Consider the following 57,671-nt stretch of genomic DNA (forward strand, 5'->3'; position numbering starts at 1 on the left):
TTGTTACAGGCTTGTTGAATGCTTCTTTTTAAGGCAGTCGATAGTCTCCTTTAGTTTTAATCCCCTGCATTCCAATACGCCATCCGTTCCAGCTTTTCTACTTCGATGGAGTAGAAGCCGAATTCTTCGACGACCTTTCCTTCGATCCGGTAGATCGCTCGGCCTTTGAAAGGATACTTTTTGACCACGGGAGGGAAGTGTACCGTGTCGATCCAGTCCCCGTCCCGGTCCAGAAAGGTGCCGAAGTTCATTACATCTCCCTTAACCGTGCGTGTGTACTTTACGGTAACCAGATACCCTAGAATCGTCACCTGTTTGCCCAAGTATTGAGTCATTTCCCGGGCTTTGATCCCTTGGATACTTTGGTCTTTGACCAGGTGAAAAGGGGAATCTAGCGGAAACTCCAAGATATCGATCTGATCCAAAATCTCCTGCCGGATATCGGTCTCGTCCAGATCAGGAACTTCCGGAGGCTTTTTGCCAAAGCTGATCTCCCCGGTTCGGAATAGCTCATGGGTATGAACCAAGGTACTTCGTTTGTTTTGGAGAAAATGTGCCTCCCAAAGGAGTTCCTGCTTGGTCTTACCTGTAAAGCGGAAACAGGTCATCCGAATCAGAATCAGCAGCTGCTCCAAGCCGATTTCCACCCGGGAGACAAAGTCCGCCAAACCCAGAAAAGGCCCATTTACTCTCCGCTCGGAAAGCAGCTTTTCCACGGTAGCCTTTTCCAGATATTTCATATGGATAAAGCCCAGGAAAACGGTCTTTCCGGTGATTCGGGTTAGGTATTCGCTTTCATTCAGATGGGGAGCTTGGATAGCAGCTCCGTTCATCCGGAGTTCGTGAACGTAGAATTCGGTATGATAAAAACCCCCGAAATTGTTGATCACTCCGACCATAAATTCCAGCGGGAAGTAGGCCTTCAGGTACAAGCTTTGGTAGCTTTCCACGGCAAAGGAAGCGGAGTGTCCCTTGGCAAAAGAGTAGCCCGCAAAGCTCTCGATCTGATGCCAGACTTCTTTGGCGACCTGATCTTCCCGGCCCAGCTTTTTGCAGTTTTCAAAGAACTTATCCTTCACCCGCTGGAATTCATCTTTGGATCTCGACTTCCCGCTCATACCTCTTCTCAGCACGTCGGCCTCAGCCAGACTGAGCCCGGCAAAGTAGTGGGCCACCTTGATCACATCCTCTTGATAAACCATGATTCCATAGGTCTCGGGCATGATGTCCCACATGACCGGATGGGCTTGTTTGCGACGCTCCTCGCTGATATGGCGTAGGATGTATTCCCGCATCATTCCGGATCGCGCCACTCCGGGCCGGATGATCGAGCTGGCCGCAACGAGCTCCAGATAGGTATCGGCTTTCATCTTCGCCAAAAGCATCCGCATGGCGGGTGACTCCACATAGAATGCCCCAATGGTATGGCCGGTGCGGAGATGTTCCTTGATCTTGGGGTCTTTTTTGAATTGCTCCACAGCCCGGATATCCACTTTTACGCCTTGGTTTTGGTAGATAATCTCCAGACTGGATTTGATATGGCCTAAGCCGCGCTGACTCAGGATGTCAAATTTGTGCAAGCCAATATCTTCTGCAATATGCATGTCTATATGCGCAAGCGGGAAGCCTTTTGGGGGCATATCCGTCGCGGTGTAGTAGTGGATGGGTTTGTGGGAAATCAAGATTCCACAGGCATGGATAGTCAGGTGGGAAGGCATGTCGTGGAGGACCTGAGAGTATTTGATGATCAGCTTACCAAATTGATCCGGTTCGTAGCCTTCTTTGTCGGCATGGTGGATGAGTGATTCGATGTCGGTCTTCGGCAGGCCAAAGACTTTGCCCAGTTCCCGGAGCATGGAGTTGTACTGAAAGGTGCTATACGAACCCAAGAGAGCCACATGCTCTTCCTTGGCAGTGTTGTATTTTCGAAAAATATAATCTGTGACCTCATCCCGATCCGTCCAGCTGAAGTCGATGTCGAAGTCGGGGGGATTTTCCCGATAGAGATTGATAAAGCGCTCAAAGTACAAGTCCAGCTCAATGGGATCCACGTCGGTTATCCCCAGGCAATAGGCCACGATACTATTCGCGCCGGACCCTCGTCCCACATGGTAGAAGTTGCGCTGCTGCGCAAAGGTGATGATGTCGTAGTTGATCAGGAAGTAAGAGACAAAGCCTTTTTGTTGGATGAGTTCGAGCTCTTTTTCGATCCGCTGACTGATCTGTGGACTTAGCTCGGGATAGCGTCGGATGGCTCCTTTGAAAGTCTCCTGACGGAGAAAGTCAAAATCCTCCCAGTCCGAACCCAGAATATCCCGGCGGTTTTTGACTACCTGGAAGTAGAAGGAAAACTGGCATTGCTCAAGGAGCTTTTGGGCATTGACGAGCAGGTAGCTGTGATTTTCGCAGCGGGCGATCAGGTCAGCATAGGAGTAGAGCTGGTCTGTGGAATCGGCCTGCTCCTCGACAGGAAGCTTGCTCAGCAGGGTGTTCAGATCCATGCTGCGCAATAGGCGATGGGCATTGAATTCCAGCTTCGAGCTGAAGGTCGCTGGCTGCAAGAGGACGAGCTTTTCCTTTCTCCGGAACCAAGGCGAAGTCAGCAGCTTGTTGAGTTGGGCAGGATGTACGCCGATGTATTCATTTTCCCGTAGGGGAAAAGTCTTTTCCGAAAAAGGATAAATCACAAAGCTGTTTTCAAACTTGGGTGCCTTGGCTTTGAACTCCCGCTTGTGGACCAGATGCTCGGAGAGATGCTTGTTGAGTTCGAAAAAGCCCTCCTGATTCCGAGCCAGTCCGATGTACTGTTGCTGGACGCCGTTGCGGAAGTCTATGCCGATCACGGGATGGATACCTACTTTTTGTGCTTCCCGGATAAAGGGGAAAACCCCTGCGGTACAGTTGATGTCCGTGAGGGCAAGGGCATCGAGTTTTTTGCCCTTCGCCTCAGCGATCAGCGCTTCCACAGACATCGTCCCGTATTTGAAGCTGAAGTGAGAATGGCAGTTGATGAACATTTTTGATTTACGAATGACGAGTTACGAAATACGGTGTGGTGGACACCTTTGAGGATTTTTGGAACCTCGAAGGTTTGGGATGGCCTAATCCGAGAGCTTAGCTTTACCGAACTTTTCCAAAGTTTCAAACTTTGGAAAAGTTGATTTCAATAAGCCAAATGTTAATTATTTTAACATTTATGTGTTTATAATGTAAACAAAAAGTGGGTTCTCAGATCAAGAACCAGGAGAATTTTGGAGAAAAATGTCGGGAGATTATTTTTTGGACCAAACCAGCCCCAGCCCAAACCCCACCAGAAAAATCGTCAGTGTACCGACTACAATGGTCATGTTGGTATGGAGAGGATTTGCAAGAGTTTCAGGGAAACCGTTTTTCACCCAAACCGCAGAAAGGCTCATCCAAGCGATCACCAATACGCCAAGAATTACCGCAAAAACTGCTTGTGGTTTTTGGGTTTTGGACAAAAGTCCCAAAAGGAAAAGTCCCAAAATTCCCCCGCTGAAAATAGAAGCTAAAGCCCACCAGGCATCCAGCGCACTTTCCACTCCATTGAAAGCCAGTCCTACAAAAATGCTCAGAATACCCATGCCCAAAGAAGAAAGTCTCAAGACATTCAGAGCAGTCTTTTCCGATGGATTAGGATGGATGTATTTTTTGAAATGATCGGAAAGAATCACTGTGGCGGAGCTGTTGATGCTGGTAGAAATTGTACTCATGCCTGCTGCGAAAATGGATGCGATCAGTAGGCCTGTCACTCCCGCAGGAAGCTGATTGACAATGAAATGGGGAAACACCTTGTCTCCGGTAATCCCTTCGGGTAAAAGGTCAGGCTGGGCCTGATAAAAGGCGAATAGCGCAGTGCCGATAAAGAAAAACAGCAAGGAAACCGGCAAGTAGAGCATACTTCCCAGCCAAGTCGATTTTTTGGCTTCCTGCTCAGTTTTGGCAGTCAGGTAGCGCTGCACATAGCTTTGGTCAATCCCGAAATTCTGCAGATTGATAAAAAGCCCATAGACCATGATCATCCAAAAGGTGGAGGTCTTGAAATCCAATGCAAAACTTCCCAAACTGAATTTTTCAGATTGGTGTGCAATCCGGAAAATCTCAGAGGCGCCCCCGGGAATTTCCCAGAAGATCACACCCAAACAAGCCAAAGCCCCTCCAATCAGGATGATTCCCTGAACGGCATCGGTCCAGATTACCGCTTCAATTCCTCCCAGCATGGAATAGGCAATGACGCTGATTCCAGTGACCAGAATTATGGTGGGCACACTCCATCCCAAAAGAGCTTGGGCAGGTAGGGCCAATAAGTACATGATCGCTCCCATCCTTGCCAATTGGGTCAGAAGATAGCAGATCGAGGCGTAGATTCTTGCCCAGGCTCCAAACCGCTGTTCCAAATAGAAATAGGCTGATTCGGACGCGAGTTTCCTATAAAGCGGAACAAAATACTTAACGGCTATCCAAGCTGCCAATGGAATCGAAAGGCTAAAAACAAAGCCATTCCAGTTACCGGAATAGGCATTTCCGGGTAAGGCCAAAAAACTGATGCTACTGACAAAAGTCGCAAATATGGACATCCCAATTGCCCAGGCTGGTAGTCTTCCTCCTCCGGTGGTAAAATCTAAAGCAGATCTTTTTTTGAAGGAAAAAGAAACTCCAAATCCCACAATGGCCAACAAATAAACCAGGAAAACAATCAGATCTAGAATAGGCATTTTGAATGTCTAAGAGTATAGATTAATGGGGTTTTGTAATCGAATTGAGGGATTTTTCCACTTTAGTTTTGACCTTGACTAAACTTTCCCGGAGGGCCTCTTTTTCTGCTTCGGAGTAAGGAAAAAGGGGAGGAGCTAATATTCCCCGGCAAAGTCCTTCCAAACTCATCGCTGCTTTCAGTCCCTTAAGATAGCTGGATTTATAGGTTGCGTTTTGGTAAATATTTGCACTCAAAAAAAGAATAGTTTCCTGCAATTCACGTAGCCGCCCAAAATCTTTTGCCTCAAAGGCTTCATAGGCTTTGACATAGAGCTGAGGGAAAAGATTGGCACCTCCACTTACTCCACCATGTCCACCCAATTCTAGGGAAGCTGCTAAGACTTCTTCCGGACCTACGAAAATTCTAAAATCCTGCTGACCTCTAAATGCTTCACAAAGATTTTGGAAATAGGCCAGATCTCCGCTGCTGTCTTTTATCCCAATGATATTAGGGTGTGATGAGAGTGAAATGATGGTGTCAAGTCCGATGGAAATTTTAGTGTGCGAAGGCATATTGTACAGCATCAAAGGAAGTGCTACCTCGTCCGCCAATCTTTTATAATAAACCTCCAATTCTTCCTGATCAATGTTGACGTAAAATGGAGGAGCAGCTACCAAGGCATCGGCTCCTGAATCTTTGGCAATTCCTGCTAAATCCAAACTCTCGATCAAAGAACAACCGGTGATTCCAACTAGCACTGGAATTTTGCCCAAAACCATCTTACAAGTCAGACGAATCAGGTCACTTTTGACATCCTGACTGATACTGGCAGATTCTCCGGTGGTACCTAAAATAAAAATCCCGTGAACTCCACCTCGGATTAGGTGAGAAATCATTTTCTCCGTATGATCCACATCCAGAGATAAATCCGGATTGAGAGGAGTGATCATGGGAGGGATGATGCCGTAAAACTCTGATGAATCTTTCATAGTGGAAAAAGGCTCAGATTTTTACGTGGACATACTTGATCTTCTCCCTTTGGAAAGTGTAGGAAATATGCACTGTTCCATCCTCGGCCTGAATGATGGCAGGATAGGAAAATTCACCTTCTTTCTCATTTTCCAGCACAATTAGCTCTTCCCAGTTTTTTCCATCGGAAGAACCCAAAAGGCTTAGCTTGTTTCTTCCCTTGGGAATCGGATTGCAGACGAGCAAGTGGTACCCGTTTTTCAAAGTCACTGCATCAATTCCAGAGCCGTTGTGGACCAAGCCACTGGACTCCAACTGGGTCCAAGATTTTCCATTATTCTCTGACCATGCCGTGGCAATCACCCCTTCTTGGGTCCGTGTGAGAACTTGTAGCTTTTCACCACCATGAAAAAGAATTGTGGGTTGAATAGCCTGAAAAGGGCCTAGAACTTCCACTTTTTTCCAAGATTTCAATTCCGGATCGGTGAATTCCATGTGCGTAGTCCAAATTCCATTGGTCTCGAAGCTTGAGGGATGCAGCAAGTTGCCATCGGAGAGGATTACCGTTTTGTTTTTCACCGGACCCAGGAAGCCAGGCGGAGTCTGAACGGCTTTGGACCAGGTTTTACCTACGTCATTGGACTCTTTATACAATCCCCACCATTCTCGAGGATTTGGTCCTTCTTTGTAGAAAAGCACGATTTTGCCATCATTTTTTTGATGCAAAACAGGGTTCCAGGTTGGATTTCGAAAGTCTTTGTTTTCGATTCCATCGGCCGCTTCAGCCGGGGAGGTCCAAGAGCCGTTTTTCCGAAGAGATGTGTAAATATTCACATCGGGATGTCGTTCATAGGTGCCACCAAACCAGGCAGCCATGATTCCTTCAGGAGTTTCCAAAAGAGTGGAGGCATGACAGGAAGGGAAAGGCGCGGACTCGTAAACAAAGCCTGAAAACAGGATTTCTGGATTTGGTTTTTCCTTTGAAAAAGGAAAAATAAACAGCATCCAGAAGGTAAAAAAGGTAGAGAATAGGTAGTGCATGGGTTTTTTGAATAAAAGGTACTCCAATTAACAAAAAAGCCGGACTTTTTTGCATAACTGTCCGGCAGTGACCTGAATCAGGAAAGTAAAATCTCAGCTGGTATCTTCAATTCTTTATGAAAAATCTTGGCGATTTCAAGTGTCATAGGTTTTCTTCGATTCAAAATTGAAGAGATATATCCTTTACTACCGATTTTTCCGACAAAGTCTTGATTTTTTACTCCAAGTTCTTCCATCCGTTGCTTGATCGTTTCTATGGGATCTGGATGAGGGATAGGAAAATTTTGATCTTCATAAGACTTGATCAAAACCAAAGCAATTTCCAATTTTCTTCCTTCAAGACTGTCAGGCATAACCTTCTTATCCAATTGTGCATTCACCCAATCTAATGCCCTTTCGTATTGCTCTTCTGATTTAATTACCTCAAGTTCCATAGCTTACTTTTTGAATGAAATGGTGGAAACATCGATTTTATCATATTCTGAATGAGTTCCGAACCACTTGATTTGAATCACCTTGTATTCAAAAACAATCCTAACAACCAATCTAAATTTATTCCCCATGATATTGAAAACCACTCGATCATCTTTAACCAAACTTGCACCTCCGAAATGCGCTTTTAATTCATTGAAATTATTCAAGTCCAGATTGATCAATTCGTGATACCATTGATATAGGGCATTTGCTGCACTAGGATAGCTTTTGGAATAGTCTAATAGCGTTCTCCTTGTAATGATGTTAAACATACAAAAATTCTAAAAAGTTTTCTATTGGTAAACTTTATAAATTTTTCTCCACGAACTCCAGAAAAATCCTCCAGTCCTCCCAAGTTAGGTTATGCTTTCCTTCTCGTATATGGTAGCCTACGGATTCCAAATGAACAGGTCCGCTGAATTGCTCAAACTCAGTCAGGAATTCCGCCTTTTTTCCATAAATCTCAGAATAAACCCTGCTTCCTAAACTCAGGCCCAAATATTCTCCTTTGGGATCGGCCCATTGGTCTTCCCGAGCACTTGCGTAGTAAACCGCTCTTGGGGCAATCAGTCCGGGAAGCATATGCTGATCCAAAGGAAGGCTTTCCTCATTTTCATTGTACTTTTTGAAATTGTCCGCAAACCAGTGAGGGAACCGTCTATTTATTGCTTCCACAGTTTCTCCAAACTTCCGCTTAGACAATGCAGCACCTCCACATCCTGACTCATTTGCGAAGGTAATTGCCCATCGAGGGTCATTGGCAGAGGTCCAAAGTGCAGCTTTTCCACTTCTGGAGAAACCTACCAAAATTGATTTTTGGGAATCGACTTTTGGATGATGTTCAAAGTAATCCATTGCCCGCATGGCTCCCCAGCCCCAAGCACCCAAAGCTTTTATTCCATCCGCAAGTCCGGATTGTTCGGGATAGAGGGTGGAAATAATTCCGCTTTGGAAGGATTCTACTTGATCAGGAGCTACTGTCTCAGCATGGAAGGAAGCGGTAGCAAAACCCCTTTCGATCAGTTCCTTTACAGGCCAAAAACCTTCCTCATTCAAGCGACCATCAGCATATTTGGGCTTGTAATTGATCAATAAAATCACCGGAAAAGGGCCATTGCCTGTTTTTGGGAGGAAAAAATTAAGCCGCATGGTGTGGCTTTTCCCGTTTCTCAGGACTGTGATATTGACTTCTTCCAAAGTAGAAATATCCTCATAAGGGTTGGCCGTTTGACTGACCAATTCAAAAGTTATTTGATCAAAATCCTTTGGGATCTGGCCATATACCTCCCGCTCGAAAAGTTTGAATATTTCCGGTTTTCTGACATTCTCCCATTCAGTCTTGGACTTGATATAGGCCCCGCTTTCACTGATGAATAGATCCGGCAGAGACAATGCCGGGACTTTGCTTTCATCGTAATTAGGTTCTTTCTGTGCCATGGTGTGCATTGAGATCAAAAGAAAAAGGAGGGTCAGAGTTCTGGTAAGCTTCATGGGTTTTTATCCTTGAACTTGGATGAAACAAACGGCTCAAAAGGATAGGATCTCGGAAGGATATCGACACCAGAAGTTACCTTTAGAGGACTCTCTCCGGTAAAAGTCAGCTCTACAAAATAGCCGCGATATCCGGATTCTGGGGTAAGCATATTGACTACCACTTCACCGGAATCCGGAACCGGAATTTCTTCAGCAGTCCAGTTGGGACCGAATTCATCGATGCGAAAGTCTCTGGCCAATGGATTGTAAGCTGACCAGAGTTTGATCGAAGTCGGTTTATAGCTTTTGTCAAAGGTGACTTTGATTTGATCTCCTTCCACTTTCCAATCATATTTTGGTCTTGGGGTATTGTTTAGGATGGAATTGTAAAAAGATATCAGGTTAGGTAACGCATCTGAATCACCGATATCATGGCCGAAATTAGGAACATACATCACATGCTTTTCTCCCGGCAGACTGTCCCAATAAAACTTCCAGCTATCGGGCTGAAAAAACTCATCTCCTGCTGCATTGATCAGGAGCTTTGGCATGTCATATCCCTTGCGGAAAGAGTAAGGTTCTGTTATTGCTAAGAGCCGGTCAAATTCCGGAGTGCCCACCCAATCCATTACACCTTCACGAACATAATCTTCTACAGCCGGAGCCCAAAATCCATAATTTCTCCAATGATGCTGAAAAGAAGGGGCTAGGTTGAGTAAGTCAATAACCACCGGCGCAATGGCGATCACGCGGTCATCCACAGCACCTGTGGTCCAAGTGGTCCAACCTCTTTTGGAAGCCCCACCTACAACAAAGTGCCTCAAATTCTTTTGATATTGATTTTTTGCTACCTCAGTGACGGCATCCATCGCTAGCTTGGCGGCTTTGGTCATGGGAAATCTGGCCAGCCAGATGGCATCCTCGTCTTTGGCTCCTCCTTCCAGAAACTTTCTCCATCCGTAGGAGATGATTTCATCCTCGTAGCGCTCCCCAAAAGTGTCATTGGCAAAAATGAGAGGCTGGAAAGGCACATTATGAATTTGAGCTACAATGGAATTGGTCTGGGTAGCTGCGGCCAAAATCAAATCATTGGGTTTTTCTGGCATTTTGGAATTGGTGCTTCCTCCTCCGATCCAAAGCATTCCTGTTTCAAAAGGGGTGTCTTTTGGGACCACCATCGATACCCAATGCCACCATTCGGTTTGATTGACCAGGTCAGGACTTAACCAATGCTGAGAGTACATTTTTAGGACGTGGTAGTCGTATTCATCCTCAGATTCAGAGAGGACGATCTCATATCTGAAAGTAGAATCAGGAGAATGAACATAGTCTTTTAGCAAAGTGCTTGACCCGACCTTTGGTTCTTCGGGAGCGATTGTGGGTTTTTGACAGGAATGGAAAATTCCTGAAGACAGGAAAATAAGCCAAATCAGGCTTTGGAAGCTGTAGGTTATGCTGGGTTTCATAAAAGGATAATGGTTTTAACTCCTTAAAATCTAGTGATTTAAAGTTAGGCTAGCAACCTGCTCCGTATTTATCCCTTCAATTCTTCTTTCGGAGAGACATTGGGCATTTAAATCAATTCCCTTGAAAAGGGTTTTCCGGCTCTTTTCAACTGGAAAAATATTCATTGCTATTTTTCTTTAGATTATTTCTAAATAGCTTGTTTAGAATTAATCTAATTAATAGGTTTGTGCCGTTATAAATTACTGCGATATGAACCTTAAATCATTACTTAGTTTTAGTCTTCTACTTTTGCTATGCACCGTATCTATGGCGCAGCAGGGAAGTTTGCGGGGGAAAGTGTCCTCTGCAGATCTTCAGCCTTTAGAATTTGTACATGTTGGATTGAAGGGATTCCCCAAAGGTGCTACCACCGATCGATTTGGAGAATTTTTGATCAAAAATATCCAGCCGGGTACTTACACCGTGTATGCCTCTTTGATCGGAGCCTCCAAACTGGAAAAAACCATTACGATAACTGAGGGAGAAAACCCAGAAATATTTTTTGTACTTACCGAATCTTCTACGGACTTGTCGGAAGTGGTTGTATCTGACTTGGCCAGTAACCGGTTTTATAACGACAGTTCTTTCACGGTGGCCAAACTTCCGCTGAAAGACTTGGAAAATCCTCAAGTCTATAATTCGATTTCCTCAAAACTTCTGAAAGAACAGGTGGTCACCAACTTGAATGATGCTTTAAAAAATGCCACTGGGGTGACCCGTCTTTGGGAGTCAACTGGTCGAGGAGGAGATGGCGCTGAGTATTATACCATGAGAGGATTTTCTGTTCAGCCCACCCTGGTCAATGGACTTCCCAGCATCAATAACGGAAGTCTGGATCCTTCCAATGTCGAATCCCTGGATGTGATCAAAGGTCCTTCTGGTACCCTTTTCGGGAGCCCATTGATATCTTATGGAGGATTGATCAACATTACTACCAAAAAGCCCCAGGACGTCTTCAAAGGAGAATTGGGAATGGTAACTGGAAGCTTTGGGCTTAACAGACTGACCGGAGATATCAATTTGCCCTTGACAGACCAGGCCTCTATGCGGGTCAATACTGCCTATCAATCTCAAAATTCCTTTCAGGATGCAGGAAGCAGGAAGTCATTTTTTGTGGCTCCTTCCTTCAAACTTCAGGCAAGTGACCGCTTGACTTTCTTAATCAACACTGAGTTTCTGAATGCTGAATCCGCCAATGCTCCGATGATATTTCTGAGCCGATTTGCTCCGATCTCTTTTTCTTCCTTGGACTTGTTTGAGAAAAACTACGAAAACTCCTTTACCAGCAATGAGCTAACCATTAATAATAGAAGTTTTGCATTGCAGGCTCAGGCCTTTTACCAACTTTCTGAAAACTGGACCTCCCAATCTGTGGTCTCCAGAAGCAGCACCAAAACAGACGGCTATTATCATTATCTCTGGGACCAATCCAATGGCAATGATTTCATGAGATTCATTTCCGATCGAAATGGGCAGACCAATACCACAGGTATTCAGCAAAATCTCATTGGAAAGTACTCCCTTGGATCTACCTCCAACAAAATCGTCCTTGGGATAGATTACTTCAATTCTCAGATTTTGAATGGAAGTACAGGCTGGGTAGCCAATGGGATAGTATCGCTTCAAGAAGGATCAGACTCAGGGATTCTCACCCGTGCGGGAGTGGATGATTTGCTAAAAGATTCTTTTGAAGGCAATTCAACCGCAAGTAATGAGGTAATCAGTGCCTATGTGTCGAATGTAATGGAAGTATTGCCACGCCTTTCTGTCATGACCAGTGTACGTTGGGATCGCTTTCAAGGACAAACAGCCTATTGGTCAGAAGATGAGGTGAAAAGCCAAGATGCTGTTTCACCTAAATTTGGTGTGGTCTATCAACCTGTGAAAGACAAGGTCTCCATTTTCGGGAATTACATGAATGGCTTTACCAATGTAGCCCCAATTCAGGTCAGCGATTTGGATGGATCTAATCCGAGGATAAAGGCATTTGACCCAGAGCAAGCCAACCAGTTGGAATTAGGAGTAAAGACCAATTTGTACCAGGATAAAATTGCTTTCACTGCAAGCTATTATTCAATTGAGGTGAAAAACAGGGTCATGTCAGATCCAAACAATATAAATAATTCCATTCAGGGAGGAGAGGTTCAAAGCCGGGGACTGGAATTTTCTTTGGTTGCTTCTCCTGTAAGAGGACTGAATCTCATTGCCGGCTATTCCAAAAACCATACAGAGGTCACCCGTGACAACCCGGAAAATGGTTATTTGGGCTTTCGGCCTGAAGAGGCAGGACCAGATCAATTGATGAATTTCTGGGCAAGCTATACTTTCTCCCAGGGTGCTTTGAGAGGCTTTGGTCTAGGCTTGGGGGGCAATGCCGCCAGTGAACACTTCACCTTGAACAGAGCCAACACGGGTACCTTCACTTTGCCTGCTTACGAAGTCTTCAATGCTGCAATTTCCTACACCGGACCACAGTACTTTTTGTCTTTGAAAGTAAACAACCTGACCGATCAAAAGTATTTCTCCGGCTGGTCCACTGTCACTCCTCAGGCACCTAGAAATGTTTCTCTTAATCTGAATTACAGATTCTGATGAATTGGAAAAAAGCAATTGGAAAAATTCACCTCTGGCTCGGACTTTCGTCCGGGCTAGTGGTGTTTATTGTAGCCGTGACTGGCTGTATTTATGCGTTTCAGTCAGAAATTCAGGATTTGATTCAGCCCTACAGATTTGTGGAGCAACAAAATTCACCTGTTCTCTATCCTACCGAAATATGGGAAAAAGCCAATGAAGCGCTTCCGGAAAAACATCTTCATGCGGTATTGTATCCTACGGCAGATCGGTCTGCCCAGGCCATTTACTATAGTTTTGAAGAGAATTATTATTACTTCGTCTATGTAAATCCCTACACCGGGGAGATCCTGAAGGTCAAAGATGAGTTTGCCGACTTTTTCAGATTAGTTTTGGATGGGCATTTTTACCTTTGGCTTCCACCTGAGATCGGACAACCCGTTGTGGCTGGATTCACCTTGGTGTTTTTGATGATGTGCATTTCTGGATTGATCCTTTGGTGGCCCAAAAAGAAGCAGCCAAAGAAGCAAAAATTCAGCATTCGATGGAATGCCAGATGGAGAAGAAAGAATTATGATCTGCATCAGGTACTTGGTTTTTACGTTTTGACATTTGCCCTCGTTTTTGCCCTGACAGGCTTGGTCTGGGGGTTCACCTGGTTTCGGGATGCGGTCTATTTTGCCAGTACCGGAGGGGAGAAATTTGAGGAATACTATACTCCGGTTTCGGATTCCACCCAGATAAGCCAAGATTCGCTTCCTGCATTAGATCGGGCCTGGCTAAGGATGAGAGAATTGTACCCTAATGCGGAGTGGATTGAAGTACATCCCCCGGAATTCGAGCATGCCTCTATTGCCGCCAATGCCAATCCTGACGCCAGTACCTATTGGAAAATGGACTATAGATATTTTGACCAGTACACTTTAGCGGAGCTCCCTGTTGGACATATATGGAATGGATTTTCCGAAGCTTCATTTGGGGATAAACTAGCACGGATGAATTATGATATCCATGTAGGAGCAATTTTTGGCTTGCCAGGGAAAATATTGGCCTTTTTCCTAAGTGCGATTATTGCCTCACTCCCGGTTACAGGATTTATGATTTGGTATGGAAGAAAGAAAAAAGAAAAGAAGGTCATCAAAAAGCCTGGGAAATTCCAAAAAGAACAAAAAGTCTGGGTTTAAACCCGGACTTCATCTTCTATTTTCTTCATCTAAGAAGTGGTTTTCAGCATGTGAAACCTTTTTAGTTTTTACATAAATTAATTCAAATTCAAGGAGTTGATTTAATTTTTGGGGCCAAAACCCCAGGGTCAGCGCCATTTCACGATTTTGAAAACAATTTCCCGGTATTTATTCCTTTCGTAAAGAATTCCCAAAGTATCAGCGTCCAATTTGACTAAGTCGGAATAGGCCGTCCAGGGAAGTTGCTTGGGCTCTGTAGTGAAATCTACCGGAATCAAATGATCCCAGGTTTTGCCGGAATCATAGCTGATTTTGATGGTCAGGTAGTTTCTTTCTTCTTCATCTGCGGCATTGGAATGTGCCAAAATAGTCTCACCGTCCAGTTCTCCCAAATTCAAAATTGAGGCCTGACAAACAGGATCTGGCAGTTGCGGTTCGAAATACTGTTCATCCCATGTTTCACCTCCATCCGAAGAATAAGCAATTATCCTTTGACGGATATCTCCCTTTTGATTTCTTGAACTCATAATCATCCTTCCATCTTCAAGCTCTGCAGCAATCGACTCGTTAGAGCCTGGGAATCGGATGGATTCAGAGATCTCAAAGCTTTTGCCATGATTGTCAGTGAAAAATCCATGGGCCTGATAATCTTCGAATTTGTTCCTTGGCATTCCCTGGGAATGATTGGCAGATACATAGATCCTGCCTTGATGGGGTCCGCTCTGAAACTGAATGGCATGACCCGGCGTGTTGGCATAGTGTCTCCAGTCGTCTGAATTGGTGTAAGTTGGATTGAATTTGGGATTATTGGGTTTGTGGACTTGGAGGGTGATGTTTTCGGGACTTTCCCAGGTTTTGCCTAAATCGTAGGATCGTATCATCCAGACTTCCCGAACTCCTTGATTCATTCGGATATCGTATTCGTGATTATTTCCGGTGTTGTAAAAAAGGTAAACGACCCCTTGAGGATTCTCAGGATCAAAGAGATCAACTACCGGCGCTGGATTTCCTGCCTGAAGGGTGTCATAATCCACCAAGGTTTTCAGAGGTGACCAAGTATGCCCCCCATCCAAACTCGTTTTCATGACCAGATTGACATCTCCAAAGTCATCGCTGCCATTCACTCGGCCTTCGGCAAAAGCCAATAAATCCCCGTTGGGAAGCGAAATAATGGCTGGAATTCTATAGATCGCGTGACCTTCTTGGCCTGCTTCGAAGACCAAGGTTTCTTGTGCCTTAGAAGGCTTTTGCAGGAGAATGCAAAAGAAAATCAAGCATACTAGTCTCATCTACCGGGTTACTTTGGGAGATTCAAATAAAGCAAAAAATCAGAACTATGGATTCCAAATTATGTGGCGATAGATCTTTTTTACAGGTCATCCCAAATTCGCAGTGTAAAGAATAACTCCTTGGAGAAGTCATTGCTTTTTCGATTTCATCCAATCAATCAAAGCTGACAAATAATAATTGACGGTGGATTCCCAAAAATCAACCTGAGAACTTGAATGAAAAAAATCATGAAAAAGCTCAAAAATCTGTTTTGGATATTTTTTTCTGCGTTTATCCTTTGCTCTTGTAGCCAAGAAGAAGATTCTGCTCCACAATCCCAGTCCTTCCTGAAATTTAAAGCTGGAGGAAAATTGGTTGAATATTCAGGAAGTAACCAGCCTATGGGGTTTTCACTGGATGCTTCTGGTCCTATGTATCTGGCTACAGCGATAATTTTAGGCACTCCTGGAGATGGGACAAAGAATTTTCTGAGTATTACTGTCAGAAATGAAACCACTTTTCAGCTTGGAAAAGAGTATCAAATGCAACAGGCTTTCCAGTACAAAGGGGCCAACTTAGTTCGAATTCTTTTGACCTATTCTGATGCTTCGGGGCAGGTTTTTAATGCAGTACTTTTTCAACAGAATATTCCTGGCATGAAAGTGACTGATGACGCCCAATTGAAATTCACCAAGATAACCTCTGACTGGGTGGAGGGGACTTTCTCCGGAGTTTTGTTGGGTCCTGTTTCATCCTTGACAGGAAGAGGAAATACAGAATTAGTGATCACAGAAGGGCAGTTTAGTCTTCCTTTGATCAATAACATCCCCTAAAGCTTCACACTTAGCCCTACGTTGAGATAGGAAATGCCGTAGCCCAGTTCTGCAAATCCCGCTAATTTATCAGTAAAAAAGTACCTCGCTCCACCAAATAAGGTAAGGCCTGTAGAATTACCATAGCTGCCATTGGCGCCCGTATTGAATCCTGAATTATCCTCATAAGAGTAGCTGAGTAGGTTGTAGCTGAGCAAAACTCCGGCATATAGATCCAGTTTTTCATTTTGAATTTGCGAAAAATGAAAAGCTCCTCTTGCTCCCAGGATGGTGTAATTCCACTTGGATTCCGAGTTGAATCCATTGCTGCTGGTTTTGTAACCGAATGATTTGTAGCCGATATATCCTCCCAAACTGATCACCCCAGTCTCACCGACTGTGGCAATTCCTTGCTCATAAACCAAACTCAAGGCTGGAATCTGACTGCTGTAATTAAAACTTCCCAGGGAGCTTCCAATGCCAACTCCTAAAGAAATCACCTTGTCTTCTTTGGCGAAAGTTTGGGCAAAGGTGGTTACTGCGAAAAAACAGAAAAGAGAAAAAAGGAGAGTTGCTTTCATTTTTTTAGGGGTTTGATTTTTTGACTAAAATCTGCCTGAAAATGAAGTCATTCCAGTTTCAATTATTTCTTGCACGAATTCATTTATTTCATGGCATAATTCTTCAATTTTTTGAGAAATGACTATTTTGAGGTTTAGCTTGAGAAATCATGAAAAGATATTTTTTGCTCATTGGACTAATATTTTTCCTTGCCGATGAAGTCTTGGCTCAGTCAGCAATTGACTCTCTGCAAATCGCCTTGAAAAAAACTGGAAATAAGGACACTGTTCGGGTACAGCTTTACAATGAGCTTGCTTGGGAATGGGCGGGTTCTAATCCCCAAATCGGGCTTCTTTTTGCGGATTCAGCGTATCAATTGGCTCAAAAACTCCAATTCGAGTCAGGTAAAATTGCAGCGATGAATCGAAAAGGCGTGAATTATTGGTACTCCGGGCAAGATTCCCTAGCGATTAAATCCTATGAGGTGGTATTGGATTATCACCTCCGGAACCAAAATCGCAAAGGTCAGGGAACTACGATCAACAACATTGCCTTGCTGTATTACAATCAAAATGATTTCAAAAAAGCCTTGGAATTTCACCATCAGGCCACGGAGATTTTTGAAGAATTGGGATTAAGAAAAAACATCATCAACAGCCTCTCGAATGAGGGTGTGGTGTTTTTGGCTTTGGCAGATTATCCGAATGCCAAAAGTCTTTTTCTTCGGGCTCTTGGCCAAACCGGGGAGGAGGATACTTGGGAGCGCGGTAACTTGTATAATAATCTTGGTTTGGTGGAGAAAAACCTTAGGAATTATCCCAAAGCAGAAGAATACTACCTGCAAGGCTTGGAGCTCTACAGAAAGACCGGAAATCTGTCGTCAGAAGCTGGCGTTCTTGGAAATTTAAGTGCCCTCAAGCAACTTCAAAACCAAATGAATGAGGCCGAATCCTATATCAATCAGGCCTTGGAATTAAATTTAAAGCTGGGAAATCCCAGGAAAATTGCCTCTGATCTCAGCAATCTTGGTGCACTGAAATCTTCCTTGGGACAATTCCCTGTGGCAGAAAAAGCTTTGGACAGCGCAAGGGTGATCTATGAATTTTTGGATGAAAAGCTGTTGCTTTCTTCGGTCTTGCTTCAATTGGCAAAAGTGGGTGATTTGCAGGGGAAAAGCCCTCAAGTAGGATATCTCTTGGAAAAAGAGGCTTTGAAAAAAGCTCAAAGTTCGGGTTCCCTGGATGCGCTCCAGCATGCTTGGAAGGCTCTTTCTGATCGTCAGGAGCTATTGGGGGAATTCAGGGAAAGTCTGATCTCCTTCAGAAACTATAGCTTGTATAAGGACAGTATTTTCAACCGCGAAAACGAAAAAAAGCTGCTTAAGGCTCAACTGGGTCATGAGTTTGATCAAAAAGAAAAGCAGATCACAGAGGTATTTGAGATGGAAAAAGCGCTTTTGGAATACGAAAGAAATCAAGAAAGATGGAAGGTCGGTTTCTTGCTTTTTGCAGCGGCCTCAATTTTAGCAATTGGGATTTTGGTTTTTTTCTTTTTGAGGAGACAAAGCATAGTTCGTCAAAAGGAACTTGAGGCAAGTTTTAGAGCTCAAATGGTGGACTTAGAACTGAAAGCCTTGAGAGCTCAGATGAATCCGCATTTCATTTTTAATGCTTTGGGGTCCATCAGTAATTTTTTGTTGAAGAATCAGCCGGATGAAGCCGACAGGTATTTGACCAAGTTTTCACGCCTGATCCGGAGGATTTTGGAGTATTCTGAAAAAAGAGAAATCAGCCTTGCGCAGGAGCTGGAGTTGTTGGAGGATTATATCGCATTGGAAACCCTTAGGATGGGCAAGTCAGTGGATTTTCGAGTCATCAACTCAGAAAATATGGATTTCCGGCATATTGAAATTCCTCCCTTGCTACTCCAACCTTTGGTAGAGAATAGTCTATGGCATGGGATTGCTTATACTTCTTATCCAGGGGAAATTCTCCTGGAAATCACGTCCGAAATGGGTTCTTTGATTTTGACTTTAAGAGATAATGGAGAAGGCCAAGAGGATGTGGTCCGGCTTCCTTACAAAGCAAGCTCTATGGGCCTGAGCCTTGTTAAAAGTAGATTGGATCACTTGGACTGGAATTCGAAAAAAGGAAATTCTGAATCACTTCGATGTGAAAAAAGGGAAAAAGGGTTTGAAGTTCAGCTCCGAATCGCCAAAACTCTAGCCAAAATGATATGATAAAGACGTTGATTATTGAGGATGAAAAGGGAAGTGCCGACCGGCTTTTTCACTTTTTGGAGAGAGACCATCAATCGAGCATCGAGGTATTAGGCTGGGTACAGACTGCTAAGGAAGCGCTGGATTTATTGAATCAAAAGACTGTGGATTTGATTTTTTTGGATGTGGAATTGGGTGAACAAACGGGATTTGAGGTTTTGAAAGCAGCTCCGAAAGGTGAGTTTCAGGTTGTTTTCACCACAGCACATCAGGAGTATGCGCTCCAGGCTATCAAACATGCAGCCTTGGATTATTTACTCAAGCCTATAGACCGGGAAGAGCTGAGGATAGCTATAGAGAAGGTGAAAAGTAAAAAAAATGGGCAAGGAAAGGAATCTTTGGAAAAGCTACTTCGACATCTTCATTTGCAGGATAAAATAGGTAACAAGATCGCTTTACCCTCCCTGATCGGAATTGAATACATTTCCGTGGAGGAAATTATGAGATGTCAGGCAGATGTTAACTACACCCATTTTTTTCTGAAAAATGGCCGCAAGATCACCGTTTCCAAAACCCTCAAAGAATATGAAATCCAACTTCTTCCACATGGATTTTTTAGAGTCCACAATTCTCACTTGGTCAATTTGGCAGAGGTTAAGTTATATCAAAAAGGAAAAGGAGGCTCTTTGGTACTCTCAGACGGAACTGAGGTCGAAGTAGCCTCCAGAAGGAAAGAAGATTTGATTCAGGTCTTGGGCAGTGGTTAGTTTTGGACCAAATCAGAAAAATACCTTTTCAATATGTATTCAGGTTGCCATTGATCTGGCTTTCTCCTGAGCGTATCCGGATTGTATTCCATGGGTTTGATCACGGGGGCAGTTAAGGGGATTGTATCTCCTGCAGTCTTTTGTGAAGCTCGAAGTAGGGCCATCATTTGGTTTTTCTGCTCTTGGTATTGTTCCAATTCAGCCAAATTGTGGATTTCCTCTGGGTCATTTTCCAAATCAAAAAGCTGGGTGTAATCCCGCTCTGGATATCGGATGAGTTTCCACTTCTGATCCCGCACTGCCCGCGCTGTATTCCGATAGGCGGTAAAAAGACTCTCACGGATCTGCTTTTGCTCTCCTGAGAGGACTTTTCCCAAGCTAATCCCATCCAAATCCTCCCGCAGGGGAATACCGGCCAATTCGGCCAATGTCGGATAAATATCATGGATGTAGGCAAACGCGTCGAATTCTTTGCCTTTTGGTATCCCTGGGCCTTTAATGATCAATGGTACCTTCATGCTGTGTTCGTAAAGGCTCTGCTTACCTAAGAGGCCATGACTCCCCACCGCCAAACCATTATCAGCTGCATAGACAATGATGGTATTTTCATATTGCCCATTGTCCTTGAGTGCTTGAATGATTCTTGCGATCTGCGTGTCCAAATGTGTGATCAAAGCATAGTAGTCTGAAAGGATCATTTGGACCACCTCGGGTTTTCGAGGCCATCCCGTAAGGTTTTCATCCCGAACAGTCAGTTCGTCAAACTGAAAAGGATGGGAAGGGAGGAAGTTCTTGGGTAATGGAATTGATCCATCCGGGTACAATTTGATATGGCTTGCCTCAGGGGAGTAGGGGTCATGGGGAACAGTGAAGGCCACATAGCAGAAAAACGGATTGCTTGCCTGCTTTTGGGAATTCAAAAAATCAATGGCAGACTGGGCAAAGATGTCGGTGGAATACCCTTTGGAGGTAGGTTCGCCTAATTTACCCTGAGCATCATAATCACGGACTGAAATAGAATAATGGTTGGCCATTCCTCCAAGAAAGACATTTTCGGCCTGCTGAAAACTTGCCTCAAAAGCCTCTTTTTCATTATGCCATTTTCCGGTCCCAAAGGTGGTGTAACCCGCTTTGGCAAAGTCCATCGTCATGGTCTGAACTCCATTCAGGCGGTCATACACTTGGAAAAGATTTTTGCCGCTAAGGAGCATAGCTCGGCTTGCCATACAGATGGCTCCGTGATTTCCACCCATGACATAGGCATTGGTGAATCGGCTGCCTTCCTGGGCTAATTGATCCAAAGTTGGGGTGAGAATATGCGGGTTTCCGGAAATCCCCAAGGCATCTGCCCGCTGATCGTCTGCAAAAAGAAAGAGGATATTTGGCTTTTGGGGTTCTGGTTTTGGCTGGCAACTTGCAGCCCATAGAAAAAGGAGGAAGATTGAGATTCTAAGCATATCAGTAGGTTTTTCCCAGATCGTTTTGCTGGATTTCATGAAGTTTCTTTTGAAGCTGGTCTTTCATGTCTTTTACAATAGGCTGATAATAGTCCAATTTGGCCAAGTTTTGAAATTGCCCGGGGTCCTGATGCATGTCAAAGAGCTCTAATCCCTCTTCGGCGTTTTTTCCATATTGAATATAAGCCCATCGATCGGTTCGAATCAGGTAGGAATTGCCTCCATGGGTGACTGAAAAGGCGAAATCCCGGATCTTATGGGATGGATTTTTCAGAATGGGTTTTAGGCTCTTGCCTTGTAGGTTTTCGGGAACTCCATATCCGGCTAGATCTGACAGGGTAGGGTACAAGTCCAGGAGTTCTACCAATGAATTCGACTTGGCGGATGTGATTCCTGGTCCTTTCAATATCAATGGTACTCTGACAGATTCCTCTTTGAGAGAGACTTTCATCCAAAAGTCATGTTCTCCCAAATGAAAGCCATGGTCTGAAGTGAAAATTACAATCGTATTATCCTCTAATCCCTCAGCTTTCAAGGCGTCCAGAATTTTCCCCACCTGAGCATCCATAAAACTCACTGAAGCATAGTAGGCGGCAATTGCTTTTTGTTTTTGGGCAAAACTCATCTCGGAGTTTTGAGTGGTGACGTAATTGATTCCTTTTTCAGGAATACGCTCGAGATCCCCTTTGACTATGGGAGGAGGGACGATTTCTTCCCAAGGGAAATGGGCAAAGTACTCTTTGGGAGCAACGAAAGGGACATGAGGCCGAACCAGTCCCACTGCCAAAAAGAAAGGTTTATTTTTGTGTGTTTTCAGGAGTTGTATGGCTTTCTCGGCAGTTTTACCATCTGACTGAGTAAGGTCTCCGTTTTCCGCATGCACAATAGTCATTACGTTGCCTCCTTTCCGCTCGATGCTGCCATTGGGATTGTTTTGAACCAGTTCTGCAAACCCTTCCGACGTCCATTCCGGCCCTTGTGAGTTGAAGCGTTCCGTCCAGGAAGCCGGGTCATCCTGCCCGTCACTGCCGGTTTCAATGTCGATAGGAACGCCCATGTGGTAGATTTTGCTCACCCGGGCGGTGTAATACCCTTTTCCCTTGAAAAACTCCGCCATGGATTGCTTGGAGTCGCCCACATTTTCCCTCCCACTGACATAGCCATAAGTCTGGGTGGCATTGGGATAATAGCCAAACATAAAGGAAGCTCGGGAAGGCCCGCAAACCGGATATTGGGAATAGGCATTTTGAAAAATCACTCCTTTACTGGCCAAATGGTCGATATGGGGAGTCTTGGCCATGGGATTTCCGTAGGCTCCAAGGGCTGTTGTAGTCAGATCATCGGAAATAATCAGTAGAATATTCGGTTTGCTGGATTGGGCAAATGCCGAAATCGTGAGAATCAAAAGAAGATTGGTGAAAATCCATTTCATCGGTAAAAACTATTGCAAAAGGGAAGGTAAAATGAATTCCTACTTTTCTCCAGCCGCTCAGACAAAATCTTCAAAAATTCACTTTTTGAGGCCGCTTAATTTTATTTAGATTTTTTCTAGATAAAGATTGCATAGGAATTCATCGGAGATTAAGTTTGTGCATCTATTTGAAATAAGTCTAAATAAACTTCGAGATAAGATGAGAGTTGTTGTGGGATTATTCCTCAGTTGGTTTTTGGTCACAGGAAGCGTTTTCGCCCAAAAAAATCTCTTGCAGGGCAAGGTGACCGATGAAAATAATTTGCCTATTCAAGGCGCATCTATCCTTCTTCAGGGCACCGTGAGGGGTGTTCAGACCAATCAGGAAGGGAAGTATGAGTTGAAAGATTTTCCGGCAGGAAATTATCAATTGGTGGTAAGTCTGGTAGGATTTGGGACTTTGGAAAAGGAGTTTTCCATTGGCGAAAAAGAAACCAAAACCCTGGACATCGTACTTCGAGAAGCCGAATTCCAGCTGGATGAGTTTAGAATTTCTGCAAGCCGAGGGATTCTTTCCCAAAGCAATATGCCTGAAATCAGTGATTTCCAGATCAATGCAGGCAAGAAGAATGAGGTAATTAGACTTGCGGAGATCAATGCCAATCTGGCTATGAACAACAGCCGTCAGATTTTTGGAAGAACACCCGGAATTTCCATTTGGGAAAATGACGGTTCAGGTATCCAGTTGGGTGTGGCCTCCAGAGGTTTGAGCCCAAATCGTTCCTGGGAATTCAACGTTCGCATGAATGGATATGACATCACTCCGGATCCAATGGGATACCCTGAGGCATATTTCACTCCTCCGATGGAAGTGGTAGAAGAAATCCAGATTATCCGTGGAGCTTCTTCTTTGCAATATGGTCCTCAGTTTGGTGGCCTGATGAATTTTGTCCTGAGAAAGCCGGATATTTCTACCCGCTTTACTGCCGAATCCATCAATACTGTAGGAAGCAACGGGCTTTTTAGCTCCTTCAACTATGTGGGAGGAACAGAAGGAAAGTGGAATTACACCGCTTATTACCAAAAAAGAAGAGGAGAAGGCTGGAGAGAAAATGGCTTTTTCAATACGGATCATGCCCACTTGGAGCTCAACTATGCCGCCAGCAACAAGCTGAAACTTGGGTACGAAATGACCTACATGACCACTGAATCTCAACAACCAGGAGGTCAAACAGACGCACAATTCGAGCAGGACTCCCAGCAGAGCACCCGTTCCCGTAACTGGTTCAATACACCTTGGTTTATTCCTTCTCTTTCTGCAGAATACCTGATTTCAAACAATACCAAATTGAGCTGGAAGGCATTTGGGACTTTTGCAGAGCGAAATTCAGTCGGATTTATGCGTCCAATCAATCAGGAAGATGATGGCAGCAACCGTCAGGTGGACCGTGACTTCTATACTACTTATGGGTCGGAAGTGAGATTGCAGCATACTTATGAGTTGTTTGGTCAGGAGCAGACCTTGATGAGTGGATTGCGATATTTCAATGGAACGATCGACAGGAATCAATTGGGTACAGGTACCACAGGTTCAGATTTGGATCTTTCCGTAGCTGATGGAGATTTCAGAAGAAAACTAGACTTCAACAATATCAACCTAGCGGCTTTTGCGGAGAATGTATTCCGATTGAACAACAAGCTATTGTTTACAGCGGGCATTCGTCTGGAAAATATCCAGTCCAATATGGAAGGTCAGCTGAATGTCAGCAATGGCAATCCCCAGCAGCTTACTCCAGAGACTAGATCCAGAACCTTTGCGCTTCTGGGCTTGGGCGCTGAGTACCATGTAGGCAAAGGCACGGAGTTTTATTCCAATTTTTCTCAGGCATACCGTCCGGTATTGATCTCTGATTTGACTCCTCCTGCGACTACCGATGTGATCGATCCCAATCTTCAGGATGCCAGAGGTTATAACTTCGACTTCGGATATAGAGGTAAAATTTCATCTTATTTGAATTTCGATTTGAGTTACTTCTTCCTGAATTATGACAATAGAATCGGAACGATCGCACAGGCTAATACTGATGGCAGCATCTATAATTTCCGCACTAATCTAGGCAGGTCTGTCAGCCAAGGATTCGAAGGTTATGTGGAATTTGATCCGATCACGGCCTTCTTGGGAAGCTCCCGTTTTGGATACCTACATTTGTTTGCTTCCGTGGCTGTTATCAATGCAACCTACAAGGATTTCGCAGTGACTTCGGTGAGCAACGGAGTGATTTCTGAAAGAAACCTCAGCGGGAATTTGGTTGAAAACGCTCCCCGTAACATCAATCGATTTGGAGCTACCTATAGCTTAGGCAAGTTTTCCATGACCTGGCAAATGAGTGACATCAGCGAAACCTTCTCCGATGCCTCAAATACGACTACTCCCAATGCGGCCGGTACGGTGGGTTTGATCCCAGCATATCAGGTTCAGGATCTTTCTGCGAGCTGGAAAGTTTACAAGCAGCACAGCCTCAAGGCAGGTATTAACAACCTGACCGATGAGCGATATTTTACACGAAGAGCTGGAGGATATCCAGGTCCGGGGATCATGCCGGCAGATGGAAGGACTTTCTATCTGACTCTAGGATTGAAATTTTAAGGTAAAAGGTGACTATAGAAAAGACCGTTCTCCATCGAGAACGGTTTTTTTGTTTCCGGCAATTATTCCTTGGATGGCGGTTTTGGCTCAAAGATCTTTTTTACTTTAGCCTAACAAGCTTTTAAAAATATCTATGAAAACTGGATTTGGAATAATTTCTATGGTGATTTTGGCTGCTGTTCTGTTAAGCTGCAAGCAGGAAGAGAAAAAAGCCGAACGCCCGAATATCATTTTTATCATGTCTGATGATCATGCTTATCAGGCAATCTCGGCTTACAGCAACCATCTGATAGAGACCCCCAACATTGATCGGATTGCGAAAATGGGGATGCTTTTCACCAATGCTTCCGTGACCAATTCCATCTGCGCTCCTAGCCGTGCAACAATTCTCACCGGAAAACACTCTCATCTCAATGGAAAAGTGGACAATCATTTTCCATTCGATACCACCAACATTACTTTCCCCCAAATACTAAAGGAAAATGGCTACCAGACCGCCATGTTTGGAAAGCTTCATTTCGGAAACAATCCCAAGGGTTTTGACCAGTTTAAAATTCTGCCGGGACAGGGCAAATATTACAACCCAGACTTTATCACCAAAGACCAAGGAACTATCCAAGTGGAAGGCTATGTGACCGACATCATCACGGATATGACTTTGGACTGGCTTCAAAACGAGCGGAAAGCCGACCAGCCTTTTCTGTTGATGTATTTACACAAGGCTCCTCATCGGGAATGGTTGCCGGCAGAGAGACATTTGGCAGAGTTTACTACCCGGAAATTTCCAGAGCCTACCACGCTATTTGATGATTATTCCGGAAGGGGAAGAGCAGCCCACGAAGCAGAAATGAATCTTTTAAAGGACATGCACTGGGCGGGAGATTCCAAAATTTACCCCAAGGTGATGGACCAGTTAGGATTGGCGGAGACTTCCAGCTGGGACAAAGCAGCTTTCGAAGGAGAAGTCGGCAGACTCAATCCAGCCCAGCGCGCCATCTGGGACCAATATTATCAGCAGGTCAATGAGGATTTCAAAAAGCGCTATCCCAACATGTCTGAAAAAGACCTAATGAGCTGGAGATATCAACGCTACATGCAGGATTATTTGGGGACCATCAAGGCGGTCGATGAGAATGTAGGCCGTGTATTGGATTATCTGGAAGCGAATAACCTGATGGAAAATACGATCATCGTTTATACCTCAGATCAGGGATTTTACCTTGGAGAACATGGGTGGTTTGACAAGCGCTTTGTGTATGATGAGTCTTTCAAAACTCCTTTGTTAGTGGCTTGGCCAGGGAAAATCGCTCCCGGAAGTAAATCCAATGAAATGGTCCAAAACCTGGATTTTGCGCAGACTTTTCTGGAAGCTGCGGGGATTCCGGCACCTAAGGATATGCAGGGAGAAAGCTTAATTCCTTTGCTCACCGGAAATACTGAAAAGTGGACTCGGGATGCCGTGTATTACCATTATTACGAGTATCCATCCGTCCACATGGTGAAGCGCCACTATGCTATAGTGACCAAAGAATACAAGTTGGTGCATTACTATTTCGATACCGATGAGTGGGAATTGATCGATAGAATCAAGGATCCGCAAGAGCTGAAGAATGTCTATGACGATCCTGCCTATGCGGACATCCGAAAAAATCTTCACTCCAGACTGGAGGGCTTGCGAAAGAAATATGGAGACAACTCGCAAATTTCTCAGCGGTATCTGAATGAGTACCTCGATTATCTGGAAGAAAATAAGTCCTATGCCGGTGGCAAAAACAAGGATCTTTTGAATAAGATTTTTGAAGACAGAAGAAAAGAAAAAGCCAATTGAATGACCCCACTCAGCCTATGAAAAGCCTATTGAAAATTTGGATTGCCGGAGTGATAATCTCGGGTGTATTTTCCTGTCAGTCAAAGGATAATCCAAAACAGGACAGGCCAAATATTATTTTTATCATGTCCGATGATCATGCTTATCAGGCGATTTCGGCCTATGATAATAAGCTGATCGAAACTCCCAACATTGACAGAATTGCCAAAATGGGGATGCTATTCACCCAGGCTTCAGTGACCAATTCGATTTGTGCTCCCAGCCGGGCGACCATTTTGACTGGTAAGCATTCTCATCTCAATGGAAAAATCGATAATCATTTCCCCTTCGACACGACCAATGTGACTTTTCCCCAACTGATGCAGGAGGCAGGCTATCAGACTGCCATGTTTGGAAAGCTTCACTTTGGCAACAATCCCAAGGGCTTTGACCAATTCAAGATTTTGCCGGGGCAGGGTTCCTATTACAATCCGGACTTTATCACCAAAAATGAAGGTAATATTCAGGTCGAAGGATATGTGACCGATATCGTCACAGATATGACTTTGGATTGGCTGGAAAAGGAGAGAAAGCCGGATCAGCCTTTTCTCCTGATGTATTTGCATAAGTCACCCCATCGGCCTTGGTTGATGGCTGAGCGGCATATGGAAGAATTTACCAAAAAGACCTTCCCTGAGCCCGCGACCCTTTTTGATGACTATGCTGGCCGACCTGCTGCTGCTGAAGCAGAAATGAATATTCTCACCCATATGGGTTGGTCTGGGGACAATAAGCTTAGTCCGAGAGTTCTCAAGCAACTCGGAATTGCCGATGTCGGAGGCTATGATACCAGCCGGTTTATAGGTCAAATGAACCGCTTTACCCCTTCTCAGGCGGAAAATTTCAAAAAGTATTATGGACCGATCGAAGAGGAGTTTATCAAGGCTTACCCCAGCATGTCCAAAGAAGACCTGATGCGATGGAAGTATCAGCGCTACATGCAGGATTACCTGGGCACCATCAAGGCTGTGGACGAAAATGTCGGTCGATTGTTGGATTATCTGGAAGCTAATGGTTTGATGGAAAACACCATCATCGTCTATACCTCTGACCAAGGCTTTTACCTAGGAGAGCATGGCTGGTATGACAAGCGTTTTGTCTATGATGAGAGTTTCAAAACTCCGCTTTTGGTAGCATGGCCGGGAAAAGTAAAAGCCGGAATTAAATCGGATGCTTTGGTTCAGAATTTGGATTTTGCGCAGACCTTCTTGGAAGCTGCCGGAATTCCTGCTCCCGGTGACATGCAAGGCGAAAGCCTGATTCCATTGCTTACTGGCAATACCGAAAAATGGACCCGGGACGAGGTGTACTATCACTATTACGAGTATCCTGCCGAGCATATGGTCAACCGGCATTATGCCATTGTGACGAAGGAGTATAAGTTAATTCATTATTATTTCACCCAGGATTATTGGGAGCTAATTGATCGGGTGAAAGATCCCAAGGAATTAAAAAATGTCTATGATGACCCTGCCTATGCGGCAATCAGGGCAGATCTTCACAGGCGATTGGAGAATCTTCGAGGTAAATACAAAGACAGCAATGAGACAAGTCAAGGCTATATTGATCGATTGCTGAATGATGCGCTGGAAGGGAAAGTCTGGGGAATCAGCAAGGAAAAAGCGGAGGAGATCAAAAGCCAGCGAAGAAAAGATTAAAAGTCAAAGAAAAAAACCAGTGAAAATCTCACTGGTTTTTTTTGAAAGGGTTAATTCTTGAAATGCTATTTCTTAGGTGAATTGACCCCGTATATTTTGACTTTTAAGATTTCTGAAGAAAAGGATTTAGAGGATCTCTGACAAATGGGTTTGGCCTTTGATGACTTCTACAGCGAGGTGCTTGAGGCTTTTGGAAGTGAGCATGATATCGATGTCTCGTCGGACCTTTACCACTTCGAAGTGTAGTGGGCATGGGTTTTTCTCGGAGCATTTTTGAAGACCTAAGCTACAACCTGAGAACAGGTGATCTCCATCCACGATTTTGACGACATCTTTCAAGTTGAAATTTGCATGGGATTCATCTGCGAAGAAGCCCCCATTAGGGCCTTTGATGGAACCCACAATTTTGGCCTTGGTGAGATTCTGTAGGATTTTGGCAGTGAATGCCTCTGGAGCACCTATTTTTTGGCCAATTTCCTTTGCGCTAACCTTTTTGTCTTCAAGGCTTTGAGTCCAGATATAAATCACTGACTTGATCGCGTACTTAGCAGCTTGGGAGAACATCTTGGATAATTTTGTCCGAAATATACCTTTCACATTTTAAAGGAAAAAAGCCGGAAGTCACATAACTCCGGCCTTTTCAAGAAAAACCATAACAAAATCTTGAAACCTAAAGCTTATTTTGGAAGCAGGACTTGGTCAATGACATGAATGATTCCGTTGGAGGCGGAAACAGTGCCGACGATTTTTGCTCCATTAATGGTCACCGTGCCATCTTCGGCAACAGTGACGGTGACTGATCGGCCATCTGCTGTTCCGAGGTTCCTGCCATTTACAAAATCACCGGGTTTGTAAACTCCCAGCAAAACATGGTATTCGAGGATGTCTCGGAGTTTACGTTGATTCTCTGGTTTGACCAGATCATCCAGAGTACCAGCCGGTAATGCATCAAAGGCGTTGTTGGTCGGCGCAAATACTGTAAATGGACCCACATTGGTCAAGGCATCCACGTAGTCTGCGGCTTTCAATGCCGCCACAAGAGTACTGTGATCAGCTGAGCCAACGGCTACTTGGACCACATTTGGGTTAGAGACATCGTCCAAAACAGCGGATTGTCCGGGTCCCGGAGCTGATTCAGCGGTAGAAGTTGTGCTATCTGTGGCCTGACCGCCACAAGACCAGGCGGCCAGGGCCAGAAGCAAAGAGGGGAGATAAAGCAACTTTTTCATAGTGAAGGGAGGTAAGGATTTGGGTCTTTTTGAAAGATGAATGCTTTGGATTTAGTGAATCATAGGTCAAATGTATATTTCAAATAAAAAAAAGACAAATAAATCCTTTATTATTTTTTTAAATTTCTAAAAAAATGCTTTAATGACATAAATGAGCATTATAACAAGATAATTCAATCCTAATTTAGGGGTTTTCATACCGGTATTCGAGTAGAAAAAAGCTTACAGGAATTATTTTATTAACTGATTTTTATCATGTGATTGGGAAAAAACACCCTCTACCTTCGGAGCAGCTATCCTAATTGAGATCCCTTGGAATCGAACCAAACGGAGGGGTGAAATAAGGAGGTAATGCGGTGTGACTTCCTAAATCCCGTAGTCCCGGGAGCAGATTGAAAATAAAACAATGACCCTATGAAAACTTGGCTTACGACCTGGGAACCTGAAAATGACATCTTTTGGAATGATCAGGGGAAAAAAATAGCTTGGCGAACCCTGACTATTACAACGATTTCATTAGTGCTTTCTTTTGCAACTTGGTTTATGGTCAGTGCAATAGTGACAAGATTAGATGGAATCGGATTCAATTTCACATCCAATCAGCTTTTCTGGTTGGCGGCATTGCCAGGTTTGGCTGCGGGTACCTTAAGGATCGTGCACACGTTTTTGATTCCCATTTTTGGAACCCGGCAAGTGATCACGATTGCGACATTTATCAAGCTGATTCCGGTCATTGGGTTTGGCTTTGCGGTTATGGATCCCAACACTCCTTTTTGGGTTTTTGCGGTATTAGCGCTAACAGCGGGCTTTGGAGGAGGGGACTTTTCCTCTTTTATGCCTTCGACCAATATGTTTTTCCCTTCTCGCTTGAAAGGCGCTGCCTTGGGTATTCAGGCTGGGATTGGGAATTTCGGGGTAAGTCTTGCACAATTCATGACCCCTATTATGCTGGGAATAGGATTCTATGGAGCTCCGCAGGTTTTTACTAAAAAGACTGCTGCTGGCGAAGTGGTTCAAAGTGAAATCTTCCTTCAAAGTGCTTCCTTGTGGTATGCGCCACTTCTGATTCTCATTGGGATTCTTTGTTGGCTATTATTGCGAAGTATTCCTATAAAATCCACTTTTAAAGATCAACTAGGCATATTTAAAGACAAGCATACCTGGTATTGCACTGTGATTTATTTTATGACCTTCGGGACCTTTGCAGGATTGTCAGCTGCATTCCCACTGCTTTTGAAGTCCGTTTATGGGCCCTTTGACCCCTCCTTGGATCCTTTGAAATATGCTTTTTATGGTCCGTTGATTGGATCTGCAGCGCGCGTAGGATTTGGTTTTATTGCCGATAAAATTGGAGGAGCAGTTTTGACTACAATTTCAGGTTTAGGCCTTTTAGGTTGTACTCTTGCGATTATTTTCCTTAACTTATTAGAACCAAGTGGAATACAGCAGCTCGATATGTTTATACTGGTTATGTTGGTGCTGTTCTTTTTTACTGGCATCGGTAATGCTTCTACTTTCAAGCAATTTCCGGTGATTTTCAAGCATAACCCGGTGCATGCTTCTGGGGTGATTGGATGGACAGCCGCAATCGGTGCCTATGGTCCTTTTATATTTTCCCTAGCGATCAGTGGTTTCATGGTTTCGACTGGAAGCGCAACGGGATTCTTTGAGATTTTGGCTGTTTTCCTGGTTTTGGCCACAGGAATCAATTGGTATTTCTACAACAGAAAAGGTGCTGAAAGACCTTGTTAAACCTGCATCTATATGCTTAGACTACTTCAAACCCTTAACAGAATAGCCTTGATTAAAGCGATCATTGCTGCCTTGGCGGTAGTAATCTTGGTTTTCTTGGGGTCCAGAAATCTTCAAAACTTCGATGCCGCCCTTATAGCTTACCTCTTGGGGACTGTCTTTGCGGTTTTTGGAATTGCCTATCGATATTCGGTATGGTTGCAGCGGCCTCCTACAAGGCTTTATTGGAAAAGGAGTATGCAATTTCTATTCAGTAGGGATTTCCCCTTTTACCTCTTGAGAAGTGTCAAGCTCTTTTTTCAAAATATTCTCTTTCAAAGGTTTATTTATCACCGGAGCAGAACCCGATGGATAGGTCACTTTTTATTGGCTACGGGCTGCCTGATTGCTTTTGCAGTGACAATTCCGCTGACTTTGGGATGGATTCATTTTGAGTTCAAGCCAGGTAATGACACAATTTATTTTGCCAAGGTCTTTGGATTTGAAGCCGGATCATTTGAGTTGGGCTCCTTTATCGCATTCATGGCATTTCATGCTTTGGTGTGGTGCTCACTTTTGGTGACAATAGGTGCGGTGATGATGATGAAGCGTCGTTTGACGGACGGAGGATTGATTGCGACACAGACATTTGAAGGGGATTGGCTTCCCTTGGTGCTGCTGATTGCGATATCCATTACTGGCTTAGGCATTTCTTATGATTACACGTTTCTGCAAGGGAAAACCTATCAGTTTATGGCGGTGACTCATGCGGTCACGGTGATTCTGTTTTTGGTTTGGATTCCATTCGGGAAGTTTTTCCACATTTTCCAACGATTGGCTCAATTAGGAGCCAACCTTTATCGGCATGAAGGCAAAAAACACGGCATGGCTGTATGTCCGCATACCCATGAGGAATTTGCTACTCAACTGCATGTCAATGACCTAAAGCAAGTCACCAAAGAGCTTGGCTTTGATTTTACACTCAAGGATGGAAGCAATCATCTGGACTTAAGTCCCGAAGGTAAAAGAGCCGCTTTGGCTAAGGCACATTTTGAAGTAAGAAAAAATGCCGGAGCTTTCTTCGGATAAAAATATCAGACCATGGCAAAATTACCTACTTCAGTAGATTCTATCATTGATCAATTCGGCCCTCACAAAGCCTACACTCCTAAGGAAGGTTTCCAGGGAGTTCATGAGCCCGATAAGTTGGTTAAAACCCATTGCTGCTTCTGTGGGATGCAGTGTGGCATTCAGTTGAAAGTCAAAGATAATAAAGTTGCTGGGTTTGAGCCTTGGATGGAATTTCCATTCAATGAAGGGCGATTGTGCCCAAAGGGCGTTCAACGCTACCTTCAAAACAATCACCCAGATCGAATCTTGCATCCCTATAAGAGAGTCGAAGGGAAAGGTTTTGAACAAACCTCCTGGGAAGATGCCATGAGCAAAACTGTCAGCGAAATTCAGCGCATTCAGAACAGCCATGGACGTGATGCTTTTGCGATGCTGTCCGGGGTGTCGCTCACCAATGAAAAAAGCTACATGGTCGGGAAATTTGCCAGGGTTGCCTTGAAGACAAAAAACCTCGATTACAATGGGAGACTTTGCATGGTAAGTGCCGGTGCGGGAAATAAAAAAGCCTTTGGATTGGATAGAATTTCCAATTCCTGGGCTGACTTGAAGCATGCAGAAGTAATCATCATAGCAGGTACGAATGTGTCTGAGACTTTTCCTACGCTGACACACTACATTTGGCAGGCTCGAGACAACGGAGCCAAACTCATTGTGATTGATCCACGGGTAACCCCGATAGCCAGAACAGCCGACTTGCACCTTCCGGTAAGGCCGGGCGGAGATTCTGCACTTTTCGGAGCTATGCTTAAGATCTTGGTCGACAATGATTGGTTGGATCACGAATTTATTGACCAGCACACTTCCGGATTTCAGGAATCCATCGATGCGGTCAAAGATTATGATTTGGCCTGGGCTGAGGAAAAAACCGGAATTGAGGCCGCTAAGATCCAGCAAGCAGCAGAATGGTGGGGCAAAGCAAAAACGAGCTTTCTGCTACATGCCAGAGGCATAGAACATCATACCAAAGGCGTGGACAATGTCCTCAGCTGTATCAATTTAGTCTTAGCGACCGGCCGAATCGGAAAGCCCTATTGTGGCTATGGAACTATCACAGGCCAAGGAAATGGGCAAGGAGGTCGCGAGCATGGCCACAAGTGCGACCAGCTGCCCGGCAATCGGGATATTACCAATCCAGAACATCGCCAATACATTGCGGATGTATGGGGTATCGATGAAAAAGAATTGCCTGGTAAAGGACTTTCAGCCTATGAAATCATCGAAGCCATCCATCGTGGTGAAATCAAAGGATTAATCACAATTTGTTTCAACCCTCTGGTTTCCCTGCCCAATAACAACTTCGTCCGGGAAGCTCTGGAAAAACTGGAATACTATGTAGCTATTGACTTTTTCCTCAATGAAACTGCGAGGCATGCAGACTTGATTCTCCCTGGCTCGCTACACGAAGAGGAAGAGGGAACTGTGACTACCGCTGAAGGTCGGGTGGTAAAAATCAACCAAGCTATCACGCCTCCCGGAGAAGCCCGAAAAGACAGCGAAATCCTGATCGAATTGGCACAGAGACTGGGAGTTGGGGACAAATTCGCCTATGACAAGGCTGAGGATGTTTTTAATGAACTTCGGGTAGCTTCCAAAGGAGGTACTGCCGATTACTTTGGGATTACTTATGAAAAAATTGAGAAGAATATGGGAGTTTTCTGGCCATGTCCTTCAGAAGATCATCCCGGTACCCCTAGACTTTGGGAGGACCGCAAATTTAAAACACCAGACGGAAAAGCACACTTCAACCCGGTATCCTATCGGGACCCTGCAGAAGTGGTGGATAAGGAGTATCCTGTCGTGATGACCACCGGTAGAGTGGTATCCCAATACCTAAGCGGTACTCAGACCCGCCGAATCGGTAAGCTTTTGGATCAATATCCGGAACCGCTATTGGAAATTCATCCCAAGCTAGCATATCAGTACGGGATCAAAGATGGAGATCAGGTAATCGTAAAAACCCGTCGAGGTGAGGCGACCTTCCCAGCCCAGATTGTAGAAACTATCCGGGAAGACACTGTCTTTATCCCTTATCACTGGGGAGGCAAACATTCTGCAAATCAACTGACTATCGGAACCTTGGATCCAATCAGCAAAATTCCAGAATTCAAAGTATGTGCCTGTCAGCTTATTCCAACAGGAAAAATGGCCTCTGTCCAAATCAAAGAAACAGCCTATCAAAGTTTTTAACCTAATAGCCCTTTAACCATGCAAAACCCTCAATACAATCAGCAGATGGAATTTTTCATAGACATGCAGCGCTGTATCGGCTGCCATGCCTGTGAAATGGCCTGCGCAGAGTGTGAAACTAATGGACAAGAAAGCATGATCCATATTCATTATGTGGAGCGAGCAGTCTCAGTACAGACCACCGTGCAGGTATGTATGCATTGTGAGGATCCTGTTTGTGCTAATGTCTGTCCGGCTGATGCGATTACAAAAGATGACTTTGGAGTGGTACATACCGCCAATACCTCCCGCTGTATCGGTTGCTCCAACTGCGTGCTAGCCTGTCCCTTCGGAGTGCCCAAGAAAGAAGAAAAAGCCGAGCTCATGATGAAATGCAACATGTGCTATGACCGTACCAGTGCTGGCAAAAAGCCAATGTGCGCCACAGTTTGCCCAAGTCAAGCTCTTTTCTATGGGACTCGAGAGGAGATCGAAAAGCTCCGGCCTAATAGTACTCCAGTAAGTAAATTCTTATTTGGGCAAGAAGAAGTCAATACCAAAGTCAACATCATGATGCCGAAAGGTAGTACCGAGTTGCGCATTCACCCTTAAAATATTCCTGAAGCATGTCCAAAGATAACCGCGAAGAAATCCCGCAATGGAAGCAGGATTTCCCGATTCAGCAAAAAGAAGCTACCCACGTTTCCCGACGTGAGTTTGCCAAGTTTCTAACCTTACTTTCTGGGGCATTGGCAGTAGGCAATACCGCAATAGTGGTAAAGTCCCTTGCTTTTCCTGAAAAACCATTAGTAGGAGAACATCCCATTTGTCTAGAGTCAGAGGTAGCAGAAGGTGAATCCTTTCAGTTTGAAATTCAAGGCTCAAAGACAATTCCATACCTACTGATCAATCTAGGGGAAGGGGAGTGGAGAGCTTTTGAACAGAAATGCACTCACTTGTCCTGTGCGGTAAAGTACCGTCACGATATCGGGCAGATCGAGTGCCCATGCCATAAAGGCTATTTCAATCCCCGGACTGGAAATGTGATCCAAGGGCCACCTCCTCGGCCACTTCCACAACTAGAAGTGGTCATCCGTGAAGGCCAAGTATTCGTCAAAGCCCAAAATACCTAATCCCCGATCTTATGAGTGATTTTAGACAGTCCCAAAACGAAGCCCATCCCAATAAGACCAATATCCTCCTGACTGGGATCATACTCTTGTTGATCTTATTTGTCACCATTCAGATTTGGTTCCTTTTTGGGGCGCTCAATAATGCCCTCCAGGAAAATCTCAATTTTGCAATCACCACCGCAGTAGGCTCTTTGGCCTTTGCTTTTGCTTCTTTTTGGCTATTGAGGTATCTACCCGAACCGATCAAAAATTCAAAGAAAAAGTAAAACCCAACTTCAATTCCCCAGGTCATGAACGAAGCTATCCCTTCCGGTTCACACCGGATTTTAATTCTAAACACCCTGGCATTTACGCTTTGCTTTGCAGCATGGACCTTTAACGGGGTTATGGTGACTTACCTAGTGGACAATGGCATCTTTGATTGGAGCCAGGTTCAAATTGGTTGGCTCTTGGGAATACCCATTTTAACCGGATCTATCATGCGTCTTCCGCTAGGGATTTTAACTGATAAATATGGTGGGAAATGGGTTTTTGTAGGTTTACTTCTCCTGACTGCCATACCGATGTTTTTGCTCAGTTTTTCTGATTCATTTGCCTGGTATGCGGTGATGAGTTTTGGCTTTGGTCTGGCAGGGGCGGGTTTCGCGGTCGGAATTGGATATACATCGGTTTGGTATCCCAAACATTGGCAAGGTCGGGCACTGGGGATATTCGGGGCAGGAAATGCCGGAGCGGCCATTACTACCTTGCTGGCACCAACCCTGCTCAATACATTTACAGAAAATGGGCGGAATCCGGAGGCCTGGAAAACACTTCCTGTGATCTATGCCGCAGTGCTGGTGATCATGGCCTTATTGTTTGCCCTTTTGGCTAAAAATAAAAAACCGGCCGTTTCTACCCGGACGCTTTCACAGACTCTTAAGCCTTTGGGCAATATTCGCGTTTGGAGATTTGGGCTGTATTACTTTTTGGTGTTTGGATGTTTTGTAGCATTTTCACAATGGTTGGTTCCTTATTTCACCAATGTTTACGGGACAAGTTTGGTGATTGCAGGTCTTTTTGCATCGCTGTTTAGCCTTCCTTCGGGAGTTATCAGGGCCTTGGGTGGCTGGATGAGTGATAAATTTGGAGCAAGAAGAGTTATGGTAGGAGTGTTCAAGTGGTCGATTGCCATAAGCGCCCTATTGATGATTCCTAAAATGGAAATCTTTTCCCCAGGTAAGGGAATTAATGCCACCCAAAAAGGAGTAGTCAAAGAGGTGACCGCCAATGCAATAGAAATGGAGAGCGGTAAGATTTATCAGTTTTCTCCTAAAACTGCCCAACAGCAAACCCAACCTAAAATCACGCCTATTTTACCTCAAAAGTCTTCTTGGCAAGAGCCTTTCGTCATGCCTGGTGACATGGTAGAGAAAAAGCAACTAGTTGTAAAAGGCGTCACTCGGATCAATTTTGAGGCAAATATGTGGGTATTTGCGGTCTTGACCATGGTCATTGGGATTGTTTGGGGGATAGGTAAAGCTTCGGTATATAAGTTTATTCCGGATTATTTCCCCAATGAGGTAGGCGTCGTGGGAGGGATGGTCGGTGTGATAGGAGGCCTAGGCGGATTTTTCTGCCCCATTATATTCGGATACTTGTTGGAGGGAACCGGACTTTGGACAAGCAGCTGGATGCTGATGCTAGGCATTTCCATCCTTTGCCTGGTGTGGATGTCTTCCGTGATTAAAAAAATGCTTCAATCCAAAGCTCCCGATATCGCAGATAAAATCGATCACCATTAAGCCCTTAAAATGTTCAGAAGAATTTTACTTCTCCTTCTAACATGGTGTTTGACTCCGATTTCAATTGCTCAGTTTTCAGTAAATGGGTACTATTTGACTCATGGTGAATACCAATCAAAAAATAATCAGGATTGGGCCTATTTGATGTTGATGCTTAGACTCAATTCTAATACCGGTTTATCGGTGTAAGGATTTAATAAAAGGACACATGTTTAACCCTTCTAAATCTATTACTGCTTTTATCCTATCGGGAGGCAAAAGTTCTAGGATGGGACAGGAAAAAGGATTGGCGCTCTTCCGGGGGAAGCCCATGATTCAACCCCTTTTGGAAGTCTTGTCGGGTTTGGATTTCCATCCCACAATTGTCGGACACCACCCCGGCTATCAGCATTTTGGAGTACCAGTTGTTGAGGATTTGGTTCCAGAAAAAGGTCCGCTGGGAGGAATCTATACCTCGCTTATTCATTGTGAGTCCAGCCATGCTTTGATTCTCAGTTGCGATAGCCCATTGATAGCTCCAGATACCTTATGGAACTTGATTTATCAGGCCCAAAAAGTACTTACGGTTGGGAGATTGGAGGGAAAAGTTTACCCATTTCCTGGGATTTATTCCAAGGTCCTTCTTCCTGAATTATCACGATGTTTGGCGGTCAATGAACTTCGTGTTCAGAGCTTTATAGCTCAACAAGACCATCACTTGCTCAGTCTGGAGGAGATTTCCTCCTCTCCCAAGGAAGAATTTGCAAATTTCAATTCTCCAGGTGATATCATGCTTTGGGAGAAGTTGGAATCTGAGGTTAAACCCATATCATGAAACCATGGAGATTAAAATGAAATTTTGGAAAAAGCTCACCGCAGAGGAACGGCTCGTCCGGGTGCATCAAGCATTAAAGGATAATGTGGATTTTTCTAAAGACGCGAGTCTTGGCTATCCGGCTTCTAGACTGGATGAAAAAGTATTCACCAACGAGTCTCTTTTCCTCCGGGAAATGCCAGTGTTGAGCACCTATATCGCAAACCCCAATCATATTGGTTGTCATACGTTTGGAACTTCTGAGTTTGCCTTCCGAGGTACTCAGGATATGGAGAGAGAGGTTCTCAGTATGATTGCAGTGGACTTGTTCAAGATAGAAGAAGGGCAGTTTGACGGATATATTTCTCCGGGTGGAACAGAAGCCAATATTCAGGCGATCTGGATTTACAGGAATGAATTCATCCAGAGGTTTGGAGCAAAACCGGAAGAGGTTGTCATTTTAGCTTCGGAAGACACCCACTATTCCATTCCCAAGGCCGCCAACCTACTGATGCTGGATTGGGAGAAAATTCCGGTAGATCCCAATACCCGGGAATTGGCCACTGATATAGTTCGGGAAAGTATAAAGTCCAGCCTTTCCAAAGGGAAAAAGTATTTCATTGTCGTGGCAAATATGGGAACCACCATGTTTGGTTCTGTGGATGACCCTAAGGTTTTTACCAAAATCCTGAAAGAGGAGCAGTTACCCTTTCGATTACATATAGATGGTGCTTACGGTGGATTTGTGTATCCTTTTGGTGAGTTTGAAAACCAAATCAATTTTTCTAATCCTGATATTGCTTCGATCACGATCGATGCTCACAAAATGCTTCAAGCACCCTATGGAACAGGGATTTTCGTCTGTCGAAAAGGGCTTATTGAAAATGTACTGACCTCAGAGGCTAAATATGTGGAAGGGATGGATCTCACTTTGTGCGGGAGTCGTTCCGGGGCAAATGCCGTGGCCGTTTGGGTAATACTCACCACCTATGGTCCCCATAAATGGTATGAAAAAATCTCCGTAATCAAGATGCGGACCAATTGGCTATGCAAGCAATTGGACCAAATGGGTGTGACCTATTTCCGGGAACCGGAAATGAACATTGTCACCATTCGCTCCGAATGTGTGCCGGAGGATGTCGCTCACAAATACAACCTTGTCCCTCAGTCTCATGACGAGTCTAATCAATGGTTCAAGATTGTGCTGATGGATCATGTGGAGATTGAGCATTTGAAGGATTTTATTCAGGATATGGTATCTTCCCGGAGTTTAAGTTCAAATTAAATGGTCAACATCACGCATAAAAGCAACACCCTGCGAAAAGCGATTGCTCAGGCGATCGTCAAAGTCAGTCTTCCTGAAACCATCCAAGCCATTCAAAACCGAACCGTTCCAAAGGGCGACGTGCTCGAGTGTGCCCGTGTTGCGGGCCTTTTCGCTGCCAAAAGGACCGCAGATATGATTCCAGATTGCCATCCTTTACCGGTGGAGTTTACTTCTGTCAGCTATGAAGTAGGAGCTATGGAAGTAACCATTTTTGTTGAAATTCATACCATCTACAAGACCGGTGTGGAGGTAGAAGCCATGCATGCAGCTTCCGTGGTAGCCCTGACCATGTACGATATGCTCAAGCCTATAGACAAAGGAGTGACTATTGAGCAAATCAAGCTGGTGGAAAAAAAAGGAGGGAAGTCCGATCGCAAAAAAGATCTCGAGCAGTCCCTTCGAGCTGCTGTGATCGTATGTTCGGATTCTATTTCAGCTGGAAAAAAAGTAGATTTCGCTGGGTTGGTGATCAAAGAAAAACTGGAAAAAGTCGGAGTTCAAGTTCCCGTTTACCAAATCATACCTGATGAAAAAGAACAAATCCAACAGCTTTGTTCTCAGCAGGTAAGTGATCAAATGGATATGGTGATTTTTACCGGAGGAACAGGCCTATCACCTAGAGATATTACACCTGAGGCCTTGGAGGAAATATTAGAAAGGAGAATCCCTGGGATTGAAGAGGCTATTCGAAATTACGGACAGCAGCGTACGCCATATGCCATGCTATCCCGCTCCGTGGCAGGATTGATCGGAGATACCTTGGTGCTAGGACTTCCTGGTTCGACCAATGGAGCTTCAGAATCCATGGATGCAGTTTTCCCTTCCATTCTTCACATTTTCAAAGTGATGGAAGGGGCTAGACATGATTGATATAAACTAAAACCTGCCAAGGTTTTCAAGTCTTGGCAGGTTGCTTTTTTTTATTAAGGGAACTTAAAGCTGACCCTTACAAAATAGTTTCGGCCTGGTGCGCTGATGACGCTTTCTCCCACAGGGATCAGTTGGTTGGAAAACAAGGGGATTTTTTAGGCTTGAGATTCTTGCTATTAATTGCCGTAGAATGTTAAACCATCACATTCAAGTTCGGGCTTTTCTATATTGACACAATACAAAACAGTGATTTGCACTCTGTCCAGGAAAAAGTGAATCTTAATCAGTGTATATCCCATTCCGTTTAGGAAGATGAATAGGATAAGGGCAATTTGAAGCCAAGTTTTAGGCCTAGAGTTGTGAAATTGAAGTGTTTTTTATCCTCTTCTGTGACTTCTTTTTCCAGATTGGTTGGAAGTACCACCTTTGCGGATTTTCCAGATAATGATTCCTGCCATCAGCACAAACTGAATCAAAATCAAATATCCATTCCCTACTCCTAATATTTTGCGAAGCTCATATTCACCGAGGATACTCGCCACAATTCTTCCCAAAAGACTAAGCTGAAAACCGGTCCAAGTGATCCAAAGAACCGGATGATAAGGGGTCTCCCGGATCCCAAAAATTGTGGGGAAAATAATCGGAGCATGTGCCCAAATCATGGAAAAAGTAAATCCCAAAAAGAAGGTGTGAAGCATCAAGTCGTAGTATAAGGCGTGATTTTCCATTCCCATTAAAATCAAGCCATGAATCCCCAGCCATAAGTATCCGACCTGTAATCCAATCCCGATATAGCGGAATTGGGCAGCTTTGCGTGAGGCCACCTTTGCCATGTCAAAAACCAGCAACCATGCAGCAATCAAGAGGGTTGAAATTCCCATAATCTCATTGCCCCAAGCGTGAAAGGGAACGATTAAGCCCACTGTGAATAGGGCAAGGAGGGATTTTAAGGCGTTTTGTGACCAGGACGGGACTGGTAAAAACTGGCTCAATTCAAGCCTTTCGCCCACAATAGTAAACAGGAGGAAGCCAATCCACCAAGTACTTCCCGCCGCAATCAATCCGGTCTGCCATGCAAGAAAATTGCCGATAAACCAGGAGACAGCGCCTCCATACAGCAACGCGGAGTGAAATTTTGGGTGCTTCAGGGTTTGCAGGTGCATAATCAAGCTTAGCCCGAGAGACCCTGTGGTCAATAGGAGCAAACCGACCTCAGAGAGGCCAAGGAGAAAAGCGAAAACTGAAATCCCGGTAAGAAAAGGAATCAAAAGCCATGTTTTTTTTGCCATGACCATGGCCCGCTCCAGAGAAATCAAAGTTCCCAAGAATCCACCCGTCATAATCAATCCGTGTTGACTTGCGGCTTCGGCAAGGGGGATTGCTGGGTAGCCAAGCCTGATCCAGCCTCCGGATATCCCGGCCACCAAACCCAAAAGAATAAAGGGGAGCAGGTAGAAGGCCTTGAATGAGGAGGGAATCATTTCTTATAATCAGTTTATGCTCTGCTCAGGCTTCAAGGAAATGGCTTCGGGGAATAAGATATTATGCTCCAAGTGCATATGCTTCTGAAGATTTACATCAAATTCCTGAAGTAATGCAAAGGCCACTTTGTAGGTGTTGCAGGCATAAGAGGGAGGATTGTAATCATTTGAAAGTCTCCGGATCTCTTCCAAACACGCGCCTTCTTGAGAATGATCCTCCATTAATTGGTAGATCAATTCTCGGATTTTCTGGAAATTGGGGCTCAAAAGCAGTTTTTTTCTCTCTTCGTCTGTGCAAATCTTGCGGATGAACGGAAAAACTATCAGTTCCTCCTGTTCTAAATGTCTTTTTAAATCTTCGGTGGAATCTTCAAAAAGGGCTTTGATTTTTTTGAGTTGAGGTTCATGGGCGCCGTGAACTTTGACGACTCGCTTGAGGAATTTCCGGATTAGTGGAATCCGTTCCCGGAGCATGGCGTGATGCTTATTTTCAATATAGTTCGCCAATAGGGTTAAAGGCCAACTTTTGTAATCGAAGTGGTCCTCAGCAGGTTTGGTGAATGCTTCGATAAGTTTTTCAAACAAAAGGTGAGGGTCTGCCTTTTTTTGAGTGCATGCCTCCTGAATTGTCTGATCTCCTTTGCAACAAAAATCTATTCCGAAAGTCCGGAATACCAGGGCAGCTCTGTAATCCCTTGAGACTATTTCGCTTATGGGTAGTTCTGCGATGTTTTTCATATAATAAAGGATATTATTGTCCTCTTTTTGAAGTTAAGAAAAGGGACGACGTCCCGGATTCATAAACAAAACTACAAATCGATTATAAAAAGACAAAAATATCCGCTATTATTTTTCCTTTATTTGGGAGATGTTTTGCTTCTTAGACTTAGGGCTGGATGGATTCCTCTGGAGAAATATTGTTAAATTCTATAGAGGACAATCATGTTGAATTCAATCGCTATCAAAATGTTATTTGATTTTTTGAAAAAAAGCCGTCAATTACTATTTAGAAGGATTTTTCTAGCTTGTTGATTACTCAAGTTCTTGTACTGCCCAATTCATTTTTTTCTACAATGAATTGAGGACAACTTGTTCCGGTAAAAAATCTATGATAAATATCATTTCGGAACCTAAGGATTATTAGTTCCGATTTTTTCCGACTGGCTCGTTTTTTATTCAATATTAAAGGATATAAAAATCCTTTAATAAGATGAAATATGGAACAATATGTAATCAAAAGAAATGGAGAATATGAGCCCTTTGCCTCCTTTAAAATTGAAGATGCCCTGAAAAAAGGCTTTCATAGTGTATCAGAAGTCTATGATTCGGTAGTTTTTGATCGAATACTCGGCAGTTTGGCTTCCAAGACCACCTGGGCGGTTGAAGAGATTCAGGATTTGATCGAAAAGGAGCTTTTTCAGACGGGTTACTTTCAGGTCATGCGGTCCTTTATGCTCTACCGTCATACCCGAAAACTCCAGCGTGAACATGTGGCTGGACTCAACGAGGACACCACCTATGTGGACAGTACCCAGACAATCGAAGAATATATCCAGCAGACTGACTGGCGGATCAATGCCAACGCCAATACTTCCTACTCCAATGCCGGCTTGGTCAATAATGTGGCCGGAAAGATCATCGCCAACTATTGGTTGGACAAGGTTTACAATAAGGAGGAAGGCTATGCTCATCGCAATGGGGACATACATATTCATGATCTGGACTGCTTGACGGGCTATTGTGCAGGCTGGAGCTTGAGGGGCTTACTCAATGAAGGATTTAATGGAGTCCGGGGTCGGGTTGAAAGCCGTCCACCGGCGCATTTTCGTGAAGCCTTGGGGCAAATGGCTAATTTTCTGGGGATCCTCCAAAGTGAATGGGCAGGAGCACAGGCGTTCAGTTCTTTTGATACCTATTTGGCACCTTATGTATTCAAGGACCAGCTCAATTATAAGGAGATCGAGAAAGCCATTCGTTCTTTTGTCTATAATCTCAATGTTCCTGCGAGATGGGGTCAATCGCCTTTCACCAATGTGACACTGGACTGGGTAGTTCCCGAGGATCTGAAAGACCAGATGCCGACCAAGAGTGACCTGCATCTATTCCAGGGGATCGATTCTGATTTGTTGATGGAAAAGGCGAGAAAGCGGGGAGTGAATTCCCTGGAAGAACTTACTTACAAGCATTTCCAACCCGAAATGGAGCTGATCAACAAGGCTTACTACAGGATTATGACCGAAGGAGATGCGAATGGGCAGCCTTTCACTTTCCCCATTCCTACGGTCAATATCACCGAAGACTTTGATTGGTACGGACCCAATACGGATTTGCTGTTTGAAAACACGGCCAAAATAGGCTCTTCTTATTTTCAAAATTTCATAGGCAGTCAATATACGGTGGATGAGAAGGGCCAAAAGATAGAAAACCCCAATGCCTACAAGCCCAATGCGGTTCGGTCGATGTGCTGTCGCCTTCAACTCGATTTACGGGAGTTGCTGAAGCGTGGAAATGGGCTCTTTGGAAGTGCCGAGATGACCGGAAGTATCGGGGTGGTGACGATCAATATGGCACGCTTGGGTTATTTATACTCCGGAAATAAGGCAGGGCTTTATGAGCGATTAGACTACCTAATGCAGATTTCCAAATCCACTTTGGAAAAAAAGCGGGTTTTCATCCAAGAAATGTACGACCGTGGGCTCTATCCTTACACTCAACGATATCTGAAGCATTTCCGAAACCACTTTTCGACCATCGGAGTGAATGGTTTGAATGAAATGATTCTGAATTATTCCCAGGGAAAAGAAGATATCACCGGCCACTTCGGACAAAATTTTGCCGCTGAGCTCCTTGAATACATTCGAAATCGCATGAAAGAATTCCAGGAAGAAACCGGCAACCTTTATAATCTCGAGGCTACTCCGGCAGAAGGTACCACTTACCGATTTGCGAAAGAGGATAAGAAACGCTTCCCCGAAATCATCCAGGCTGGAATGGAGGAAAACATTTATTACACCAACAGCTCCCAAATCCCGGTGGACTATACCGACGATCCTTTTGAAGCCCTGTTGCTACAGGACGAACTCCAATGCAAGTACACCGGAGGTACCGTGCTGCACCTGTACATGAGGGAAAAAATCTCTTCGCCTGAGGCTTGTCGCCGACTGGTGAAGAAGGTGCTTTCCAACTTCAAGTTGCCTTACATCACCGTCACTCCGGTATTCAGTATTTGCCCTGTACATGGATACCTCAACGGCGAACATGAATACTGCCCGCATTGCGATGAAGATCTACTCAATTCACTTAACCAAAAACCAATAAACTATGCAGACAAGCACTGAACCGATCCAAACCAAAGCGCTCCTCGATCAGCATGAAGAAAAGCGCACCAAATGTCTCGTGTACACCCGCGTGATGGGCTACCACCGTCCCGTGGAGAGTTTTAACATAGGAAAAAAAGGTGAACACAAGCAGCGCACCCATTTCGTCGAATAGCCTGGAAAAGGGGAGACCTGTCTTCAGTATCTCCCCTTTTACAATGCTGGATTTTCCGGATCGCACAGCTTGCATCCTTTGGTTTGCCGGCTGCAACATGCGCTGTAGCTACTGCTACAATCCCGAGATCGTCCTTGGCAAAGGCAAGCTGAGTTGGGCTCATGTCAGGGAATTTCTGCAAAGCCGCCGTCACTTGCTGGATGGGGTGGTGTTCAGCGGAGGCGAATGCACGATGCATCCTCAGTTGATTCCATTTGTCAGGGAGGTGAAAAAGATGGGGTTTGAGGTGAAAATCGACACCAACGGCAGCCGGCCTGAGGTAATTGGGCAGTTAATTACCGAAGATTTGCTGGACTATGTGGCCCTTGATTTTAAATCTTTACCGGAAAAGTATTGGGAAGTTACCCGCTCTGATTTGTTTTTGGCTTTCGAGAAAACATTGGAAATCATAGTCTCGTCTTCCGTTCCCTTAGAGGTTCGGACTACAGTTCATTCGGAGCAATTGAGGACATCCGACCTTGATGCCATGAACACCTGGCTAAGGGGGAAAGGCTATTTCGGAAGCTATTACTTGCAGCCTTTTCGGGGAGATAAGCAGACTCTTGGCGATTTGGGTGAGAGCAAAAAGCCAGGATTAAAAAGCAGGGTGGGGGTGTGGAGGAATTGAGTTTTCGAAGTGAAGCCCAAATTGCGGATTATTAAAGCTGTTTTTACACTACTTTGGCTCGACTATAGACAGAAATCCAAAGAGTGAAGCATTTATCTGGGAAAAGAACACTAAACAAGTTTTAGAGCCAGTTCAGTGTTACCTTTTGGTATGACTAATTGGTAAGCAGCCCAGTCCGAAAAATTGATCTTCGGAAGTGTGTAAATACTCTTTTGGAGAACTGAATCCATTAGGATTTCTCCTCCTTTGGCTGTTTCCTTGACTATTTTGGCTAAGAAATAACCAAATCCCTTCATCCTGGGGAGCCACTGCGCTGATCGCCAATATCGGGTCAGTGGAAGTCAGACAAATGGGGTATCTCTATATGATCAACCCATTGATGACAGGTGCTTTGACACTTTTTCTCTCCTCGGTATTGATCAATAACCTGTCGAAAAACCGTCTCTATTCCTACTATGATGTGAACATCCGGGAGCTGAGCTATTCAGATAAAATCTGGTTTTGGAAGAGGCTTTAAGTGGCAATTACCCAAAAAGGATCTTCCCCATTCTCCACAAATTTTTCCCGCACTTCCTGGGCTGCGATAGCATCCAGTTGAGTGGAAGTGGCTTTTTCCTGAATGTCGGTAAATAGAATCCGCTCTTCAAATCGGATGTGTCTTTCCAGATCCTCTTCAATTTGCCTGAGGGTTTTTTCGACATTTTCCCAATCGGAAAAGAGCCGTCTCAGGCGCTTATGCTCACTCAGGGCTTGCTTGACAAGCGGGTTATCCTCAGGCAGAATGGGGAAAATCAGTTTCTCCTCCTCTTCGAAATGGGCCTGTAGGTGATTTTCCCAAAACCATTCGCAATAGACTTTCATCCGCTCGGGGTCAATGCCAAGTTTGAATCCCTGCCTGATTTTCCAACAGAGTAATAAGCCCTGATGGTGGTCATGGCTGAGATGATGGAGAGCCGGGTGGCGCTTGAGGGGCTTATTTGTGGTTATTTTCTTTTTTCATTAGGATGCCAACCAATTCTAGTCATAAGAAGGAATTTTTGGGAGAGTTATTGAAATTAATGTTTTTAAAGAGGCTCTCTCAAGAGGGCTGAATGTGTCAGTCTGAGCGGAGTTGAAGTCTATTTTCAGTGAATAGAACTTTATCCCGACTTTTCTAAATGTGACAAGCCGCTTAATGAGACAGCCTCTTCTTGACATTTGCAACAAACTGAAATCAGTAAAGCTCGAGCTGCAAAATCGTAGGGATCATTTTGATTTCTGATTGGATTGACTGGGAAATCAGGCAGGCTTTTTCGGCCTTTTCCAACACTTTAAGACCTCGCTCTTCTTTTTCTCCAGGGCTCAGCGTGAGTTCGGGGAAGAGATGCACTTCGGTCATCATCCATTTCCCCTCTTTTTTAGCCAGCGTACCTGTAGCCCGACAAGTAAACTTTTCAAATTTCAGATTGGAATGATCGGCTACCGAAAGGAAAGTTGTCATCAGGCAAGAGCTTACCGCGGCAGTAAACAAATGCTCAGGAGACCAAATGCCCGGTATTCCATGGGGGAATTCCGGTGGGGTAGCGCATTCAATAAGGGTTTCAAGTTCGGGACTGCTTAGTTGCCCAATTCTTCCGTAGCTCCATTCGAGATTGACGGCATAGTCGTGAGTAGGTTCATGCATAAATTAGGGGGTTAGATTAATGTAATTCCATTTCTTTGCGTTCCTGATGAAAACGGTTGAGAACAAAGGGTTGCTCATATTTGAGTTGACGGGAGCTTTTTATGACCATCCAAGTCAATGGAATGACGCCTCCCAAGAGAAAGAGCGACCCGCCAACAATTCTTAGCCAGGTCATAGTTTGAAAGGGAGTGCTTTGAATAAAATCCTGTGATCGTGCAAACCAGTATCCCTGATCCATAACCGTAAAAAGTTGATGAATTCCAGCAGGGAAAAGATCTAATACCACCATAAATACTAAGCCCAGATTGATGGACCAAAAGGATAATTTGACCAATTGTGGATTCCAGCTGGTTGGCTGGACTAGGTAGCGAAGGGCAAAAAGAATCCCGGCTATGGAGAGATTACCGTACACCCCCATCAGTGCGGCATGTCCATGGTTTACAGTGAGGTAGGTTCCGTGCTCATAATAATTTACAATTGGTAAATTGATGATCAATCCAAAAACTCCTGCGCCGAAGAAATTCCAGAAGTTTACTCCTAAGAGATAAAGAAACACTCCGGGCATTGCGAACAGGGAGGATCGGCCGCTCTCATTATTTTTTTTGGCCAAAAGCTGTGGCATTCGTTGCATTCGCCAAGCTTCCAAGGTCAGCAAAATCAAAGGCACAACCTGTAGGGTAGAAAAAACAGAACCTAAGGCCAAAGTGCCAACAGGTTTTGCATTCCAATAGAAATTGTGGGAAATACCCAATAAACCCGAGCCCAAAAACAGCAAGGCAGCGAGATAGACTACCTTGGTCACGGCCTGTCGGTTGACCAAGCCCATCATCACCATCATATAGCCGACAATGATCGTGGTAAACACTTCAAAAAATGCCTCAACCCACATGTGCACTACCATCCATCTCCAGAAATCCGCTACTACAAAATTGGTCTCTGGACTGGCCACGAAGCCAGATACCAGCAGAATCAAGATACATACCACGGCATAGACCAGCCAATTGGGCAGTTCCCAGGGCTTGGCTTTGGCCATTACACCTTTCAATCCCCGATAGACAATCACGGCCCATAGCGCAAAAACCGCCAAGAGCATATATTGGTACAATCTGCCCAGCTCTACAAATTCCCACCCTTGGTGCCCCAGCCACCTGGAAAGACTTCCCAACATATTCATAGGTCCCAAGTAAATGCCGACCAAAGAACCTGCCACGAGCACAAAGAAAATGGCGAATAGTAAATTGATAAGCTTGAGTTGACCTTTAGGCTCTCCTTTGGCCAAAATCGGGAGGATGAAAAAGGATATCCCTACCCAACAGGCTGAAATCCAATAAAGTGAAATCTGAACATGCCAGCTTCGGGAAATCGTCACCGGTAATAAAGCTTGCAGGTCTAATCCGAAAAAAGAGGTAAATCCGACAAAATCATGAACGGTCAGAACGCCAGCCAGTACCTGAATGAAAAATAGAAGAATTGCTACGAAGAAAAATTTAAAGGTTGCTCGTTGGGTAGGTGTAGGGCGGAAGGATCTTACTTTTTCCTCTGTGACCATTTCGGAAGCTCCTTTGGCATAATACTCCTCCGTCAACTGCTCAAATTGTCCGTAGTAATACATTACAGCCCCAAGGCCTAGGACAAGTCCAAACAAACCAAGCATACTCCATAAAACGGTAGATGCTGTGGGGGTATTTCCAGCCTCAGGGTCAAAGGGCCAGTTGTGGGTGTAGCTGTAGGTTTCACCCGGTCGAGCCACACTACATACCCAAGCCCCCCAATAGAAAAACTTACTAAGGTCTTCGATTTCTTTAGGGTCAGTAAGATATCCTGCTGGCTTGAATGCTTCGTGAAATTCCGGATCAAGAAAAACTCGCTGGTAAAAAGTGTTGATTTCACTGACTGCAAAAACTTGCGCTGGCGTAAGTTCAGTTTGATTGGATCTTGTTTGATATCGGTTTTTCTTGATTTCATTTTTAACCATTTGCTCGATTCCGGCAAGTTCAAAAGGCTTAGGGTCTAAAGGTGATTGGACCCGATAAAACTCCTTGATCGACTCAGCCAAAGTGTGGAGCGTTTGGGCAGTAAAGTCAGGTCCCCGGAGTGCTCCGTCACCGAACATACTTCCATACTCCATCAGTGCATACCGATGAAACACTTCCTGTCCTGCCAGAATTTCAGCTTGGGAGATGATCATATTACCCTCAGAATCCACATAATCAGGAATGGGAGGTGCTTCATTGTAAGTCTGATATCCAATGAAGATCAGACCGCTAATGCTCACTGTAAAGATCAGTAAGAAGGGGAGCCACCAGTTTTTGGGCTTCATTAAGTAGGTCAGAAAGCTGGGTTCTGTATTCATAGTTTTTTGAGTAAAAGGTTATTTCATATTTAAGAGTATTTAATCTTAATTAGATGTAAAAAAATTTCATTCATCCAGCCGGACTTCCTGGGTTCGGATTTTTTCACCCAAAAGTGCTAGACTGGTGTTAGAGAAATTTTCCTGGAGTTGAGATTTGACCTCTTTCCAAAACTCATGAACTGGACAGGGTTTGGCCGACCCACAATGGGGGAGGCCAAGAAGACATTTGTCAAAGAAGTCTTCGCCTTCAAGAACTTTGATCACATCGATCAGCATGATTTCTTCTGCAGGTTTTGCCAGGGCGATTCCCCCCGAAGGGCCACGGTAGGATAGCAGAATTCCCTTTTCGGTCAATTCACGGAAGATTTTTGTGACAAAATGGAATGACAATCCCAGGTCATCCGAGATCTGGCGGATACTGAGGTACTGATTTTCCGGAGGATAAGCGACCAGATAAAGCAGGGCACGAAGGCCATATTTACCGACTTGGGAAAGGGCTTTCAATTTAATTAAGAGTAATAAGTCCGAAATAAGAGAAGTAAAATCGAAAATTCAAATTTTAGAGAATTTAAAATCACATGATTTCTTAAAAGAGATCCTAGTTGATAAGCCAATGGTGATTTTATTCTCAATTTAGAAAATAGAGTTTTTGATCTGATCTGATTGAGTTTTTACCGGAGTTGACCCCAAATGTCTCTTTTATTTTGGTGTTTGCCAGATGGAAAAGCAAAAAGAGTAAATAAGCTCATTGGAGAATATATCCGAAATCAACAAGCCTGATACTCTTAATTAACCAATTGGTCCAAGCCCAATACATTTCCGTTGTAGGCTGTTCAAAGAAGGATTTATTTTCTAATAAAAAAATATTACAGGATATTTTTATCTTTTATTATTTTTCCATTACATTTGAGTCATCAATCAGCGCGAAGATGTTTTCCAAAGCCTGCAAATACGCAATCAATTCCATGGTTTTTCTGGCCACTTTACCGGAAGGCAAGGAGCGTGCTGGCATCAAGGACATTGCTTTTGCGATAAATTCTCCGGAAGCTTTTACTGCTAAAATCCTCCAAACATTGGTAAGAGAAAACTTACTCCTCTCCATTAAAGGTCCAAATGGAGGATTTGAAATCAGCGAAGAAGGCAGAAAATCACCTCTTTATAGAATTGTGCAGGTCATTGACGGGGATTCGATCTTCGTGGGCTGTGCATTGGGACTTCAGGAGTGTTCGGAGTCACATCCCTGCGCGGTGCATCATAAGTTCAAAGCTATCCGGGATCACCTGACTGGCATGATGATGACCACTACGCTTCAGGATATGGCGCTTGGGATTCAAACGGGGATAAGCTTCTTGAAAACCTAAAAAAATTTACCAATATAAAAGATAAAAACATCCTTTAAATTCCAATCAAATGGCAACTATCACAGACAAAAAAGTAGGCAAAATTGTAGCAGAGAATTTCCGGACTGCCAAGGTATTTACAGAATATGGAATAGACTTCTGCTGTAAAGGAGGAGTCAAACTATCCGATGCCTGCAGCACAAGAGGGCTTAACCTGGAAGAGGTGGTCGAAAAGCTCGAAGTAATCATGCAAGTGGCGGATCAGAGCCCCTATCAGGAAATGTCTCTCAGCCAATTGATTGACCATATCGTCAATGTCCATCATAAGTATGTCGAAGAGACTCTTCCTGCCTTGAAATTTTACCTTGAAAAAATAGAGCGGGTTCACGGAGACCGTCATCCGGAATTAACTCTCATCCGCCAAGAGTTTTTCGAAGCCGCAGATGCGCTAACCATCCATATGAAAAAGGAGGAATTTGTGCTCTTCCCTTACATCAAAGCGATGGAAGAAGCCAAAACTAACAGCTTCCCGCTTTCAAAGCCACATTTTGGACATATCGAAAACCCGATATCCATGATGGAAGAAGAGCATGACACGGAAGGGGAGCGTTTTCGAAGAATTGACTCCTTGACACAAGGTTATACTGCGCCAGCGGATGCCTGTCAAACTTACCGGGTAGCATTTTCTATGCTGCAGGAGTTTGAGCAGGATTTACATACCCATATCCACTTGGAAAACAATGTGTTGTTTCCAAAAGCTATGGTGCTTTATTCAGAATTAAACGCTTCATAAACAAAGTCCTATTAGTTCGAATATCATGAGGATTTCAAAACCAAACGAGCTCTTTATTCGCATCTGGAACCGATGGGCGGTAGGATTTTTCCTGATCGCTGCGCTTTTGGGGGTGACCATGAGAGCATTTCACATCGTGGAAATCCCTGTTCTCGAATACCGTCATATTCTCCATACCCATTCTCATATAGCCCTCTTGGGATGGGGATTTATGATGCTGATCGGAACCATGATATTTGAGCTGGAAGGAAAGGAAAACTTTGGAAAAAAATACGGATGGCTATTCATCGCCTTGCTGGTTTCCCTACTCGGAATGTTGTTCTCCTTCCCAGTGCAGGGCTATGGAGTAGTGAGTATTTCCTTTTCCACCTTGTTTGTGCTCCTTTCTTATGCATTCATCTTCAAGCTTTGGAAGACCCTTGGGCAAAAAGAAAACACCACTGGAATTCGGCTGATTCGATGGTCTCTGATCGGGTATCTGATCTCAACCTTAGGCCTATGGGCTTTGGGGCCTGTGACGGCCACTTTGGGAAGAATGCATGAAATGTATTTCATGACCATTCAGTGGTTTTTGCACTTCCAGCTCAATGCTTGGTTTGTACTCGGCACGCTCGGTTTGATCGTTTTTTTTGCAGAAAAAAGAGGTATTAAGATCTTAATTTCCAGCATTCAACAAGGGCTTTTAATAGGTTCTGTATTCTTGACTTTTGCCTTAGCAATTACCTGGGCGGAACCATCACCAATCTTCTTCTGGATCAATTCCTTGGCGGTTTTGATTCAAGCCTTGGCGTACTTCCTCCTTCTTCAAAAAATCATAAAGATTCTTCCCGGGCTTTTCCTTCAGCCCTTTCCCAAAATGCTGATTGTTCTTGCTTTGGGGAGCTTGGTTGCAAAGGCAATTCTTCAGGTTCTTCTGGTATTTCCGGAGGTTGCTGTGATTTCTTATACCATCCGACTGTATGTCATCGGCTTCCTTCATCTGGTTATGTTGGGAGCAATGACTTTCGGAATAGGGGGCTTAGCCATGGAAGAAGGCAGAATTCCTTCCACGCTTTCTTCCAAAATTGGATGGAGCCTCATTTTGGGAGGATTTCTGGGGACCGAACTTCTGCTCTTTGGGCAAGGCACTATGGTCTGGATGCAGTGGGGATACCTTTCATGGTATCACTTGGGACTGTTTGTTTTTTCCGCCCTCTTCCCTTTAGGTCTTGCCTTGTCCTTTATCAGTCTGTTTTCTGAAAAATATGTCCAACCTCAATCCATCTTAAAGTATCCCAACTCTAATCAACTCAATGTCGAAACTATGAAAAAAGTAATGATTTGGTCAATGGGCATCGTAGCGATGCTGATGACCTCCTGTGGTGGCGGAAGCGAATCTCAGACTTCCTCTTCCGAATCGGGTTCCCCTGCTGAAGCCGCTGCGCCCGCTGCGGATCCCAAAGGGATAGGCGAAATAAAATCTGTTGATCTCGGATCGGGCGTCGACGCTTCCTTGGCTGACCAGGGAAAGGCTATCGTGGACATGAAGTGCACCGCCTGTCACCAGCTAAATGACAAGCGACTGGTCGGTCCCGGCTTCCAAGGAGTAACCAACCGACGTCGTCCGGAATGGATCATGAATATGATAACCAATGTGGACGTGATGCTGGACCAAGACCCCGAAGCACAAAAGCTTCTGGAAGAATGTCTTACCAGAATGCCAAATCAAAATATCTCCATGGATGATGCAAGAGGTATTCTAGAGTTTATGAGAAAAAATGATGAAGAAAAAGCAGGCCAGCGCGATGCTGCCGTGAAATAACCCAGTTAAACTAAAATCCAAATGAAAACAAACAAATGGCTACTTGCTGCAGGTCTGATTGCGGCAGCAATAGCGCCCGGATGTAAGCCCAAAGGAGCCCAAAGTGCCATCACAGGTGATGCAGCTTCCAAGGTCTATGTAGCGCCAGGACAGCATGATGAGTTTTACAACATCGTCTCTGGTGGTTTTAATGGTCAAATGTCCGTCGTAGGTCTTCCCTCCGGTCGGGTATTGAAAATTCTCCCTGTTTTCTCCGTTCACCCGGAAAATGGATGGGGATATTCTGAACAATCCAAGCCCATGCTCAACACCGCTAACGGCTTTGTGCCTTGGGATGACTTGCACCACATTGCCATTTCCACAACCAATGCAGAACATGATGCCAGATGGGCATTTGGAAATGCAAACAACACCCCGCGGATTGCAAGGGTAGATTTGAACAGCTTCAAGACGGTGGAAATCATAGAAATACCTAATTCTGCCGGTAACCACTCCTCTCCGTTTATTACTCAAAACACCGAGTATGTAGTAGCGGGTACCCGTTTCTCTGTGCCCGTTGGGGATAATCAGGACGTGTCCATTGACTCCTACAAGGAGAATTTCAAAGGGTATATATCCTTTATCGGGGTGAATCAGGAGACAGGAGAAATGAATCTTTCATTCCAGATTGAAGCACCTCCTTTCAATTTTGACTTGGCTCGAGCCGGTAAAAATAAATCTCATGGCTGGTTCTTCTTCTCCACCTACAATACCGAAATGGCCCATACGCTTTTGGAAGTGAATGCTTCGCAAAAGGATAAGGACTTTATCATGGCGGTCAACTGGAAAAAAGCAGAAGAATATGTGAAAGCAGGAAAAGGCACCAAGAAAAAAGCAAGGTATGCTCACAACAAATGGAATGAAGAAACCCATTCTGCCACCTCCACGATCATGGAAGAGGTGTTGACTTTGGACCCAACTGTACTGAAAGACATCGTTTATTTCATCCCTTGTCCAAAGTCTCCACACGGCACTGATACCGACCCAACTGGAGAATACATCATCGGTTCAGGTAAGTTGGCGGCGATCATTCCAGTTTTCTCATTCACCAAAATGCTGGCTGCAATCGAAAAGAAAGATTTTGAAGGAGACATCCAGGGCATGCCGGTGTTGAAATATGAATCAGTACTACATGGCGAAGTCCAAAAACCAGGTTTAGGTCCTTTGCACACAGAATTTGATGGAAAAGGAAATGCCTATACCTCCATGTTTGTATCCTCAGAGATCGTGAAATGGAATATCGAAACCCTTGAAGTGCTGGATAGAGCGCCTACCTATTATTCAGTAGGTCACTTGAGTATCCCAGGTGGACCTACCGGAAAACCTCATGGCAAGTATCTGGTAGCTTACAACAAAATCACCAAAGACCGATACCTGCCTACCGGTCCCGAATTGGCCCACTCAGCTCAGCTCTACGATATCTCGGGAGATAAAATGCAGCTGCTTCTCGACTTCCCGACCATCGGTGAACCCCACTATGCGGAGTCTTTCCCTGCCTCTTTGATCAAAGACCGTCAGGTGAAATTCTATCCCATCGAAAAAAATCACAGCCCCTATGCCCTCAAAGGAATCAATGATGCCCGAGTGGAGCGAAAAGGCAATCAAGTACACGTGTACATGACTTCCATCCGATCCAACTTCCGACCTGACAATATCGAAGGGGTACAGGTAGGGGATGAGGTTTACTTCCACGTCACCAACTTGGAGCAAGACTGGGATGTGCCTCACGGATTTGCAATCAAAGGTGCCAATACTGCAGAGCTCTTGATTATGCCAGGAGAGACTTCTACGCTGAAATGGATCCCGGATCGGGTAGGGGTGTTCCCATTCTACTGTACCGACTTCTGTTCGGCGCTGCACCAAGAGATGCAGGGCTATCTGAGAGTTTCGCCAAAAGGATCAAATGTTCCGCTGAAATACTCCACAGGAGCCTCTGAATAAAACCATCCACTTTCGCCGGTGGGAATCTCCACCGGCGATTTTCAAAAATTGATTATGAAATCCCTCAGCCTCACCAATCGGATATTGCTTTTACTGGCAGTATTGACTTTGATCCCTGCGTATTTCACTCCACTTTGGCAGATTAGCCTCTGGGCTCCTCAATATCCTGAGGGTCTGAATATGAAGATTTGGATCGACCAGCTTAGTGGTAATGTGGACCAGATCAACGGCGTCAACCACTACATCGGAATGAAGCATATCGGGGTAGAGATGTTCCCTGAATTCACTTACCTGAAGTATGTGATGGGGGCGATGATTGGGTTAGGACTGATCTTTTTCCTAGTTGGCAAAAGATGGTCGATATACTCCTTTCTGGGGCTTCTTTCTGCCTTTGGCATTGCTATTCTGGTGGATATGTACCTCTGGGGCTATGAATATGGCCATGAGCTTGACCCAAAGGCTGCTATCAAAGTCGACGGAATGAGCTACCAGCCACCTCTGATTGGCTATAAACAACTCTTAAACTTTCTGGCCTATTCCGGTCCTGATACCGGTAGCTGGATTTTGATGGGGGGTATGGGCCTCTTGGTATTGGCTGTTTTCCTGGATTGGAAAGGAAAATAAACCTCATCCACCTGCTGAAATAAAACTTTCATTTAACCCACCTGACCATGAAACGATTACTGATTGCTTTGATCCCAATTCTGATACTGATGGCTTGCAGTGCCGACCCACGTCCGATTGCACTAGGGCAGGACGCTTGTCACCATTGCAAAATGACCCTGATGGATCCAAAGTTTGGAGCAGAACTGGTCACAGAGAAAGGGAAAATATTCATTTTCGACGATGTCAACTGTATGCTTGGCTACATGGATTCTGAGGAGGGCAAAGGCCAGACCTTTAAACATATCCTCGTCATGGACTACCTGAATCCAGGCACCTTGCTGGATGCCAATGTCGCCCATTACCTCAAATCTCCGGAATTCAAAACTCCCATGGCTTCCGAAGTAGTTGCCTTTCCGGACTACCAATTATTGAAAGAATATAAAGCCAAAAATGGCGGAGTGTACCTCGCATGGGGAGAATTAACCACTCAATTTAAGTGATGCTCGAACTCAGAAAAGCCATGAACCGAATCTTCCCATTGATTTTGATTTTGTGCCTGTACGCCATCCATGCAGAGGCAGACAAAATCATTCTCAAGCCAGGACAATCCATCCAAGCTGCTGTCGATCGATCAGCTGCAGGAGATACTTTGATTTTCTCCCCCGGAACTTATCAAGCTTCGGCAGTGACAATCCGAAAGCCTTTGAGCTTAATCGGCAATAATCACCC

Annotated in this window: 51 protein-coding genes (2 of these 51 only partly in view); 30 read left to right on the plus strand and 21 right to left on the minus strand. The window is 44.5% G+C overall.

Annotated features, from left to right (window positions below; translation table 11 throughout):
* Nucleotides 1-32, plus strand: the end of a protein-coding gene (locus G458_RS0107705; protein ID WP_026951392.1) for a hypothetical protein. The gene continues 367 nt to the left of window position 1, outside the view; 32 of the gene's 399 nt are visible here — the last part of the coding sequence; its start codon lies off the left edge, out of view; its stop codon occupies nt 30-32.
* Nucleotides 33-56: 24 nt separating this feature from the next.
* Here G458_RS0107705 and G458_RS0107710 read toward each other — a convergent pair whose 3' ends face one another.
* From G458_RS0107710 to G458_RS0107745, 8 genes are all read right to left on the minus strand, one after another.
* Nucleotides 57-3,017: a DNA polymerase III subunit alpha gene (locus G458_RS0107710; protein ID WP_026951393.1), complete on the minus strand. Its 2,961-nt coding sequence runs from the start codon at nt 3,015-3,017 to the stop codon at nt 57-59.
* Nucleotides 3,018-3,272: 255 nt separating this feature from the next.
* Nucleotides 3,273-4,736 (minus strand): sodium:solute symporter, encoded by a 1,464-nt coding sequence (locus tag G458_RS0107715; protein WP_026951394.1) that lies wholly within the window; start codon nt 4,734-4,736, stop codon nt 3,273-3,275.
* Between the two features lie 22 nt (nt 4,737-4,758).
* Nucleotides 4,759-5,706, minus strand: coding sequence for a dihydrodipicolinate synthase family protein (locus tag G458_RS0107720; RefSeq protein WP_026951395.1), 948 nt, complete (start codon nt 5,704-5,706; stop codon nt 4,759-4,761).
* A 13-nt stretch (nt 5,707-5,719) separates the two neighbouring features.
* Nucleotides 5,720-6,727: a sialidase family protein gene (locus tag G458_RS0107725; protein ID WP_026951396.1), complete on the minus strand. Its 1,008-nt coding sequence runs from the start codon at nt 6,725-6,727 to the stop codon at nt 5,720-5,722.
* Between the two features lie 77 nt (nt 6,728-6,804).
* Complete coding sequence (locus G458_RS0107730) at nt 6,805-7,161, minus strand: helix-turn-helix domain-containing protein (protein WP_026951397.1); 357 nt, start codon at nt 7,159-7,161, stop codon at nt 6,805-6,807.
* 3 nt (nt 7,162-7,164) lie between these two features.
* Nucleotides 7,165-7,473 carry a type II toxin-antitoxin system HigB family toxin gene (locus G458_RS0107735; RefSeq protein ID WP_026951398.1) on the minus strand — a complete coding sequence of 103 codons (309 nt, stop codon included), beginning with the start codon at nt 7,471-7,473 and terminating at the stop codon, nt 7,165-7,167.
* Nucleotides 7,474-7,507: 34 nt separating this feature from the next.
* Nucleotides 7,508-8,692: a glucuronyl esterase domain-containing protein gene (locus tag G458_RS0107740; protein WP_026951399.1), complete on the minus strand. Its 1,185-nt coding sequence runs from the start codon at nt 8,690-8,692 to the stop codon at nt 7,508-7,510.
* Nucleotides 8,689-10,140: a PhoPQ-activated pathogenicity-related family protein gene (locus G458_RS0107745; RefSeq protein ID WP_026951400.1), complete on the minus strand. Its 1,452-nt coding sequence runs from the start codon at nt 10,138-10,140 to the stop codon at nt 8,689-8,691. The genes G458_RS0107740 and G458_RS0107745 overlap by 4 nt, the downstream gene beginning before the upstream one ends.
* Nucleotides 10,141-10,390: 250 nt before the next feature.
* Between G458_RS0107745 and G458_RS0107755 the strand changes: the two genes are divergently transcribed.
* Nucleotides 10,391-12,772, plus strand: a complete 2,382-nt coding sequence (locus G458_RS0107755; RefSeq protein ID WP_026951401.1) for a TonB-dependent receptor — start codon at nt 10,391-10,393, stop codon at nt 12,770-12,772.
* Nucleotides 12,772-13,935 (plus strand): PepSY-associated TM helix domain-containing protein, encoded by a 1,164-nt coding sequence (locus tag G458_RS20400; RefSeq protein WP_035467891.1) that lies wholly within the window; start codon nt 12,772-12,774, stop codon nt 13,933-13,935. The genes G458_RS0107755 and G458_RS20400 overlap by 1 nt, the downstream gene beginning before the upstream one ends.
* A 9-nt stretch (nt 13,936-13,944) precedes the next feature.
* Here G458_RS20400 and G458_RS22025 read toward each other — a convergent pair whose 3' ends face one another.
* Both G458_RS22025 and G458_RS0107770 read right to left on the minus strand, forming a co-directional pair.
* Nucleotides 13,945-14,073: a hypothetical protein gene (locus tag G458_RS22025; protein WP_281171601.1), complete on the minus strand. Its 129-nt coding sequence runs from the start codon at nt 14,071-14,073 to the stop codon at nt 13,945-13,947.
* The gene (locus G458_RS0107770; RefSeq protein WP_035467892.1) at nt 14,064-15,224 is read right to left on the minus strand and encodes a sialidase family protein; all 1,161 of its coding nucleotides are present in this window, start codon (nt 15,222-15,224) and stop codon (nt 14,064-14,066) included. Before G458_RS0107770 ends, G458_RS22025 begins: the two co-directional genes overlap by 10 nt.
* Before the next feature lie 228 nt (nt 15,225-15,452).
* Here G458_RS0107770 and G458_RS0107775 point away from each other — a divergent pair, with 228 nt between their 5' ends.
* Entirely contained in the window at nt 15,453-16,037 is a 585-nt protein-coding gene (locus G458_RS0107775; RefSeq protein ID WP_157359725.1) for a hypothetical protein, read from the plus strand.
* Here the strand turns inward: G458_RS0107775 and G458_RS0107780 are convergent.
* The gene (locus G458_RS0107780) at nt 16,034-16,597 is read right to left on the minus strand and encodes a hypothetical protein (protein ID WP_026951404.1); all 564 of its coding nucleotides are present in this window, start codon (nt 16,595-16,597) and stop codon (nt 16,034-16,036) included. The genes G458_RS0107775 and G458_RS0107780 overlap by 4 nt on opposite strands.
* 149 nt (nt 16,598-16,746) lie before the next feature.
* On the opposite strand from G458_RS0107780, the gene G458_RS0107785 reads away from it, so the two are divergent.
* Together G458_RS0107785 and G458_RS0107790 are read left to right on the plus strand one after the other, a co-directional pair.
* Nucleotides 16,747-18,816: a tetratricopeptide repeat-containing sensor histidine kinase gene (locus G458_RS0107785; protein ID WP_026951405.1), complete on the plus strand. Its 2,070-nt coding sequence runs from the start codon at nt 16,747-16,749 to the stop codon at nt 18,814-18,816.
* Nucleotides 18,813-19,562: a LytR/AlgR family response regulator transcription factor gene (locus G458_RS0107790; RefSeq protein ID WP_026951406.1), complete on the plus strand. Its 750-nt coding sequence runs from the start codon at nt 18,813-18,815 to the stop codon at nt 19,560-19,562. The genes G458_RS0107785 and G458_RS0107790 overlap by 4 nt, the downstream gene beginning before the upstream one ends.
* Here the strand turns inward: G458_RS0107790 and G458_RS0107795 are convergent.
* Together G458_RS0107795 and G458_RS0107800 are read right to left on the minus strand one after the other, a co-directional pair.
* Nucleotides 19,559-21,019, minus strand: coding sequence for a sulfatase-like hydrolase/transferase (locus G458_RS0107795; protein WP_026951407.1), 1,461 nt, complete (start codon nt 21,017-21,019; stop codon nt 19,559-19,561). The genes G458_RS0107790 and G458_RS0107795 overlap by 4 nt on opposite strands.
* Nucleotide 21,020: 1 nt before the next feature.
* Nucleotides 21,021-22,451: a sulfatase gene (locus G458_RS0107800; protein ID WP_026951408.1), complete on the minus strand. Its 1,431-nt coding sequence runs from the start codon at nt 22,449-22,451 to the stop codon at nt 21,021-21,023.
* A gap of 199 nt (nt 22,452-22,650) precedes the next feature.
* Between G458_RS0107800 and G458_RS0107805 the strand changes: the two genes are divergently transcribed.
* The 3 genes from G458_RS0107805 (at nt 22,651) to G458_RS0107815 (ending at nt 28,602) form a co-directional block, all read left to right on the plus strand.
* Nucleotides 22,651-25,077: a TonB-dependent receptor gene (locus G458_RS0107805; RefSeq protein ID WP_026951409.1), complete on the plus strand. Its 2,427-nt coding sequence runs from the start codon at nt 22,651-22,653 to the stop codon at nt 25,075-25,077.
* A gap of 160 nt (nt 25,078-25,237) precedes the next feature.
* Nucleotides 25,238-26,905, plus strand: coding sequence for a sulfatase family protein (locus tag G458_RS0107810; protein WP_407636953.1), 1,668 nt, complete (start codon nt 25,238-25,240; stop codon nt 26,903-26,905).
* A gap of 17 nt (nt 26,906-26,922) precedes the next feature.
* Entirely contained in the window at nt 26,923-28,602 is a 1,680-nt protein-coding gene (locus G458_RS0107815) for a sulfatase family protein (protein WP_026951411.1), read from the plus strand.
* Nucleotides 28,603-28,728: 126 nt separating this feature from the next.
* On the opposite strand, the gene G458_RS0107820 is transcribed toward G458_RS0107815, so the two are convergent.
* Together G458_RS0107820 and G458_RS0107825 are read right to left on the minus strand one after the other, a co-directional pair.
* A complete protein-coding gene (locus G458_RS0107820) occupies nt 28,729-29,166 on the minus strand; it encodes an RrF2 family transcriptional regulator (protein ID WP_026951412.1) in 438 nt (145 codons plus the stop codon).
* A 113-nt stretch (nt 29,167-29,279) separates the two neighbouring features.
* Nucleotides 29,280-29,831: a fasciclin domain-containing protein gene (locus G458_RS0107825; RefSeq protein WP_026951413.1), complete on the minus strand. Its 552-nt coding sequence runs from the start codon at nt 29,829-29,831 to the stop codon at nt 29,280-29,282.
* A 414-nt stretch (nt 29,832-30,245) separates the two neighbouring features.
* Here G458_RS0107825 and G458_RS0107830 point away from each other — a divergent pair, with 414 nt between their 5' ends.
* From G458_RS0107830 to moaCB, 10 genes are all read left to right on the plus strand, one after another.
* On the plus strand, nt 30,246-31,583 hold the full coding sequence (locus G458_RS0107830; RefSeq protein WP_026951414.1) for an MFS transporter: 1,338 nt from the start codon (nt 30,246-30,248) through the stop codon (nt 31,581-31,583).
* Between the two features lie 12 nt (nt 31,584-31,595).
* Nucleotides 31,596-32,651: a hypothetical protein gene (locus G458_RS0107835; RefSeq protein WP_026951415.1), complete on the plus strand. Its 1,056-nt coding sequence runs from the start codon at nt 31,596-31,598 to the stop codon at nt 32,649-32,651.
* A gap of 12 nt (nt 32,652-32,663) precedes the next feature.
* On the plus strand, nt 32,664-34,880 hold the full coding sequence (locus tag G458_RS0107840; protein ID WP_026951416.1) for a molybdopterin oxidoreductase family protein: 2,217 nt from the start codon (nt 32,664-32,666) through the stop codon (nt 34,878-34,880).
* Between the two features lie 18 nt (nt 34,881-34,898).
* A complete protein-coding gene (locus G458_RS0107845) occupies nt 34,899-35,471 on the plus strand; it encodes a 4Fe-4S dicluster domain-containing protein (protein WP_026951417.1) in 573 nt (190 codons plus the stop codon).
* A gap of 14 nt (nt 35,472-35,485) precedes the next feature.
* Nucleotides 35,486-35,992: a QcrA and Rieske domain-containing protein gene (locus tag G458_RS0107850; protein ID WP_026951418.1), complete on the plus strand. Its 507-nt coding sequence runs from the start codon at nt 35,486-35,488 to the stop codon at nt 35,990-35,992.
* A gap of 11 nt (nt 35,993-36,003) precedes the next feature.
* Complete coding sequence (locus G458_RS0107855; RefSeq protein ID WP_026951419.1) at nt 36,004-36,258, plus strand: DUF6755 family protein; 255 nt, start codon at nt 36,004-36,006, stop codon at nt 36,256-36,258.
* Between the two features lie 24 nt (nt 36,259-36,282).
* Nucleotides 36,283-37,776 (plus strand): MFS transporter, encoded by a 1,494-nt coding sequence (locus tag G458_RS0107860; protein ID WP_026951420.1) that lies wholly within the window; start codon nt 36,283-36,285, stop codon nt 37,774-37,776.
* A gap of 208 nt (nt 37,777-37,984) precedes the next feature.
* Nucleotides 37,985-38,590 (plus strand): molybdenum cofactor guanylyltransferase, encoded by a 606-nt coding sequence (gene mobA / locus G458_RS20405; protein ID WP_084438837.1) that lies wholly within the window; start codon nt 37,985-37,987, stop codon nt 38,588-38,590.
* Between the two features lie 16 nt (nt 38,591-38,606).
* Nucleotides 38,607-39,854, plus strand: coding sequence for a pyridoxal phosphate-dependent decarboxylase family protein (locus tag G458_RS0107870; protein ID WP_026951421.1), 1,248 nt, complete (start codon nt 38,607-38,609; stop codon nt 39,852-39,854).
* Complete coding sequence (moaCB, locus tag G458_RS0107875; protein WP_026951422.1) at nt 39,855-40,766, plus strand: bifunctional molybdenum cofactor biosynthesis protein MoaC/MoaB; 912 nt, start codon at nt 39,855-39,857, stop codon at nt 40,764-40,766.
* 377 nt (nt 40,767-41,143) lie between these two features.
* On the opposite strand, the gene G458_RS0107880 is transcribed toward moaCB, so the two are convergent.
* Nucleotides 41,144-42,247 (minus strand): hypothetical protein, encoded by a 1,104-nt coding sequence (locus G458_RS0107880; RefSeq protein ID WP_026951423.1) that lies wholly within the window; start codon nt 42,245-42,247, stop codon nt 41,144-41,146.
* A gap of 9 nt (nt 42,248-42,256) precedes the next feature.
* On the minus strand, nt 42,257-42,985 hold the full coding sequence (gene ric, locus G458_RS0107885) for an iron-sulfur cluster repair di-iron protein (protein WP_026951424.1): 729 nt from the start codon (nt 42,983-42,985) through the stop codon (nt 42,257-42,259).
* A gap of 479 nt (nt 42,986-43,464) precedes the next feature.
* Between ric (G458_RS0107885) and G458_RS0107890 the strand changes: the two genes are divergently transcribed.
* The 4 genes from G458_RS0107890 to G458_RS21645 all read left to right on the plus strand — a co-directional run bounded on the left by G458_RS0107890 (nt 43,465) and on the right by G458_RS21645 (nt 46,923).
* Nucleotides 43,465-45,585, plus strand: coding sequence for a ribonucleoside triphosphate reductase (locus G458_RS0107890; protein ID WP_026951425.1), 2,121 nt, complete (start codon nt 43,465-43,467; stop codon nt 45,583-45,585).
* Nucleotides 45,586-45,658: 73 nt separating this feature from the next.
* Nucleotides 45,659-45,739 (plus strand): hypothetical protein, encoded by an 81-nt coding sequence (locus G458_RS22090; protein ID WP_274670942.1) that lies wholly within the window; start codon nt 45,659-45,661, stop codon nt 45,737-45,739.
* A 43-nt stretch (nt 45,740-45,782) separates the two neighbouring features.
* Nucleotides 45,783-46,406, plus strand: a complete 624-nt coding sequence (locus G458_RS20410; RefSeq protein WP_245579248.1) for an anaerobic ribonucleoside-triphosphate reductase activating protein — start codon at nt 45,783-45,785, stop codon at nt 46,404-46,406.
* A 313-nt stretch (nt 46,407-46,719) separates the two neighbouring features.
* The gene (locus G458_RS21645; RefSeq protein ID WP_407636954.1) at nt 46,720-46,923 is read left to right on the plus strand and encodes an HPP family protein; all 204 of its coding nucleotides are present in this window, start codon (nt 46,720-46,722) and stop codon (nt 46,921-46,923) included.
* Here G458_RS21645 and G458_RS0107915 read toward each other — a convergent pair.
* The 4 genes from G458_RS0107915 to G458_RS0107930 form a co-directional block, all read right to left on the minus strand.
* Nucleotides 46,920-47,267 carry a hemerythrin domain-containing protein gene (locus G458_RS0107915; RefSeq protein ID WP_245579246.1) on the minus strand — a complete coding sequence of 116 codons (348 nt, stop codon included), beginning with the start codon at nt 47,265-47,267 and terminating at the stop codon, nt 46,920-46,922. The two genes, G458_RS21645 and G458_RS0107915, sit on opposite strands and share 4 nt — an antisense overlap.
* Before the next feature lie 352 nt (nt 47,268-47,619).
* Nucleotides 47,620-48,069: an OsmC family protein gene (locus tag G458_RS0107920; protein ID WP_026951428.1), complete on the minus strand. Its 450-nt coding sequence runs from the start codon at nt 48,067-48,069 to the stop codon at nt 47,620-47,622.
* Nucleotides 48,070-48,085: 16 nt separating this feature from the next.
* A complete protein-coding gene (locus tag G458_RS0107925) occupies nt 48,086-50,422 on the minus strand; it encodes a nitric-oxide reductase large subunit (RefSeq protein ID WP_026951429.1) in 2,337 nt (778 codons plus the stop codon).
* 66 nt (nt 50,423-50,488) lie between these two features.
* On the minus strand, nt 50,489-50,926 hold the full coding sequence (locus tag G458_RS0107930) for an RrF2 family transcriptional regulator (RefSeq protein WP_026951430.1): 438 nt from the start codon (nt 50,924-50,926) through the stop codon (nt 50,489-50,491).
* Nucleotides 50,927-51,351: 425 nt separating this feature from the next.
* Between G458_RS0107930 and G458_RS0107935 the strand changes: the two genes are divergently transcribed.
* The 7 genes in view from G458_RS0107935 to G458_RS0107965 are tightly spaced (at most 54 nt apart) and all read left to right on the plus strand, a layout consistent with a single transcriptional unit that may run on beyond the window.
* Nucleotides 51,352-51,783: an RrF2 family transcriptional regulator gene (locus tag G458_RS0107935; RefSeq protein WP_026951431.1), complete on the plus strand. Its 432-nt coding sequence runs from the start codon at nt 51,352-51,354 to the stop codon at nt 51,781-51,783.
* 49 nt (nt 51,784-51,832) lie between these two features.
* Nucleotides 51,833-52,555 carry an iron-sulfur cluster repair di-iron protein gene (ric, locus tag G458_RS0107940; RefSeq protein ID WP_026951432.1) on the plus strand — a complete coding sequence of 241 codons (723 nt, stop codon included), beginning with the start codon at nt 51,833-51,835 and terminating at the stop codon, nt 52,553-52,555.
* A 25-nt stretch (nt 52,556-52,580) separates the two neighbouring features.
* A complete protein-coding gene (locus G458_RS0107945) occupies nt 52,581-54,356 on the plus strand; it encodes a c-type cytochrome (RefSeq protein ID WP_051287125.1) in 1,776 nt (591 codons plus the stop codon).
* A gap of 21 nt (nt 54,357-54,377) precedes the next feature.
* A complete protein-coding gene (gene nosZ / locus G458_RS0107950; protein ID WP_026951434.1) occupies nt 54,378-56,336 on the plus strand; it encodes a Sec-dependent nitrous-oxide reductase in 1,959 nt (652 codons plus the stop codon).
* Between the two features lie 54 nt (nt 56,337-56,390).
* Nucleotides 56,391-56,960, plus strand: a complete 570-nt coding sequence (locus G458_RS0107955) for a hypothetical protein (RefSeq protein ID WP_026951435.1) — start codon at nt 56,391-56,393, stop codon at nt 56,958-56,960.
* Between the two features lie 47 nt (nt 56,961-57,007).
* Entirely contained in the window at nt 57,008-57,442 is a 435-nt protein-coding gene (locus tag G458_RS0107960; RefSeq protein ID WP_026951436.1) for a nitrous oxide reductase accessory protein NosL, read from the plus strand.
* 20 nt (nt 57,443-57,462) lie between these two features.
* A protein-coding gene (locus G458_RS0107965) for a nitrous oxide reductase family maturation protein NosD (protein WP_035467930.1) crosses the window boundary here: on the plus strand, nt 57,463-57,671 show its beginning. Its footprint extends 1,027 nt past the window's final position; 209 of the gene's 1,236 nt are visible here — the first part of the coding sequence; the start codon lies at nt 57,463-57,465; its stop codon lies off the right edge, out of view.

It is taken from the genome of Algoriphagus mannitolivorans DSM 15301 (genome assembly GCF_000429425.1).
Lineage (GTDB): Bacteria > Bacteroidota > Bacteroidia > Cytophagales > Cyclobacteriaceae > Algoriphagus > Algoriphagus mannitolivorans.

Excerpts from the sequence above, each read along its gene's own strand:
- G458_RS0107825 (WP_026951413.1), bottom strand. The coding sequence starts at position 29,831 with ATGAAAAAGTTGCTTTATCTCCCCTCTTTGCTTCTGGCCCTGGCCGCC.
- G458_RS0107845 (WP_026951417.1), top strand. The coding sequence starts at position 34,899 with ATGCAAAACCCTCAATACAATCAGCAGATGGAATTTTTCATAGACATG.
- G458_RS0107735 (WP_026951398.1), bottom strand. The coding sequence starts at position 7,473 with ATGTTTAACATCATTACAAGGAGAACGCTATTAGACTATTCCAAAAGC.
- G458_RS0107835 (WP_026951415.1), top strand. The coding sequence starts at position 31,596 with ATGCTTAGACTACTTCAAACCCTTAACAGAATAGCCTTGATTAAAGCG.
- G458_RS0107740 (WP_026951399.1), bottom strand. The coding sequence starts at position 8,692 with ATGAAGCTTACCAGAACTCTGACCCTCCTTTTTCTTTTGATCTCAATG.
- G458_RS22025 (WP_281171601.1), bottom strand. The coding sequence starts at position 14,073 with ATGGCGCTGACCCTGGGGTTTTGGCCCCAAAAATTAAATCAACTCCTT.
- G458_RS0107770 (WP_035467892.1), bottom strand. The coding sequence starts at position 15,224 with ATGAGACTAGTATGCTTGATTTTCTTTTGCATTCTCCTGCAAAAGCCT.
- G458_RS0107755 (WP_026951401.1), top strand. The coding sequence starts at position 10,391 with ATGAACCTTAAATCATTACTTAGTTTTAGTCTTCTACTTTTGCTATGC.
- G458_RS0107890 (WP_026951425.1), top strand. The coding sequence starts at position 43,465 with ATGGAACAATATGTAATCAAAAGAAATGGAGAATATGAGCCCTTTGCC.
- G458_RS0107945 (WP_051287125.1), top strand. The coding sequence starts at position 52,581 with ATGAGGATTTCAAAACCAAACGAGCTCTTTATTCGCATCTGGAACCGA.
- G458_RS0107745 (WP_026951400.1), bottom strand. The coding sequence starts at position 10,140 with ATGAAACCCAGCATAACCTACAGCTTCCAAAGCCTGATTTGGCTTATT.
- G458_RS0107730 (WP_026951397.1), bottom strand. The coding sequence starts at position 7,161 with ATGGAACTTGAGGTAATTAAATCAGAAGAGCAATACGAAAGGGCATTA.
- nosZ (WP_026951434.1), top strand. The coding sequence starts at position 54,378 with ATGAAAACAAACAAATGGCTACTTGCTGCAGGTCTGATTGCGGCAGCA.
- G458_RS0107880 (WP_026951423.1), bottom strand. The coding sequence starts at position 42,247 with ATGATTCCCTCCTCATTCAAGGCCTTCTACCTGCTCCCCTTTATTCTT.
- G458_RS0107805 (WP_026951409.1), top strand. The coding sequence starts at position 22,651 with ATGAGAGTTGTTGTGGGATTATTCCTCAGTTGGTTTTTGGTCACAGGA.
- G458_RS20410 (WP_245579248.1), top strand. The coding sequence starts at position 45,783 with ATGCTGGATTTTCCGGATCGCACAGCTTGCATCCTTTGGTTTGCCGGC.
- moaCB (WP_026951422.1), top strand. The coding sequence starts at position 39,855 with ATGGTCAACATCACGCATAAAAGCAACACCCTGCGAAAAGCGATTGCT.
- G458_RS0107815 (WP_026951411.1), top strand. The coding sequence starts at position 26,923 with ATGAAAAGCCTATTGAAAATTTGGATTGCCGGAGTGATAATCTCGGGT.
- G458_RS0107870 (WP_026951421.1), top strand. The coding sequence starts at position 38,607 with ATGAAATTTTGGAAAAAGCTCACCGCAGAGGAACGGCTCGTCCGGGTG.
- G458_RS0107795 (WP_026951407.1), bottom strand. The coding sequence starts at position 21,019 with ATGCTTAGAATCTCAATCTTCCTCCTTTTTCTATGGGCTGCAAGTTGC.
- G458_RS0107715 (WP_026951394.1), bottom strand. The coding sequence starts at position 4,736 with ATGCCTATTCTAGATCTGATTGTTTTCCTGGTTTATTTGTTGGCCATT.
- G458_RS0107960 (WP_026951436.1), top strand. The coding sequence starts at position 57,008 with ATGAAACGATTACTGATTGCTTTGATCCCAATTCTGATACTGATGGCT.
- G458_RS0107860 (WP_026951420.1), top strand. The coding sequence starts at position 36,283 with ATGAACGAAGCTATCCCTTCCGGTTCACACCGGATTTTAATTCTAAAC.
- G458_RS0107855 (WP_026951419.1), top strand. The coding sequence starts at position 36,004 with ATGAGTGATTTTAGACAGTCCCAAAACGAAGCCCATCCCAATAAGACC.
- G458_RS0107850 (WP_026951418.1), top strand. The coding sequence starts at position 35,486 with ATGTCCAAAGATAACCGCGAAGAAATCCCGCAATGGAAGCAGGATTTC.
- G458_RS0107915 (WP_245579246.1), bottom strand. The coding sequence starts at position 47,267 with ATGAAAGTCTATTGCGAATGGTTTTGGGAAAATCACCTACAGGCCCAT.
- G458_RS0107785 (WP_026951405.1), top strand. The coding sequence starts at position 16,747 with ATGAAAAGATATTTTTTGCTCATTGGACTAATATTTTTCCTTGCCGAT.
- mobA (WP_084438837.1), top strand. The coding sequence starts at position 37,985 with ATGTTTAACCCTTCTAAATCTATTACTGCTTTTATCCTATCGGGAGGC.
- G458_RS0107830 (WP_026951414.1), top strand. The coding sequence starts at position 30,246 with ATGAAAACTTGGCTTACGACCTGGGAACCTGAAAATGACATCTTTTGG.
- G458_RS0107810 (WP_407636953.1), top strand. The coding sequence starts at position 25,238 with ATGGTGATTTTGGCTGCTGTTCTGTTAAGCTGCAAGCAGGAAGAGAAA.
- G458_RS0107820 (WP_026951412.1), bottom strand. The coding sequence starts at position 29,166 with ATGTTCTCCCAAGCTGCTAAGTACGCGATCAAGTCAGTGATTTATATC.
- G458_RS0107790 (WP_026951406.1), top strand. The coding sequence starts at position 18,813 with ATGATAAAGACGTTGATTATTGAGGATGAAAAGGGAAGTGCCGACCGG.
- G458_RS0107920 (WP_026951428.1), bottom strand. The coding sequence starts at position 48,069 with ATGCATGAACCTACTCACGACTATGCCGTCAATCTCGAATGGAGCTAC.
- G458_RS0107925 (WP_026951429.1), bottom strand. The coding sequence starts at position 50,422 with ATGAATACAGAACCCAGCTTTCTGACCTACTTAATGAAGCCCAAAAAC.
- G458_RS0107710 (WP_026951393.1), bottom strand. The coding sequence starts at position 3,017 with ATGTTCATCAACTGCCATTCTCACTTCAGCTTCAAATACGGGACGATG.
- G458_RS0107775 (WP_157359725.1), top strand. The coding sequence starts at position 15,453 with ATGAAAAAGCTCAAAAATCTGTTTTGGATATTTTTTTCTGCGTTTATC.
- G458_RS0107780 (WP_026951404.1), bottom strand. The coding sequence starts at position 16,597 with ATGAAAGCAACTCTCCTTTTTTCTCTTTTCTGTTTTTTCGCAGTAACC.
- G458_RS0107840 (WP_026951416.1), top strand. The coding sequence starts at position 32,664 with ATGGCAAAATTACCTACTTCAGTAGATTCTATCATTGATCAATTCGGC.
- ric (WP_026951424.1), bottom strand. The coding sequence starts at position 42,985 with ATGAAAAACATCGCAGAACTACCCATAAGCGAAATAGTCTCAAGGGAT.
- G458_RS0107725 (WP_026951396.1), bottom strand. The coding sequence starts at position 6,727 with ATGCACTACCTATTCTCTACCTTTTTTACCTTCTGGATGCTGTTTATT.
- G458_RS0107955 (WP_026951435.1), top strand. The coding sequence starts at position 56,391 with ATGAAATCCCTCAGCCTCACCAATCGGATATTGCTTTTACTGGCAGTA.
- G458_RS0107935 (WP_026951431.1), top strand. The coding sequence starts at position 51,352 with ATGTTTTCCAAAGCCTGCAAATACGCAATCAATTCCATGGTTTTTCTG.
- ric (WP_026951432.1), top strand. The coding sequence starts at position 51,833 with ATGGCAACTATCACAGACAAAAAAGTAGGCAAAATTGTAGCAGAGAAT.
- G458_RS20400 (WP_035467891.1), top strand. The coding sequence starts at position 12,772 with ATGAATTGGAAAAAAGCAATTGGAAAAATTCACCTCTGGCTCGGACTT.
- G458_RS0107800 (WP_026951408.1), bottom strand. The coding sequence starts at position 22,451 with ATGAAATGGATTTTCACCAATCTTCTTTTGATTCTCACGATTTCGGCA.
- G458_RS0107720 (WP_026951395.1), bottom strand. The coding sequence starts at position 5,706 with ATGAAAGATTCATCAGAGTTTTACGGCATCATCCCTCCCATGATCACT.
- G458_RS22090 (WP_274670942.1), top strand. The coding sequence starts at position 45,659 with ATGGGCTACCACCGTCCCGTGGAGAGTTTTAACATAGGAAAAAAAGGT.